This window comes from Actinoplanes sp. NPDC051513 (genome assembly GCF_044454685.1).
Classification (GTDB): Bacteria; Actinomycetota; Actinomycetes; order Mycobacteriales; family Micromonosporaceae; genus Actinoplanes.
Genome location: NZ_JBITDW010000002.1, coordinates 263473 through 321143, shown reverse-complemented (window position 1 = coordinate 321143; position 57671 = coordinate 263473). Strand labels below are relative to the sequence as shown.

The following is a 57671-nucleotide window of genomic DNA, read 5'->3' as shown; positions in this document are numbered from 1 at the left end:
CGCCAGCATGATGCCGGGGTAGTTCATCGTGTCGTACACGAGGTTGTTCTCGATCGAGTTGTTGGATCCGCCGTAGATGGCGATGCCGTTGGCCCGCCATGGCAGCTGGACCGTGTTGTTGACGAAGTGGTTGTTGGAGGCCACGTCGACCGAGGTGTCCTTGACGCGCGGGTTCGCCCACACGGCCAGCGAGTCGTCGCCCGTGGTGCGGAACGACGAGTTGAATACCCGTGAGTTGCGCGTCCCGTTGCTGAAGTTGATGCCGTCCGCGTACGTGTCGCGGATGCGCATCCCGGAGAACTCGAGCCCGTCGCCCGGGTTCCAGTAGGCCGGCGTGTCGGAGTAGTCGCGGCCGACCCAGGCGCCGACGTTGACGTGCTCGATCCAGACATTGCTGATCTTCGTGTTCTTGCCGAGCCGGCCGTTGATGCCGTGGCCCCGGTTGGCCCGGTTCGTGGTCATGCCGAAGATCGCCAGGTCGGAGATCTGGGTGTTGTCGTCGATGTCGAAGCCGACGTTGCCCTCGTGCGGGTGGTTGATGTTGCCGACCACGTTCTGCGGCTCGGTGTTCGTGTAGAGCACCGACCGCCACATGCCCGCGCCGCGGACGACGACGTTCCGGATGCCCTTCTGGTTGTACTGGCCGCGGGTGGGGTCGGGCGTCAGGATCTTCTGCTCCTGGCGCCACTGGCCCTCGGGGATCCAGACGCAGCTGATCACGCCGTTCTCGTCGTCGGTCACGGCCCGCTGGATGGCGGCCGTGTCGTCGAGGCCGTCGTTCGGCACCGCGCCGTACGTGGTGATCGACGTGCAGCCCGCCGGCTGCGCTATGGCCGGGGCCACCTGCTCGAGGTCGATGAAGTCGACGTAGTAGAACGCCGCCGTGTCCGTGGCGTCCCGCTGCAGCTTGAAGCGGGTACCGGCCGGATACGACTGGGTGAGCAGCGCGTGCGACTCGTCGAACAGACGCCGCGCGTCGGCGGACGGCGAGTTGGACAGCGACTCGGTGTCGTCGCTCGTCCCGTACAGCCAGCTGTTGCGCGACGACAGCGTCAGCTTCTGCACGAACTGGTCGTTCGCGTAGAGGCTGATCGTCGCGGTCTGCCCGCCGCCGCCCGCCGCGTCCGGGATCGAGTTACGGACCACGATGGAGTTCGACGGGATCGTCGAAGTGAACTCGACGTATTGCCCGGTCCCGGTGAGGCGCACCGACTTGCGGCCGGACGACTCGGTGCCGAAATTGGTGTGCCCGAACGTCCGCAACGCGTCCGCCTCGACGAGAGTTCCCTGGTAGCGGGCATCTTCCGCCTCGTAGGTGACGTACGGCACGGCCGCTCCCCGGCCGACCACGATCGACCGCGTCAGTGAATTGTTGTTCTCGTTGGTCTCGGTCACCACGCCGGTGGCGTCGGCGGTGGCGGTGACCGTCGCGCCGCCGCTGGTGGCGGTCCACGGGCCGAGGCTGACGCTGACCGTCTGGCCCGCGCCGACCGCGCCGGTGTTCGCGTTGAGCGTCGTGCCACCGACCACGAGCCGGGTGACGGTCGCCGCCGCCGAGCTCGTGCCCCGGTTGGTGACCGCCACCGCGAAGGTGACCGGCGCGCCGGCCGAGGGGCTGGCCGGGTTCGGGGTCACGCTCAGCACCTGCAGGTCGGGCCCCGGCGCCTGCGCCACCACCAGCGGCGACGAGGCGGTCAGCGTGTTGTTGTCGTTGTTCTGCTCGGCCACCGTGCCCGCCGGGTCGACCACCGCCGAAACCGGGTAACTGCCTTGCGCGAAACGACCCGCGTTGACCGTCACCGTGGTCGTCGCCCCCGCCGCGAGAGCACCCACCTGGGCGCTTCCGGCAACGACGCCATTGACGCGTACGTCCACAGTGGTCGCCGCCGATGCGGCGTTGCCCGCGTTGCGCACCGACGCCGACACCGTGATCGCGCTGGTCTCGTCGGGCGTGGCGGGCGACCAGGTCAACCCGGTCACCACCAGATCGGGGCCGGGCGCCCAGGTCCCGAGCACCTGGATCTCGGCGACCTGCCCGCCCGGCGCGCCGGTGTTCGAGAAGACCTGCACCTGAACGTCCGCGGCCCGTCCGGTCACCGGGATCGTCACCGTGTTCTGGTTGGTGGCCGGGTTGAAGGCGTAGTCGGCGCGCGCCTTCAGCGAGGTGAACCCCGAGGCGCCCTGCGCACGGCCGAGCACCTGGACGCCCTGCGTGCGAGCGCCCCAGATCGGGTCCGGATTCAGCTTGAGCACGACGCCCGTCACGTCCGCGTCGGCGCCCAGCTTCGCGGTCAGCGTGGCCGGGAACCCGTTGGACTCCCAGTAGGTGCCGGTGTTGTTGTCGTTGGCGTTGGGCGCGGTGAACGTGAAGACCGAGGACGAGGCCTCCATCGCCTTGCCCGCCGCCAGGTTGGCGCCGGTCGGCGGATCCGGATCCGGGTCCGGATCGGGGTCTTGCCCCGCGACGCCGTAGACCTCGACCTCGGACAGCTGTCCGGCCGGCCAGCCCGTGTTGGCGCTGATGGTGACCCGCACGTACCGGACGGTGGCCGCGGTGAAGTCGATGGTCACGGTGTTGCCGCTGGCCGGGTCGAACAGCCGCCCCGCCGAGCCGGACAGCGTGCTCCAGGTGGAGCCGTTGGCGCTGCCCTGCAGGGTGAGCGTCTGCGTGCGCGCGGCCCAGGCCGTCGCCGGCGGCAGCTTGAGTTTCGCCTGGTCGACGGCGAGGCTGCTGCCGAGGTCCACCTGGACCCACTGCGGGAAGGCCCCGTTCGGGCTCTCCCAGTACGAGTTGGCGTTCCCGTCGGTCACGTTCGACGCGACGTACGGGCCGTTGACGCCCGAGGCCGTGGCCGCCTTGCCCGCGGCCAGGTTGGTCCCGCCGGCGGCGTGCGCGGCGGTCGGTGACATTCCGGCGGCTATCAGGCCGGCCACCAGGACGGTGCTGAGCAGTCTTCGTCGGAGCGGTCTCTTCTTCATGAAGCCCTCTTCGTTCTGCGCAGCCGGCCGCCGAGGTCGGGGCTCCACGGCGGCCAACAGGGGATGGGGGACTCCTGCCACGAAGTTTCGGCTCGATCCACACAGATTTTCTATGTGTTGCCAAGTTCTTGCGTTGACAGGCATCTAAGATTTCAGATGTGTGACGAGGAGTCAACGCCCCACCAGACCGTTGGCGCGGATCACCGACCGGTACCACTCGGCGCTGGCCTTGGGCCTGCGCTCCTGGGTGGCGTAGTCGACGTAGTAGACGCCGTAGCGGACGCCGTACCCGGACTGCCATTCGAAGTTGTCCATGAACGACCAGGGGAAGAAACCGAACAGGGGTACGCCGTTCTCCAGGGCCTCGTGCGCCGCGCGGATGTGGCCGTCGAAGAAGGCGATCCGCTCGTCGTCGGCGACCGTGCCGTCCGGGGCGACGTAATCGTGCAGAGCCAGGCCCGTCTCGGTCACCACCAAGGGCAGCGGGGTGTACTCCCGGTTCACGCGCTCGAGAATCTCGCGCAGGCCGACCGGGTCGATGCCGATCCCGGTCACCGTCGGCCGCGCCGGCGGGACGCGCTGCCACCCGCGTACCGGATCGGCCGGATCCGCACGGACCGCATGCCGCTCGTAGTAGTTGATGCCGAAGTAGTCGAGCGGCTGCGCGATCGCCTCCAGGTCACCGTCGTGGACGAAACCGAAATCGGTGACGGCGCCGTAGTGGCCCGCCGCGTCCGGCGGGTAGGCGCCGCGGAACAGCGGGTCCAGGAACATGCGGTTCTCGTGCAGGTCGAGGCGGCGGGCGGCGGCCACATCGGCGGGGTCCGAAGTGAACGGACGCACGGAGGTCAGGTTGCAGGTGATGCCTATTCGACCGGTGGTCCCGCTCGCCCGCAATGCCGAGACCGCCTTGCCGTGCGCGAGCAGCAGGTGGTGCAGCGCGGTCACGGCGACCTTCTCGTCGCGCAGCCCGGGGGCGTGCTTGCCGTCGAGGTGCCCGACGAACGCCGAGCAGTACAGCTCGTTGAGCGTCAGCCAGTACGGCACCCGGTCGCCGAGCCGCTCCGCCACGACCTCGGCGTACCCGGCGAAGTGGTCGGCCGTGTCCCGGTCGGCCCAGCCGCCGCGGTCCTGCAGCGCCTGCGGCAGGTCCCAGTGGTAGAGCGTGGCCATCGGGGTGATGCCGCGCTCGAGCAGCCCGTCGGTGAGCCGGTCGTAGAAGTCGAGCCCGGCCTTGTTGACCGCGCCGTCGCCGGAAGGCATCACCCGCGGCCAGGCCACCGAGAACCGGTACGCCCCCACGCCCAGCTCCTTCAAAAGATCGAGATCGGCCGGCCAGCGGTGGTAGTGGTCGCAGGCGATGTCGCCGGTGTCGCCGCGCAGCACCGCTCCCGGGGTACGGGCGAACGTGTCCCAGATGGACACACCGCGGCCGTCCTCGTGGACCGCTCCCTCGATCTGGTAGGCGGCGGTGGCCGCGCCCCAGAGGAATCCGTCGGGAAAGCGCATGGGGTTCCTTCCTAATCCAGGGAGCCGGCGGCCAGGCGGCGTCGCCGGCCGACCGCGTCGAGCACGACGGCGACGACGAGGATGACGCCGGTGGCGATGTTCTTGACCGCGGCCGGCTCGCCGAGCAGGTCGAGGCCGTTCTGCACGCTGCCGACCACGAGCGCGCCGAGGACGGCCTGGTAGACGCGGCCCCGCCCGCCGAACAGGCTGGTGCCGCCGATGACCGCGGCGGCGATCGCGTTGAGCTGAAGGGTGCCGCCGCCGAGCGCGTTGGAGGCGGAGAACTGCCGGGACGCCTCGATGATCCCGGCGAGCGCGGCGATCGCCGAGATCAGCGCGAACACCACGATGACCGTGCGCTGGACCGGGATCCCGGCGCGGCGGGCCGCTTCCCGGTTGCCGCCGATCGCGTACACGTGCCGCCCGAACGGCGTCCCGGTCAGCAGCAGGCCGCACACCGCGACCAGAGCGAGCAGCAGCACGAACACCCACGGAATGCCGAAATACGAGTTGAGCACCCAGGTGATCGCCAGCACCACGACCGCCACCACACCGACCGCCACCGCCTCGGCCGTCGTCGTCGGAACATCGAGACCATGACGCGTACGCCGTCGGCGGCGCACCACGCGCACGCCGGCGAACGCGGCCACGACCAGGACCGCGAGCACCCAGCCGAAGGCCGGCACGAGGTAGCTGGAGGCGATCGACCGGATCGCCTCGTCCCGGATCGGGATCTGCCCGCCGTCGCCGACCAGCCACAGCTGCACGCCCTGCCAGACCAGCAGCCCGGCGAGCGTGATGATGAACGACGGGATGCCGGCCGCCGTGATGATCGATCCGTGCACCACCCCGATCGCCGCGCCGGCCAGCAGCGCGATCGCCACCGCCGACCAGGCCGGCCAGCCGTGCTCGGTGATGAGCAGGGCCAGCAGCGCCGCGCTCACCCCGGCGATCGCGCCGACCGAGAGGTCGATCTCACCGAGGATCAGCACCATCACCATGCCGACGGCGAGCGTGCCGAGCACCGCGATCTGCAGCAGAAGGTTGGAGAGGTTGCGCGCGGAGAGGAAGTTCTGGTTCAGCGACTGGAAGAAGACCCAGACGATGACCAGGCCCAGCAGGACGGTTCCGGTGCCCCGCTTCACGAGCGGCTCCCGGTGATCGCGGCGACCACGTCGTCGGCGGTGTCCCGGCCGGGCCGGAACTCCCCCGCGTTGCGCCCCAGCCGCAGCACCGTGATCCGGTCGGCCACCGCAAAGACGTCGGCCATGTTGTGCGAGATGACCACGACGGCCAGCCCGCGGTCGCGCAGGCGGCGGATCAGGTCGTACACCATCGCCGTCTGCGCGACGCCGAGCGCCGCGGTCGGCTCGTCCAGCAGCACGATCCGGGAGCCCCAGAGGGCGGCCCGGCTGACCGCGATGGCTTGCCGCTGCCCGCCGGAGAGCGCCGCGACCGGCTTGTCGAGCACCGGCAGGTGGGCGGCGAGGTCGGCGATGACGGCCGCCGCGTGCGCCTGCATCGCCTCGTGGTCGAGCAGCGCCGAGCGCCGCCGCCGCTTCTCCCGGCCCAGGTAGAGGTTGGCGGTCACGTCGAGGTTGTCGCAGAGTGCCAGGTCCTGGTAGACGGTCTCGATGCCGAGCGCGGCCGCGTCGGTGGGCGACGAGATGGTGACCGGCTCGCCGTCGACGAGGATCTGCCCGCCGTCGACGCGGTGCGTGCCGGCGATCGCCTTGACCAGGGTCGACTTGCCGGCGCCGTTGTCGCCGACCAGCGCCACCACCTCGCCGGCCGCGGCCGTGAAGTCGACGTCGGTGAGCGCCGCGACGTGGCCGTAGCGCTTGACGACGCCGCGGAGCTCGAGGATCGGTGTCACAGGTCGCACTTGGCGGCCGCCTCGCCGACGCAGATCTTGTCCTTGGTGGTGAACCCGTCCTTGATGACGTCGCCGACGTTGTCCTTGTCGATTGCCATCGGGTCGAGCAGCAGCGACGGCACCTTGCCACTGCCGTTGTCCACGGTCGTCGTGGTCAGCGCCGTGGCGCCCGCGGTGTCGCCCTTGGCCAGCGCCACCGCGATCTTGGCAGCGGCGTCCGCCTCGTTCCTGATCGACTTGTAGACGGTCATCGACTGGTTGCCGGCGAGGATCGCCGTCAGCCCCGCGTCGGTCGCGTCCTGGCCGGTGACCAGCACCTTGCCGTTGAGCTTGCGCGCGGTCAGCGCGGTGATGACCGCGTTGGCCAGGCCGTCGTTGGGCGCGATCACGCCCTGCACCTTGTCGTTGAGCTTGGTGAGCCCCTGCTCCATGGCGGCCTGCCCCTTGGCCGGGTCGAAGCCCGGGGTATCGGACTCGTAGCCGAGCTTGAGCCGGCCCGACGCGAACGCCGGGTCGAGCACCTTGTGCGCGCCCGCCTTGAAGTCGCGCCCCGGCGCCGACGTGATGTCCCCGTTGATCATCGCGACCGTGGCGCCCTGCGGCAGATGGTCGAGCAGGTACTGCCCCTGAAGCTCACCGACCTTCTGGTTCTGGAACGACACGTACGCGGCCGGCGCCGCGCCGTCGATGCCGCCGTCGTAGGCGATCACCTTGGCGCCCGCCGCGTCGGCCTTCGCCACGATCGAGGCGCCCGCCTCGGCGGTGAACGGGCTGACGACGATCACCTTGGCGCCGTTGGTGAGCGCCGACTCGGCCTGCTGGAGCTGCACGGCCGCGTCGCCCTGCGCGTTGTTGGCGATCACGGTGATCGACGGGTCGATCGCCTTCACGGCGTCGGTGAAGTACGGCTTGTCCTTGCTCTCGAACCGGTCGGCGCAGGTCGAGCACGGCATCAGGAAGGCGATGCTCAGCGCCTTCGGCTGTTCCTGCTCGGCCGCGGGGGACCCCTGGGTGCAACCGGCGGCTATGAGCGCGGTGGTCGCGATGGCGACCGGGACGAGAAGTCGTCGCAACATGGCTTTCCCTTCGGTTTTGGGCGTGTGTCATCGCGCCGGGAGCCCGGGAGCGGGCCGGCGTTCCGGTGCAACGGAAATCAGGTCAGGCGCTCGGCGCCCGCGCCGTATTCGATGAAGTGACTGATCGGGAGGGTGGCGGCGCCCAGCACGGCCGCGTCCGGCCCGAGCTGGGAGCGGACGAGGACGACCTCGCCGCCCGGCTGGTCGAGAGAGAACGACCGGACGGCCGACTGCAGGTCGGGCAGCAGCTCCGCGGCGATCCGGTCGCCGAACCAGCCGCCCACGATGATCTTCTGCGGGTTGTAGAGGTTGACCAGGTTGGACAGCGCGAGCCCGAGATGGCGCACCACGCCGTCGATCGCGCGCCCGGCGGCCTCGTCGCCGGCACGCCAGGCGCGCAGGATCGCCTCGACGCCCTCGGTCTCCCGGCCCAGCCAGGTCTCGTCCGGCCCGCGCCAGTGGTCGAGCACGGCCGAGGCCCCGACGAAGGTCTCGACACACCCGGTACGCCCGCACCGGCAGTGCGGCCCGTCCAGGCTGATCTTGGTGTGGCCCCACTCGCCGGCGCTCGACGAGAAGCCCCGGTAGAGCTGGCCGTCGGTGATGATGCCGGCGCCCGCGCCCTCGCCGACCAGCACCATGACGCCGTGCTCGACCCCCCGGGCCGCGCCGTACCATGCCTCGGCCTGGGTGGTCGACTTGGCGCCGTTGTCGATGTACGCCGGGATGCCCAGCTCGTCGCCGAACCCGGAGAAGTCGGCCGCGTGCCACCCGACCACCTCGGCGTGCACGAGCTGACGGCCGTCCGGCAGCTCCTGCACGATGCCCGGCACCCCGAGGCCGAGCCCGAGCACCCGGTCGCCACTGGCGCCCAGCTCGGCCAGCATCGACACGACCTGGGCACCGATCGCGGCCCGCGCCTCGGCCACCTCGATCCGGCGGCCCTTGATCGGGTACTCCCGGGCCGCGAGCGGCTGGAAGGCGAGGTCGAAGACCTTCACCCCGATCTGCGTCTCGCCGACATCCGCCCCGATGACCAGGGCGGCGTCGTGCGCGACGGTGACGATCGCCCGCCGGCGCCCGCCGTCCGAGTCGAGGAAGCCGCCCTCACGAACGGCGCCCTCGGCAATCAGTTCGTTCATCACGTTGGTGACGGTGGCCGCGGAGAGCCCGGTGGCCGCCCCGACCTCGCTGCGCGAGGTCGGGCCGTTCAGCCACACGTGCCGCAGGATCAGCGCACGGTTGCGCCGCCGTACGTCCTTGACCGAGGCCTTCTTGACCACCGCTACCCCCAGGGTTTGGTTCAATAGTTGTTTTATAATCGAAAAAAACGGGAAGCACAAGGTGGCACGCGGTTTGCGCGACCCCTTTAGGCTGGCGCGGGTGATCAACGAAGGCCGCCGCCCCACCGCCCTGGCCGGCTTCTGGACCCTCCTGGTCGGCGGCGCCGCGATCGTCCTGCTGCTGCTGTTCCTCCACCCGATCACCCAGCAGTCGGACTGCCCGAACTACGGCGGAAACGGCAACGCGAGCGCCTTCACCAACCCGGCCTGGGACCTCCTGCTGCCCCTGATCCTGCTGGCCTGGATCGTCGCGATCGCCTTCGAGCAGGCGCTACCGTCCACCCGGCGAGGCCGCAGCGGCCCGGAGATCGCCGCCCGCGCCGCCATCGCCCTGATCCTGCCGGCGGTCGGCTCCTGCTGGCTCTTCCTCGCCGTCGCAACCCTCTGCCACTGACGGGCTACAGGGCCTGAGCGCCCACCACCGACAGCAACGCCATCTTCTCGTAGCTCTCGCTGCCCGGCGTAGCCGTGTAAACGACGAGCCCCTGCGACTGGTCCGGGTCGATCAGCGTCTGGCAGTGCAGCTCGAGCCGCCCCACCCGCGGATGGTCCAGCCGCTCCACCGCGCAGTACGGCCCCGCCACCGGATGCCGCGACCACAGCGCCGCGAACTCCGGGCTGCGCCGCTCCAGCTCCGCGGCCAGCGAAGCCGCGTACGACCCCGCGCCGGCCCGCGTGTACGTGGCGTGCAGGTGGGACACGATGGTGAGGCTGCGCTCCTCGTGGTCCTCGGCCGGGTACATCAGGCGGCTCGTGGGGTCGGCGAACCATCGGTAGTGCTTGCTGCGCGTCCGCCCGGTGTACACGCTCTCGTCACCCAGCAGGGCCACCGCGAGCGGGGTCTGCCGCAGCGTCTCCCCCACGTCGTTGACCACCATCGCCGCCGCGTCCTGCAGCCCGTCGATGATTCGCATCATCCCCGGGTTGATGTGGTCGGCCCGCACCCGCCGCCCCGGCGTGGCATAGCCCGCGAGCCGGAACAGGTGGTCCCGGTCCTCCATCGACAGGCGCAGTCCGCGGGCGAGCGCGGCCAGCATCTGCTCCGAGGGGTGCGGCCCGCGCTTCTGCTCCAGCCGGTTGTAGTAGTCGAACGACATGTCCGACAGCACCGCGACCTCCTCGCGGCGTAGCCCGTGGGTGCGCCGGCGCGGCCCGCGGGGCAGCCCGACGTCCTCCGGTTGCAGCGCCTCCCGGCGCGTCCGCAGGAACTCGGCCAGTCGTGCTCGGTCCATGACCTTCCCAACTTCCGCCCGGCCGGCGCTGTTCCTGGTTATCCGTGTACCAGCAGAGCATGGGCGCCGGGCCGGCCGCGCGGGAACGTCGAGGCATGACAACGAACCACTGGATCGACGGAGCCGCCGTCCCCGGCGCCTCCGGCAAGACCATCCCCGTCCTCAACCCGGCGACCGGCGAGGTCGTCGGCGAGACCCCGGCCGGCACCGCCGAGGAGGTCGACCGGGCCGTGTCCGCGGCCCGCGCCGCCTTCCCCGCCTGGGCCGCCACTCCCGTGGCCGAGCGCGCCGCCGTCCTGCGCCGGATCGCGGACGGCCTCAAGGTGCGCGCCGAGGAGATCGCCACCACCATCACCGCCGAGATGGGCGCGCCGATCGGCCTGTCCCGCGCCGCGCAGGCGGTCTTCCCGGTGCTGGTGGCCGAGTCGATGGTCGCCCTGGCCGACGACTTCGCCTGGACCGAGGAGATCGGCAACTCGCTGCTCGTACGCGAGCCGATCGGCGTGGTCGGCGCGATCACCCCATGGAACTTCCCGCTTCAGCAGATCGTGTCGAAGCTCGCGCCCGCGCTGTTGGCCGGCGACACCGTCGTGTTCAAGCCGTCCGAGGTCGCCCCGCTGACCGCGCGGATCCTGGCCGAGGTCACCCAGGAGGCCGGCCTGCCGTCCGGCGTCTTCAATGTCGTGTACGGCGAGGGCGCGGTCGTCGGTGAGGCGATCTCCGCGCACCCGGACATCGACATGATCTCGTTCACCGGCTCGACCCGGGCCGGCCGGCGGATCGGCGAGGTGGCCGCCGCGACCGTCAAGCGGGTCGCGCTGGAGCTGGGCGGCAAGGGCGCCACGGTCGTGCTCGACGACGCCGACCTGGCCCAGGCGGTGACCCACGGCGTGACAATGGCGTTCACCAACGGCGGGCAGGTGTGCGGTGCGTGGCCGCGGCTGCTGGTGCCCGCTTCCCAGCACGACGAGGCCGTCGCGCTGGCCGTCGAGGCGGTCTCTGCCCTCACGGTCGGCGACCCGCTCGACGAGACGACCGCGATCGGCCCGATGGCCTCCGAGGAGCACCGGGCCAAGGTCGAGAGCTACATCCGGCGCGGCATCGAGGACGGCGCCACCCTCGCGTACGGCGGTCCCGGCAACCCCTTCGAGCGCGGCGCCTATGTGCGGCCGACGATCTTCGCGAACGTCGACCCGCGCTCGGCGATCGCCCAGGAGGAGATCTTCGGCCCGGTGCTGACCATCATCCCGTACGCGGACGAGGACGAGGCCGTGGCCATCGCGAACGGCACGCTGTACGGCCTGACCAGCGGCGTCTTCGGCGAGCCGGAGCACGCGCTGGCGGTGGCCCGCCGGCTGCGCGCGGGCCAGGTGGACGTCAACGGCGGCCACTGGAACCCCCTCGCACCGTTCGGCGGCTACAAGCAGTCCGGCAACGGCCGTGAGTTCGGTCACCACGGCCTGGCCGAGTTCGTGGAGATCAAGTCCATCCAGCGCTAGGTTTTGTATCACCCAGTCCGGACGAGGAGGCCCCCGTGCGCATTCTGTTGGTCGCACCGCCGGGCGCCGGCAAGGGAACGCAGGGTGCGCTGATCGCCACGCACTTCGGCATCCCGCACATCGCGACCGGCGACCTGCTGCGCGACCACGTCGCACGGGGGACCGAACTGGGCCGCGCCGTCAAGCAGCACCTCGACGAGGGCGGGCTGGTGCCCGACGAGATCGTCCTGGAGATAGTCGAGCGCGAGATCGCCACCGCGAAGGCGGCCGGCGGCGGGTACGTGCTCGACGGCGTGCCCCGCAACATCACGCAGGCCCGGGCGCTGTACGAGGCCGCCCGCAAGCTCGACATGACCGCGGACGTCGCGCTGCACCTCAAGGTGGGCGACGAGGAGGTGGTGCGCCGCCTGCTCGCCCGGGCCGCGCTGGAGCACCGCTCCGACGACACCGAGGAGGTCATCGGCCGCCGGCTCGCGCTGTACCACGAGGTGACCGCGCCCATCATCGATTGGTACGCCGAGCGCGGCATCCTGGTGTCGGTCGACGCGATGCGCCCCGTCGAGCAGGTCGGCCGCGAGGTGCTGACCGCGCTCGAGGTGCTCCGCCCGCTCGTCGGCGTCGTGCCCGCGGGCGCCCGCCGCCCGATCGACCTCACCGGTCTCGGCGCCGCATTCGGCAACTAGCGCGGTCAGAGATCTTTGGCCATGTTGCGGCCGGTCTCGGTGAAGCCGAGCCGTTCGTAGAGGGCTCGCGCGCCCGTGTTGTGGGCGAACACGTGCAGGCCGATCCTGGTCAGACTGTTGGCGTGGCACCAGCGTTCGGCGGCCAGCATGATCGCGCGGCCGTAGCCCTGGCGGCGGAGGTCTTCCTCGACGGCGACGCTGTAGACGAACGCGGTCTCGCGGGTGACTTTGACCCAGAGGAAACCGACACGGCGCTCGCCGTCGTAGGCGTACCAGAAATGGTGGCCGGGGGTGGCAAACTCCTCGGGAAGCAGCTGCGCGTACGTGTCGGCGGCGCTGCGGGCCGCGGCCTCGGCGGACTGGCCCGACGCGGCGACGCTTCGCGCGTAATGGGCTTCCGCCGCGGCCCGCCACGGTTGGTACTGATCCCCGGTCATCGGCTCCAGCCGCACCTCTGCCATGACCGACAAACTAGCCTCATCCCGCCGTCAGGCGGGCGACGCCCGGCGGGCCTCGGGCACCTCGAGATCCGTGTAGATCGTGGTGGCCAGGTCGCGATGCTCCCGCGCCGCCCCGGCGTCGGGCAGCGTGCGGGCGAGCCCGTCGTGCGCGCGCGCCTGCTCGTGCCGGTCGCCGGTCTCGCGGGCCAGCGCGAGCGCCGCGGTGTGCCGGTCGCTCGCCTCTTCCGGCCGGTCCAGCGCGTGCAGCGTCTCCCCCAGCCCGTTCAGCGCCTGGATCTCCAGACCCCGATCCCCGGTCTCCCGGGCGATGTCCAGCGCTCGCCCCAGATCGTCGAGGCTCTCCCGGCACCGGCCGAGCAGACGATGGATCACCCCGCGGTCGCCGAGCGTCGCGGCCTCCTCGGCCCGCTCACCGCTGCGCCGCTGAATGGCCAGCGCCTCGTCGCAGTGCGCGAGAGCCTCCCGATGCCGCCCCAGGCTACTCAGCACGTTGCCGAGGCTGTTCAGCGTGTGCGCCTCCCAGCCGGTGTCGCCGGTCTCCCGATGGATGGCCAGCGCCGGCCGCAGGTGGTCGAGCGCCTCGTCGTAGCGTCCGAGCCGCCACAACGCGTTGCCCGCGTTGCACAGCGCGTCGGCCTCCCCCGTCCGGTCCCCGTGCTCCCGGTAGATCTCCAGGGCCTGCCGGCACAGGTCCAGGACCTCGCGATACCGCCCCCGCCGCTCCTGGATGACCCCGATGTTGTTGAGCACGGTCGCCTCGGCCACCCGGTCCCCGCCCGCGCGATGGATCAGCGCGGCCTCGCCGTAGTACGCGATGGCGTCGTCGTACCGCCCCAGGCTGTACCGGGTGGCGCCGAGCGTCTCGAGGATGCCGGCCTCGCCCCGCAGGATCGGCAACGCCTCCCGGAGGCGCCGGTCCGCCTCCTCGTAGCGGCCGAGCCGCCAGCAGGCCTTCGCGAGGTTGTGCAGCGCGATCCCGCGTTCACCGGCGTCGCGCGCCGCTTCCAGCGCCTTCCCGTGCACGGCCAGGGCGTCGACGTGGTGAGTGCCGCCGTCCAGATAGAGGCGCAGCGTGGCGGCCAGCCCGGTCGCGTGAGCCGCCCACCCGCCGGCCGCGGCGTGCCCGACCGCCGCGACGAGGTTGACCCGTTCGGCGTCCAGCCAGGCCCGCGCCGAGGCCGCGCCGTCAAACGGCGGCATCGCGGTGCCGGGCGCGTCGAGACGCGGCCTCTCATGACGCGTACGGGGATAGAGCACGTCCGCCGCTGCGACGGCGGTGTGCAGATAGTGGTCCAGCATCCGGCCCACCGCGTCCCGTCCCGCCGCCGGCTCCTCGGCAGCGAGAGCGGCCGCGTGTTCCTGGAGCAGGTCGTGGAAGCGGTAGCGCCCGGGCGTGGGCTCCTGCAGCAGGTGCACGTCGAGCAGGCCGTCGAGAAGGCGGCCGACCGGCTCGCCCGCCGCGGCGGCCGCCAGGTTGGCGTCGAAGTCGGCCCCGAAAGCCAGCCCGAGCAGCCGGAACAGCCTTTGCTGCGGCGAGGTGAGCTGCGCGTACGAGAGGGCGAACGACGCCGCCACGCTGCGGTCCCCGACGGCCAGCTCGGTCAGCACCCGCCGCCGGTCCCGCAGCCGCTCGGCCAGGTGCCGCACCGTCCACGAGGGACGGGCCCGGAGCCGGGCGGCCGCGATCCGGATCGCCAGCGGCAGCCGATCGCAGAGCCCGACGACCTCCGCGACATCGTCACCGCCGCGGTCCGCGCCCAGGATCCGGTGAAACAGCTCGGCCGCCTCGGAAACACCGAGCACGTCGAGGGAGACGACCGCGGTGCTGTCCAGATCGGCGAGCCTCCGCCGGCTGGTCACCAGCGTCAGGCAACCCGCCGTCCCCGGCAGGAGAGGCCGCACCTGTGCGGCGCTCCCGGCGTTGTCGAGCACCAGCAGCACCCGCCGCCCGGCCAGCTCGGCCCGCCACCGCGCCGCCCGCTCGTCGACGGCCGCCGGGATCTCGTCGCCCGGCACCCCGAGCGCCCGCAGCAGCCGGTCGAGGGCGGCGGCCGGTTCCAGGGGCGGAGAGCCCTCGCTGTGCGCGTGCAGGTCGATGAAGAGGCGCCCGTCCGGGTAGCGGCCCGCCAGCCGGTGGGCGGCGTGCACAGCGAGCGCCGACTTGCCGACACCGGCCATGCCGTCGACGGCCAGCACGACGGCCGCCGTCGGCGCGGCCGAGCGCGGTGCGCCGAGCAGATGCGCCAGCTCCGTCTCCCGCCCGGTGAAGTCCGCGACATCCGCGGGCAGGTCGTCACGCGACGCCGGCCCGGAGCTGACCGGCGGCGACCCGGCGAGGGTGGGGTCGGCGGCGAGGATCCTCCGGTGCATGCGGGTCAGCCCGGCGCCCGGTTCCACGCCCAGCTCCTCGACGAGGAGCGACCGCGCGGTCGCGTACGTTGCCAGCGCTTCCGCCTGCCGATCGGCCCGGTAGAGCGCCAGCATCAGCAGCGCCCACAGCCGCTCCTGCAGCGGATACTCCTTGACCAGCCGGGAGAGCTCGGCGATCGCATCGGCGTGCCGCCCCGCGTCCAGGTCGACGGTGACCCGCAGCTCGAGGGCGGTCAGGCGCCGCTCGGCGAGCCGCTGCCGGGCCACGTCGATCGCCTCGCCGCCCAGCCCGCCCAGCGGCTCGCCCTGCCACAGCGCGAGCGCGGCGGTCACCTCGCCGGCCGCCGCGGGAAGGTCGCCGCGCTCCTGGTGCTGCTGGGCGGCGGCCAGGCGCCGGTCGAAGGCGGTGACGTCCAGCTGCGCCGGGTCGAGCCGCAACAGATAGCCGGCGTCGGTGGAAACGAGGTGCGGGCCCAGATCGAGCGCCTGGCGCAGGCGGCTCACGTACGTCTGCACGAGGTGGGTGACGCTCGCCGGCGGCGTTGTGCCCCACACGGTGGCGACGATGCGCTCGACCGCGACCGGCCGCCCGGCCTCCAGCAGCAGCACCGCCAGCACGGTCTGCTGCTTCACCCCGCCCAGAGCGGCCGGGGCGTCGCCGCGCCACGCCCGCAACGGCCCGAGCAGTTCGAAGCGCAGCGATTCGACCACCGGGGCACCTTAGTGAATTACCAGCACGTATAGCGAATTGCGAGCGATCCTCGCGCGGCCGCCCCTACGTTGCCGCGCGTGCAAATTCCTACGTTCGTCTACGTCCTGGCGCCCCTTGTGGTCGTCGCCTTCATCGTGCAGATCGTGCTCCGGACGCGCTCGGCCGCCCGCAGCGCCCGCGGCATGGTCCGCTCGTTCCGCAACGTCGTCGCCGTCGACCAGAAGCAGCCTGCCACCGGCGAATTGCCCACCGCGCTCGCCGTCGGCGCGCATATGTCGCTCAACCACGGCGTGTCCTGGAACGCGCTCAAGGACGACGCGAACAGCGCACAGAAGACCTACACCCTGCTGAAGAGCCAATGGGGCGTCACCACCGCGGGCGAGCTGCGGGACTGCCTCGACGGCCTGCTGGACGACGAGACCGGCGACCCCGTGGCCGACTTCGTGCTCGACGTGCGGGCCGGGCTCCGCGGCGCGCCCAGCGCGGATGCCTGGAAGCAGGCGGTCACCGACCAGGCCCGCGCTCAGGGTGTTCCCGAGACCACAGTGGACGAGATGACCGCGACCATCGAGCGGGTGCTGGCCTACGAACAGCGGTTCCGGGCCGACGGCCTGCTGCCGGCCGGCGGCGTCGTCAGCAGCCTCCTCGCGTACGACTGGGGTCGCGCCGTCAACATGGCCCGCTGGGGATACAAGGTGCGTTACCTCAAAGAGCAACAGGCCACCGAGTACGTGTTGCGCGCCGGCAAGCAGGCGTTCGGCCGTTACACCTCGTGGGGCGACTTCTCGGCCGGCTACGCGCTCGGCCGGGTGCTCCGGTTCGACAACGACGAGTTCGACGTCTGGTACGCCACCGTCCTCGAACCGCACCAGACGCTGTTCACCGACCCGGCGAGCCCCTGGCTGAGGCTGGCCTGGCCAGCCCGCCGGTGACCCTGCTCCCGACCGGCGTGGCGGGGACCCGCCTCGCCGTCCTGCTGGCCGCCGTCGGGCTGATCCTGCTCGCGGCGGCCGTGCGGGAGGGCTACCGGCGGTGGCGCCGGCGGCCGTCGCGGCCGCGGGAGGTCCCGCGCTACGAGGGCGAGGCGGCCCAGCCGGCCACCGACTACACCCCCGCGCTGGCGGTCGGGGCGCTGGCCGCGCTGCGGGCCGGCGAGGTGCTCGACATCGTCGGCTGCCGCCGCCCCCGCGGCGTCATCAAGCGCGAGCTGCGGCTGCGGGCCGGGCCCTACCTCACCTCGGTGATGGGCGAGGAGGGCGTCTCCACCGCGATCGGCCGGTGCGTCAACGACCTGCTCGGCCCGGGCGCGGAGACCGTCGGCGACCACCTGTCCGGGGTGGAGGAGGTGATCCGGCACCGCCGCCGCGGCGGCCCGGAGCTGTGGGGGCACGCCATCGACGAGTGGGCGTCCCGCTCCGGGCTGCCGGAGGTGGCGGTGGCGGCCCTGCACGACATCGCCGCGCGGGTCGCCGGCGCCGAGGACGAGCTGCGCGCCGCCGGCGTCCTCGCCGAGGGCGAGTTCGTGCCCACGCTGCTGGCCGTGCACTGGGGTCAGGGCGTCCACCTGGCCCGCGGCGCGATCGCGACCGGCTGGCTGGACCGCACGAAAGGTCTCAACTACCTGCGTCGCACCGGCGAGCTGGCCGGGCGGTGGTACCCGTCGCCGGGCACGATGCTCGCGGCCCAGCTCCTGCCCGCCTACCTCAGCGGCGACGCCGACGCGATCCGCTGGGCCGGCGTCGCGGCGCCGAAGCTGCTCGCCGATCCCCGAAGCCCGCTGACCGCTTTCCCGGGACCCGGCAGTTCCCGGGAGTTCCCTCGGTAGGGTTACGCGCATGGCGCAGCCGTGTGCGGCGGGAGGAGCTGGGCGGTGCTCGCCGGCGACGGTCTGACCGGCGACCGCGCCGAGGCCATCGCGCGGGCGTACGCGTTGATCGAGGCCGCCCAGGGTGAGCTGAGCCCCGCTCAGGTGCAGGACGCCGCCGCCCGGATCGGCGAGCCGGACTGGTGGGACGTGCAGGTGCTGCTGCACTTCGCCCGCTCGCTGGCCGTCCGCGACGCCGGCGGCGACGACGCCGAGCACGTGCGCACCATGCTCGACGTGGCGACCGCCCTCGACGATCCGGCGCTGCTCGCGCTGGCCCTGGCCGCCGGCGCCGCCCGCCGGGTCGGCGCCCAGCGCCCGCTGGAGCTCAGCGAGTCGGCGGCGAGCCCTCTGGTGCGGGCCGCCGTGCTGCTCGACGAGGAGGGCGGACCGGTGGTGCATCGCGCGGCGGCCCTCATCGAGGTCGCCTGCGTGGCGCACGCGCTCGGCTTCTGGGAGCTGGCGCTGGAACACTACGACCGCACCCACAAGGCGCTCGACGAGGACGAGGACCCCCGCTGGCGGACCACCACCCACCGGCAGCGCACCGTCCTCGCCGTCAACCGCATCGAGCTGCTGCTGGACTGGGCCTGCGCCGAGGCGATGATCGGCGACTGGGCGGCCGCCGCCACCCGGGCCGCGGCGGCGCTGCCCGGCAGCCGGGACGTCGTCGCCCCCGACTGGCCGCCCAGCTGGATCCGCCAGTACGACGGCCACCTGCACCTGCTTTCCGCCCTCGCCGGCCGCCCACCCGGCGACGCCGGCGTCGAGCCCGCGGTCGAAGCGCTCGGTGCGGCGATCACGGCCGCCCGCGCGGCGGACCCGGGCGGCGCCGCGGCTCTCGCGCTGGGGGTGGCCGACCGGTTCGGCCAGACCATCCCCTTGCACACGTGGCTGCTGAGCCTGCAGATCGAGGCCCGCCAGAGCGAAGCGCTGCAGGGCGGATCCCGCCGCCCGGGAGCGCCCGGCCGGTTCGCCGACGAGCTGGTGCGGCTGCGGTGGAACGACCGCCTGGTGCGGATGAGCAGCATGCGCGACGCCATCGCGGTCGCGCGCCACCGCCGCGAGCACGATCAGCTGCGCCGGGAGATCATCACCGACCACCTCACCGGCCTGGCCAACCGCCGCGGCTACCAGGCCTACCTGAGCGCCCTGCTCGACACCGGGCAGCCGGCCGAACCGAGCGACTACGCCGCCATGATGATCGACGTCGACCACTTCAAGCAGGTCAACGACCGGTTCGGCCACGACGTCGGCGACCGGGTGCTGGCCGCCATCGCCGGCATTCTCAGCGCCAACGTCCGGCCCATGGACCTCGCGGCCCGCCTCGGCGGCGACGAGTTCGTCGTCATCCTGGCCCAGGTGCACCCCGGCGTCTCCGAGGCCCGCGCGCGAGCGATCCTGGAGGCTGTCCGCGACCACCCCTGGTACGAGCTGGCCGGCGGCCTGACCGTGTCGATCAGCGTCGGCCTGCATCACGGCGGCCGCGAGGAGCTGCCCACCCTCCTCGGCGACGCCGACCGCCACCTCTACCGCGCGAAGAACGAGGGCCGTGGCCGGGTCACGACCGGCTGAGGGAACAGGCCTCCGTCAGCTCGCGGGCGACCGCACCAGGCGCGGGCCGCTCGCGGGCCCGAATGCCAGTGCTCCCACCGGCGCCGGAACGCCGGGTTGCGGCGGTCCGAGCACCGCCAGCGCCTCGACCCAGTAGCGGACCATCGCCCGGCTGGTGCTCTCCTCCCGCGTGACTCCCGCGTCGAGCCGCCGGCGCGCGGCCGCCGGGTCGGACAGCGCGAGGTCGGCCGCGAAGAGGTCGCCCCAGACCCGTGGCCGGTCGCCCAGTTCCCGCTCCCGGGTGGCCGACGGACCGCGGTAGAACGAGCCGGCGGTCAGCGGCAGCAGTTGAATGCCGAGGACGGACTCCGGCTTCGGGTCGAACCACGTCGCATAGTCGATCTTGGCGTCCCACACGATGCCCGCGGTGGTGTGCGCGTATCCCGGCTCGCGGGTCGCCCCCTCACCCAGCCAGTACATCCGGGCCGTCGCGGCCTCCAGGGCATAGTGCGCGACCCCGTACCCGATCATCGCGTTGTTGCCGCGGACCCGGCCCCAGCGGACGACGGCCTCCCAGGCCGCCACCGCCTCGCCGGAGGACTCCTGGTTGTTGCCGTCGGCGAAGGGCGCGAACCCGGAGGCGGCCGAGCTGCCCAGGTAGGCGTTGAACGCCCGGAACGGCGGCAGCCCGCTCGCCGGGCCGATCGCCAGCGAACCGGCATAGTCGCGGACGATCAGGTCGACCACGTCGCCGTAGTCGCGGGCGAACCCGGGATCGGCCGCCGCCAGCACGGCCGCGGCCCGCACCAGGTAGCCGTACTGGAAGTGATGGTCGTTGTAGTCCTGGGCGCCGAACTCGGCCGGCACGGCGATCAGCCCGCCCCAGATCCGGTCGTATCCGAAGTAGCGCCCGTCGGCCGGCCCGCTGTAGGTGAGCCAGTCGGCCAGCTGCGGTCGCAGCCGGTCGAGCGCGGTCCGGCGCTGAGCATCCGCCCCGGCGGCGGCCGCCACTTCTGCGATGGTGGCCAGCCGGCCGAGCTCCTTGAGCCCGAAATAGCTGCCGCCCGCGCCGGCCGGGCCGGCCAGATCGCGGTCCAGGTCGGCCCGGACGGCCCGGTGCGCCGCCGCGCTCAGCGGCACCTCCGGCACGGCGGTGAGCAGACCCGGCATCGGGACGCGCACCCGCACCGCGGCCGCCGTGACCAGGGACATCGCCCCTCGGGCGTCCGGATAGGAGCCGGTCACCGGCGCCGGCCCGGCGACCAGCCCGGCCCGCTGGTGCGGCAGCAGGGCCCACGCTCCGCCACCTCCGCCGGCCCGCCGCGCGGTGAGCGTCTGGGTCACCGTCCCGGCCGCCGGGTCGTACGCCATCGCGGCCGTGGTCTGCACGACCGGATCGCCGTTGCTGGCCCGTTCCCAGCTCGCCCGGTCGGCCCCGTCCGGCACCCGGGCGACGGCGAGTTGCTCGCCCGACCCGGTGAGAGTCGAGCCCGACCCCGTGCGCGTCGAGCCCGACCCCGTGGGAGTCGAGCCCGCCTCGGTGGGAGTCGAGCCGTTCACTGTCAGGCCGGCGCCGAGCACGTCCCAGCGCCCGCCCGCCACCTCGAGCCGCGCCCGCTCGGCCGAGCTGCCCACGTCACGGAAGGCGCCGGTCAGGGTGGGCGCGGCGCCTCGGAAGCGCAGCCACAGCACCGGGCTGCCCTGCACCAGCGTGACGTCGACCCGGCCGCCACCGGCCAGCCCCACCCGCAGGACCACGTGGAAGGCGCCGTAGCCGGCCACGCTGACGTCGCCGGTCGCCGCGCCGACGGTGAGCGCGGGCAGGAACGGGGTGATGATGGCGTTGGCGGAGGCCGTGACCCCCGCCCCGCTGATCTGCAGGCCGGCCGGGTCGGCCCGCACGGCCAGCGGGTGCGTCCAGATCACCTGGGTCCGCGGCCCGGTCAACGCCGAGCTCCACCACTGGTTGGTCGGCACCGCCTGGCCGGCCAGCTCGCCGGCCTGGACGGGCGCCTTGGTCGGCGCCGCCCCGGGCGACAGTGTCCCGGCGATGCTTCCCCGGCCGGTCACCGCGGGAACGGCGAGTCGCGAACCTGTGACGTCCTCCGTGACTGTGCCGGCCGCGTCGGGTCCAGTCGGCGGCTCGGTTGCGGAGGGCTCCGGCCCCGCCGTGCAGGCGGTCACCGCGGTGAGCGCGGTGAGCGCCGCGATCGCGGCCAGTGCCGGTGCGGGTCGACGCGGAGACGGTCGGCTTGCTCGTCGCGCGCTCACGCGCTGTTCACCGCCGGGGTGCCGGCGGCGGCCGTGGTGGTATCGACGACCACGGCGAACTGGAGACCCGGCACCAGCGTGCGCACGGTCGCGAGGGCCGCCGGATCGGGGCGCAGCACGACGGTGAGCCGATCGGGCTGGGCGGCGGGCGAGCTGGCGACCCGGGGCTCGACCTTCTGCAGCGTCGTGGCGATCCGGCCGCCCAGCCCGGGTCCGGAGACGTAGGCGGTCATCCCGAGCCGCAGCCGGCGTAGTTGCTCGAGCGGCACGTCGACCCGGAAGGCGAGCGCGGCCGGGTCGTACAGGGTCACGATCGGCTCGCCGGCGCGGGCGATCTGCCCGGGAGCGACGTTGATCTCGGTGACGATGCCCGCGGCGGGCGCGCGCAGCTCCCGCGTCCGGGGCCCATCGCCATCCGCGGTCAGCGCGATGGCGGCCAGCGGAGTCCCCGCGGTCACGCTCGTCCGCTCGGTGGCCAGCACCTTGGTGACCACGGCGGCGTCGGCCGAGCCGACGGTGATCGGTTCGGCGGTCAGCACGGCGGTGCCGGCGTCCACCATCGCGCGGTCGGCGATGCGCTGCCGCACGATGTGGTTGCCGCCCGCCACGGCGGCGGCCAGCAAGATCAAGACCACCACGATCGTACGGGTGGCCAGCAGCGCCCGGCGCAGCCGGCGACGCGGCGGCGGGGCCGTCTCACCGGTCGGCTCGTCGTGCTCGATGACAGTGTCCACAGTGGCGTTCATGGCGGTGCCTCTCTCAACAGGGGCGGCGCGAATCAGGCGGGCGTGGCGCGGACGATGCGGGCGCGGATCAGGCAGCCGCGCGGATCAGGCAGCCGCGCGGATCAGGCAGCCGCGCGGATCAGGCAGCCGCGCGGATCAGGCAGCCGCGCGGATCAGGCGGGGCGCGGATCAGGCGGGGCGCGGATCAGGCGGGGCGCGATCAGGCGGGCGCGGATCAGGCGGCGGCCGCGACCGGTTGCGGCGGGGTGTCGAGCCCGCCGGCGGGCGGGCGCGAGCCCTCCGGCGCGGTGGCCGGGGTGGCCGCGCGCTGCCGGATCCGGCCGCCGGTGACCGATTCGACGATCATCCGGCCGAGGATCAGCACGATCATGGCGGCCCAGCCGACCGACAGCCAGGTCGGCGCCGGGTCGGCCATCACCAGCACACCGACCACGATGGCGGTGGCGTTCAGCACCAGGAGCGCGACCAGCGGCATGACCGCCCACAGCGACTGGTTGCCGCGGCCACCGGCGTTGGTGACCTTCCACTTGGCCGGCCGGCCGATCAGCACGCCGCCGAGCGCCCGCAGGTGCACGGGCACGGCGCCGATGCTGGCCACGATCGCGGAGAGCTTGAACCCGCCCGACTGGAGCCAGGTGACCAGCAGGACGGCCGCCTGGAACGGCAGGTAGTGGGTGGCCCACGCGACGCCGTCGGCGCGGATCGGGCTCAGCGCGAACAGCAGGTAGAGCGCCGGGAACAGCATGAAGGTCAGCATCGCCAGCGACAGCAGGTAGTGCGTGCCGCAGAACAGGTACTGCAGGCGCTGATCGATGGTCAGGCCGGTGCCCCGCTTGAACAGCCGGCCGCGCAGCAGCACCTCGAAGCCGCCGCCGGCCCAGCGCAGCTGCTGCTTCAGATAGGACGGGACATCTTCCGGGGCCAGCCCGCGGGCCAGCACCTGCGGCACGTAGATCGACTTCCAGCCGCGCTTGTGCAGCTCGATCGACGTCCAGATGTCCTCGGAGTTGCTGCCGGTCCAGATGCCGCCGATGCTGTCCAGCGCGGCCCGCCGGAACATCACATTGGTGCCGACGCAGAACGCGGCGTTGAAGTGGTTCTTGCCCGGGCAGACGAGCTCGTAGAAGATCCGCTGGGCCTCGCCGGAGCCGGTGGCGACCAGGTTGACGTTGTTCGTGTACGACTGCGGGGACTGCACGAAGGCGACGTCCGGGTCCTGGAAATGCGGCAGGATGCTGACCAGGAAGCCCGGCTCGGGCACGTGGTCGGCATCGAAGATGACCACGAACTCGCCGTCCGTGCGGGCCAGTCCCGCGTTGACGTTGCCGGCCTTGGCATGCGCGCCGCCCGGGCGCCGGAAGTAGCCGACGCCCGCGTCGTCGGCGATCCGGCGCAGCTCGTCGCTGTCGCCGTCGTCGAGCAGGAATGTGCGGTGCGGCAGCTCCATGTCGCGGGCAGCGAGCACGGTGCGCCGCACGAGGCCCGGCTCCTCGCCGTACGCGGTGATGAGGACGTCGATGGCGGGGACGTCGGCGCCGGCCCGCAACCGGTTGCGCCAGACCGTGGCGTCCACCGCCTCGGGCCGGTCGTCGTGGGCCAGGATGGTCCACCAGGTGCCGACCAGGTGCAGGGCGGTCAGGCCCTCGGCGGCCAGCATGGTGACCCAGAGCCAGCCGGGCCCGCGGTACGCCGGGTTGAGCAGGAAGAGCTGATAGAACACGGTGGCCGCGAGTGCCGCGATGATGGCCACCCGCGTCGAGCGCTGCAGCGGCCGCCAGGCCAGGCGGGCCCCGGCCCGGGCCGGTGGTGCGGACGATGCCGTCATGGATGCTCCCCCAGAGCCGTCGATATCCAATGCCGTGAATTCCGTGCCACCAGCGAACCGGAGGACGCGGAAATGCGCGAGCCCTGGGGGGAACATTTCTTACCTGTCACATTTCCGCGGTGCTAATAGAACGTCCAATGTGCTTCGGCGACGTTTCCTGAGCGTCGCGAACATTGCGCTGACCTGCGGAACAGTTCACTTCGGGTTAAAACGGGGTACCGAATGTCAACTTGTCTCCTATTCGATCAGTGAGCGACGTTACAGCGGCGCCCCGAAGGTCTGTCAATGCCTTCGAAACGCCGCCGAAACGGTATTGCCGCTAGTTCGTGTCGCCCAGCTTGTCGACGATCGCCATCTTGCGGTAGATCACCTGGCGGTAGAGATCGCCCTTGCGCCCGTCGCCCTTTCCGGACTCGTCGTTCACCGCGATCAGGCGCTCGCCGATCAGCGTGTACGTCTCCTTGTCGAAGAGCAGCTCCTGCGACAGGTAGCCCTCCACGACCCGGCCCAGACCGATCGCCGGATGCCCGTCGAGGTTGACCGCGTCGGGGTTGACCTTCATGCCCGGCTGCTGGGCGAGGTAGCGGTAGATGGCCGCCTTGACCTCCGGCGGCAGCACGTACTGGCCGGCCAGCGCGTCGGGCATCGCCATGACCCCACCCTCGGGGTGTTTCATGTAGTAGGCGATCGCGTCGGGCGTGGTCAGTTTGACGACCTGCGACCAGGGGACGAAGGCGAAGTTCACGCCGTCCCTACCCTGCTGCAGCACGTCGAGCTTGCCGTTGCGCATCGTCGCCTGTACCTGGCCGTCGATCCGGTTCCAGGTCTGGATCTTGCGGTACTTGGCCTTGCCGGGCAGCAGGGCCCCGTTCGGCGCCTTCTGCTCGTACGCCGGCGGGTTGCGCATCTCCTGCGTCTCGACGTACATGAACTGGGTCGGGGCCGGGTCGGCCCACTGCTCCTGCTCGACCGTCCACGCCGCGTTCTCCAGCACCTGCGCCGCGTTGGCCGGGCGGAGGTACGGCACGGTCGCGGCCGCCTGGGTCTGGTCCGGCCGCTGTCCGGGCCCGGCTGGGTTCGCCGGGGTCACCGGGGTCGCGCCGCCGAGATTGGCGATCGCCACGGCCACGACGACGGCCGCCGACGTGGTGAGACCGACGACGATCGGGAGCCGCAGACGCCAGGAGGCCCGGGGCCGGGGCGCCATCCGGTCGCGCAAGGCGTCCCGGGCCCGCTGTTCCGCCGCCGGGGACGGCGCCGCGTCCGGGTCGAAGGTCCCCCGCAGGATGCTGATCTCGTCCATCACTCGTCCACCTCGATCTCGGCGCCCAGCGCCTGCCGCATCTCCTGTCGTGCCCGGTGCAGCCGGGACCTGGCCGTGCCGGCCGGTATGCCCAGCGCCTCCGCGGCCTCCTGCTGATTGAGCCCGGCCCAGGCGACCAGCAGCAGCACGGCGCGCACCGGTTCCGGCAGCCGCCGCAGGGCCTCGGCGAGCCGCCCTCGCACGGCCGCCGCGTCGAGCCGTCCGGCGACCGCGTCGGCGTGGCCGTCGGCCGCGTCGATGTCCTGCCCGCCGGCCCGCGCGAGCGCCCGATAGCGCCGCGACTCGGCCCGGACGTGCCGCGCGACGAGGTTCGAGGCGATCCCGAACAGCCACGGCCGCGCGTCACCGCGGGCCGCATCGAAGGCGTGCCGCCGGTCGTACGCGATAAGAAACGTCTCCGACGCCACGTCCTCGGCCAGATCGGGCCCGAGTCGCCGCGCCACGTACGCGTAGATGTTGCGGTAATGGCGGTCGAAGATCGCCGTGAAGTCGTGCTCGATGAGGTGGGCATCGGCGGCCAAGCCCGTGGTGCCCGGTTGCGTCACGATCACCACCAGATCCGTCTCCGTCGTTTCTCAGGGTGCATCACACCCCTTGTTCGCCGGAACCGGGAACAGTGTTCGCGTCAGAGCGTGACAGAGCGGTCCGCGGCGACGGTCAGCGTTCCCCAGGAGGCGCCGGCCACGTACGGGAAACGGCCGGGGCGGGCGCCGTCGGTGTGCGTGCCGGCGGTCGCGTCGTGGCGGACGCCGCTCCAGGCGGTCAGCAGGGACCAGCCGGCCATGGCGCGCACGTAGTGGTCGCCGCACTCGACCTCGTTGAACGGGTTGCGGCGGGTGCCGTCGTAGCGGGCCCGCACGCCGCGGACGATCGCGAGGCCCTCGTCGTCGAGGCCTTCGTAGAAGCAGTGCGCGGCGACCTGGTACTCGACGCCGGTCCACACCTCGTCGCAGTAGCGCAGCGGCACCGCGGGGCGGCCGCCGTGCGGCCAGGTGCAGACGACCAGGCCGGTCTCGTCGCCGTCGGCGAACTCGCGGTATCCGTGCGGCGCGAACCCCGTACGCAGGTTGTACTTGACGATCGAGCGGAGGGCCTGCCGGACCCGGGAAGCGGGCAGCAGGTGACCGAGGCCGAGCTCGTGCGCCCACCACTGGCCGAGGAGCTGGTCGGAAAGGCAGCCCTTGCCGAAGTCGTAGTCCTCCCCCGTGCTCGGTTGCGCATAGAACTCGCCGTTCCACAGCAATTCGTCGTACGCGATGGAGGCCTTTTTGAAGGTCGCGGTGAACGTGTCGGGCTCACCCAGCCGCGACGACATCTCGGCCATCGCGCGCAGCGCGGCCAGCCAGAGCCCGCCGACGAACATGTTGGGCCCGTGCAGCGCGATGTCGTAGGTGACGGGCTGGTCGCCGCGCAGAATGCCGCTGCCGTCAGATTTTCCGGAGACGTGGGACATGACCGCGACCAGCGACGGCCATTGCGACCGCAGCCACGGCAGGCCCGCACCGTCCAGAAGGGAGCGATAGGTCTTGAGGACGGCGCCCAGCATGCCGTCGAGCGCCGGCCGCTCCGGTCCGCCGATCGGAACCCCGTTCAGCTGCGGCAGGTACAGCGGAAGCACGACCCGGTGCGGAATCGACCCGTCCGGCGCCTGCACCGCGAATTCGGTTTCGCGCATGTCCCGCCCGGCCGAGGGGAACAGCCGCGCGAGCGCCTGCTCGTAGTTGAGCACGTGGTTGCAGTTGAGCGGGCAGGACCCGCCCGCGTCCCCGTTCCAGTTCCGGGTCGAGGCGCCGAGCGCCCCTTCAAACGCAAAGGTCCGCCCATCGGCGGTTTGAAAGACGCTCGGCGATCGTACGAGGGCAGGCTGCGCCGAAATCGTGTCCCGCAGCGGCTCGGGCAGGTCGCCGGCCGCCACGGCCTCGGCCCACGCCCGCGATTCGCGGTCGAGCCGTTCGCCGTCGCCCAAATAGGCGTCGAGCACGTCGAGCGCGCCGCCGAACCGGGTCGCGTAGTGGTTACCCACCCAGAACCGGGTCGGGCCGTAGTGATGCTGCGGCCCGAAGCGGTCGAAGTCCGCGTACCGGTTCGGGAACCACCACGCGTGCACGATGTCGATGGTCGCCGACTCCCCCGGCGCCAACGCGAAGGCGGCCGCGACCGCGGCGTCCCACGTGTGCCCGGCCGGGCTGGGCCCGCTCGGCGCCCGCATCGGCGAGGCGCCGGCGCGCAGCGCGGCCCGCACCGTGCCCTCGGACCAGTCGCCGAGCTGGGTCGGCGTCGCCAGCCGCAGCGTCTCGGCCCAGCGCAGCAGAGCGTCGGCGTCGTGTGCCCGGGGCAGCACCGCGGCCGGCGAGTCGGTCCAGAGCAGCATCTCCCCGGCGGCCGCGTCGTCCTCGGCCAGTCCCGGATGGTCCATCAGCACGCCGCTCTGCCCCGGCCGGCGCAGCGTCCGGTTGACGTTGCCGCCGTAGCCGGCGCCGCGGGTGCCGTGGATCGGCGTCACGCCGTCCCACCCGGCCGCGTTCTGCAGCGCGCCGAGAACGAATCCGTGGCGGAACAGCGGGCTGTCGTTGCGGATCGTGAAGCGGTAACGGACGAGCGGCAGCGCGCTGGCGTCGACGTCGAGCGGCACGAACGGCGTGTGCGCCTCGAGCGCGACCGCGACCGGCAGCGCGGGGTCGTGGTAGCCGACCCGGGCGAACGGATACTCCGCCTCGAACGTCGTGTCCTCGACGAACGGCCAGCGGAAGCTCGCCCCGCGGTCGGGCACCTCGGCGTCCGAGATGTTGGGCGCGGGATGCGGGTGCGGCGGCAGCGGCGCGGCCCGGAGCAGCCGCACCACATCGTCCGGCGGCTCCAGCGACGAGACGCGCAGCGCGAAGAAGCTGTCCGGCAGCAGCGCGCCGTGGTTGGGCACGCCGAGCAGCTGCCATTGCCGCAGCGCACCGTCGCCGCACAGCGCCACCTGCCCACTGCCGAGCCCGCCGAGCGGGAACGCCACCGCGCGCCGCGCGTCTCCGGTGAACCGCATTTTCCGGCCTCCCCTGTGAAATCGATTTCACGGACCGTAGATCGAGACCCGGCCGGTGTCAAGCTGCCTTAAAGTGTGGCGTCATGGCCACGATCTACGAGGTTGCGGCGCTCGCGGGAGTCTCACCCGCGACCGTTTCGCGCTACTTCAACGGCAACACCGTGTCGCCGGAGAAGCAGCAGGCCGTGCGCGAGGCCGCCGCCAAGCTGGCCTTCACCCCCAACAAGACCGCCCGGCGGCTGCGCAAGCAGAGCTCCGAGGTGGTCGCGCTGCTCATCCCCGACATCGAGAACCCGTTCTTCACCGCCCTGGCGCGCGGCGTCGAGGACAGGGCCCAGGAGAAGGGCTTCTCGGTCGTGCTCTGCAACACCGACGACGACCCGGGCAAAGAGCTGCGCTACCTGGAGATCGCCGCGTCCGAGCAGATGGCGGGCGTGATCCTGGCGCCCGCGTCGGACGAGGCCGATCTCGGCGCGATCGCCTCGCTGGGCCGGCCGGTCGTGGCCGTCGACCGCACCACGCCGTACCCCGTCGACGCCGTGAAGGTCGACAACCGCGCCGCCGGCATCGCCGCGACGACGGCGCTCTTCGACGCCGGGCACCGGCGGATCGCCTGCATTGCCGGGCCGGTCGGGATCGAGGCGACCGAGGACCGGTTCCTGGGCTGGCGGCAGGTGATGACCGCGCGGCGGGCCGCGATGCCGGACGGCTACCTGCAGCACGCGAACTTCCGCGCCGACGGCGGGCACGCGGCGATGCAACGGCTCCTGGCCCTGCCGGAGCCGCCCGACGCCGTGCTGACCACGAACAACCTCATGGGCGTGGGTGCCCTGCAGGCCATCGTCGAGGCGGGGGTCGACCCGGCCAAATTCGGCCTGGCCGTGGTCGGTGAGCTGCCGTTCATGTTCCTCACCCCGCCGGCCGTGGTGCAGGTGCGGCTGCCGGCCCGCCACCTCGGCACCACCGCGGCAACCATGCTGCTGGAGCGCATCGGCGGCGACGCCCAGCCGCCCCGCACGATCGTCCTGCGCGCCGAGTTGGTCTAGCCAGCGCCAGCTGCTGCAATCGATACCGACTGAAAGTTTCCTGATCAGGCCCGGCCTGAGGAACCTCGTAACGAGTTCTTGACGAAATCGATTTCTTGGCCTTCACTGTGTCCACCGCACCGCCTCCCACCCGTTCCCCATCCGAGAGGGACGCAGGCTCATGAACACCCGGTTACGCAAACTCGCGCTGCTGTGCGCGACCGTCGTGCTCGCGGTCGCACCCACGGCCGCCTGCTCCAACGACAAATCTGACACCTCGTCGTCGGGCGAGAAGTCGCTCGAGATCGTGTACTGGAACTACGGGCCGGCCGCCGAGAGCGGCAACAAGGCCACGGCCGACGCCTTCATGGCGGCCAACCCCGGCGCCAAGGTGACGCTCACCCCGGTCACCGGCGAGAACTGGGGCACCTACTACGCCAACGTCGCGACGCTCATCGCCTCGGGCAAGCGCCCCGACCTCATGGTCATCTCGGGCGAGGGCGCGCAGTTCGTGCACGCCAACAACCTCGTGCTGCCGATCAACAAGTATCTCGACAAGGACCCCGAGGCGAAGACGCTGACCGGCGACATCGCCCAGGGCCTCATCGACGGCTTCACGGTCAAGGGCGACGTCGTCACGCTGACCTACGGCTGGAACGACATGGTCGTCTACTACAACACCGACGTCTTCTCCAAGGCCGGCGTCGAGCCGCCGAAGGCCGACTGGACCTGGGCCGACTTCGAGGCCACCGCCAAGAAGCTCACCAAGGACACCAACAACGACGGCAAGCCCGACCAGTACGGCTTCACCTGGGCCAGCAACGAGATCTTCCCCGGCATCATGCCCTGGGTGGCCAACGCCGGCGGCAACCTGACCAGCGACGACGTCTGCTCGGCCACCGCCGACACACCGCAGGTCAACAAGGCCGTCTCGTTCCTGGAGAACCTCATCAAGTCCGGCGTCTCCCCCGCCCCGATGCCGATGAGCGACGTGTTCACCCGCTTCCAGAACGGCCAGATCGCGATGTTCGGCGCCGGGCGCTGGCCGATCGCGACGTTCCTGCCGAAGTTCAAGAACTTCGACATCCAGCTGTACCCGAAGGGCGACACCTACAAGACGGTCTTCGGCGGCGCCGGATACCCGATCCTCAAGTCGTCGAAGAACCCGGACCTCGCCTGGGAGTACCAGAAGTTCACGGTCAGCACGGACATCGAGAAGCAGTACGTGGGCACGCCCGAGAAGCCCGGCGACTCGATCCCGTCGCGCCGCTCGCTCGCCCAGACCATCTCGAAGGTCGGCGTGCCACCGGCGAACTCCGACCTGTTCTACGACAGCATCGACAAGTACCCGACGCTCGTGCCGTACCCGGCCCCGGCCAAGTACAGCGCCTTCGAGTCGACCGTCCTGCGCCACCTCCAGCTGATCTTTGCCGGCGAGAAGAGTGTCTCCGACGGTCTCAAGGACATGCAGGCTGAACTGAGCAGCATCGTCACCTGCTGAAATGACTACCCTCATGACACGTGAAACGGTCCCCCCGGCCCTGGGCCGGGGGGCACCCCGAAAGAAGCGCAAGGACGGGCTCGCCGCTCTCGGGTTCCTGTCCCCGGCGATCGTGACCTTCCTCGTCTTCGTCCTGGCCCCGACGGCGGGCGTTCTGTACCTGAGCTTCTACGACTGGAACCTGCTCAGCGACGGCACGTTCGTGGGGCTCGACAACTTCGACCGGCTCGTCCATGACGACCGACTGCTTCATGTGTACGGCTCCACGGCGTACATGGCCTTGGTGATCTTGGCAGTGAATGTTGTCTTCGGACTGTTGCTGGCGGTGCTGCTGGAAACCCGGATGCCCCGCTGGGTGCGCGGTTTCTTCCGGCTGTCGTTCCTGTTCCCGTTCGTGGTCTCGGCCTCGGCGGTCGCGCTGATCTGGCGGTTCCTGCTCAACAAGGACCTCGGCCTGGTCAACTACGTGATCGGGCTGGCCGGCCTCGACCGCATCGACTGGCTGGGCTCCTCGGCCTGGGCGCCGGTGTCGGTCATCGTGGTGAACTCGTGGAAGACGATCGGCTTCTCGATCCTGGTGTACATCGCCGGCCTGCAGGCGATCCCGGCGGTGCTCAAGGAGGCCGCGATCGTCGACGGGGCCAACGCCTGGACCCGGTTCTGGCGCATCACGTTCCCGATGCTGTCGCCGACCATCTTCTTCCTGGTCGTCATCAACACCATCAACTCGTTCCAGATCTTCGCCGAGCCACGGGTGCTCACCCAGGGCGGGCCGGGCGACGCCAGCCGCACGATCGTGGAGTACCTCTACGACCGCGCGTTCGGCGACTTCGACCTCGGCTACGCCTCCGCCATCGGCATCACTTTCATGCTGGTGCTGATCGTGCTCACCGCGATCCAGTTCCGGCTCTCTCGCAAATGGACGTTTTACGATTAACGACTCCCCACGGATCAATCCGGGGGATTCCTCCCGGCGAGACCGAGATTCCCAGCTCGGACTGCATCCGGTTCACCGTCCCGGAAGGAAGCGATCGAATGTCTGATGTCGTCAGCACTGGCACGGTTGCGTTCAGCCGTGGCGAGGATCGTCCTCGCGGCGTTGACGTCGCGGCCGGCGATATAGCCGCAGGCCGCGCAGTCGAAGACTCGTACACCCAGACCGAGGCGGTTCTTGGTTCTCGTTCCGCACTGCGAGCAGGTCATCGTGGTGTAGGCGGGCGGCACCAGCACCACCATCCGGCCCGCCCGGGTACCTCTGTCGACCAGTTCACGTTTGCACGCACCGATCGCCGCATCGGCTGCTTTGCGGGCCATGCGGGACTTGGCGAGGAATTTCGGCTTGAAGTCCTCGACCGCGATCAGCGTGTGATGGTCGGTGACCCTCTTCGCCCAGACGCGTGCGTCGTGCGTGTTCTGCCGGGAAGCTTTCTTCGCGATTCGGGCCGCTTGCCGCTTCGCGGCCAGATAGCCCTTCGACGGGGCGCGTCCCTTGGGCCTGTGGCGGCGGGCCATCTTCCGCTGGGCCTTGGCGCGTTCAGCGGCGCACCGCTTGCGGTGCCCGAGGTACGGCAGGTCGAACGCCGGGTCGGTAGTAGTCGCGGTGGTCGTTACGCCCCAGTCCACGCCGATGCCCGGCAGGCCAGCCTCCGGGGCGGGCGTGACGTCACGGCGGACCACGAACGAGGCGTACCAGTGGCCGAGGTTGTCCTGGTGAACACGGACGCTGGACGGCTCGGACGGCAGCTCACGGGACCAGACGACCGGGATCGTGACCTTGCCGGGCAGGCAGAGACGGCCGTCCTTGATGCGGAAGCCCCGGGTCGTGTATTCGAGGCTCGGCAACGCCTTCTTGCGTTTCTTGGCCTTTGGCAGTCCGCGGCCCTTGACCTTGAACGAGGAGTCCAAGGCCGACATGTAAGAGCGCAGCGTCTGCTGCTGCGCGACCTGCGAGCCCTCCCGCAGCCAAGCGTTACGGCCGCGGGCTGTGGTCAGCAGTCTCGACAGCTTGCACAGGGTCGGCTTGCGGCGAGCCTTTTGCTGGTGGACCGCTTCGTTCCACAACCACCGGCAGCGTCCCCACTCGTCGAGCAACGCGGCTTCCGCCGTGCGGCCGGGCCGCAGACGGTAGGAGTACCGCACTGTCTCCCACATACAAAACATTCTACGGCGCTCGAGTACACCATTCCAGTGTGGACGACGCGACCACCAGCGACGATTCCCACCCCGCTGCCAAAGCCGGGGGTCTCCACGGAAGGACTGCTGTGAGCAGAGTTCTTGCCCGGGTGGCTACCTTCGCGATCCTCGCCCTCGCCGCCCTCGCGATCACCGCGCCGTTCCTGTGGATCTTCCGGGGCGCGTTCTCGGCCTCGGACGCGGAGCTGTACCGGCTGCCGCCGACCTTCAAGCCGGACAACCTGACCGGCGCGAACTTCGGCAAGGTCACCGACCAGGTGCCGTACTTCCGGTTCTTCCTCAACTCGATCATCGTGTCCACCACGATCACGGCGGCCCAGATCATCACCTGCGCCACCGCCGCGTACGCCTTCGCCCGCCTGAAGTTCCGCGGCCGGAACGTGCTGTTCGCGGTGGTCATCGGCTCGCTGATGATCCCGATCCAGGTGACGATCGTGCCGCTGTTCCTGGTCATGTCGAAGCTGAGCCTGACCAACACGCTGTGGGCGCTGATCCTGCCCGGCATCTTCAGCGGGTTCGGCATCTTTCTGCTTCGGCAGCATTTCCTGGCGCTGCCGGCCGAGCTGGAGGAGGCCGCGAAGATCGACGGCGCCGGGCACCTGCGCACGTTCTTGCGGGTCATCCTGCCGCTGTCCGGGCCGTCCATCGCCACGCTGGGCATCCTGTGCTTCACGTACTGGTGGAACGACCTGCTGCTGCCGCTCGTCATGATCAGCGACACCGACCGGCAGACGCTCCCGGTGGGCCTCGTGCTGCTGGCCGGACGTTTCTCGACCGGCTCGCTCGGCACCATCGCCGCCGGCATCGCGATGGCGATCGTCCCGGTCCTCGTCGTGTTCATCGCGGCCCAGCGCTACATCGTGCAGTCGATCGCCTCCAGCGGTCTGAAGCTCTAGGGAAGAACCATGGTTGAGCTAGCCAAAGAGGGCGCCGTCGCGTCCTGGCACGAACTCCCCCGCACGCTGGCCGCGGGCGCGGGCGCTGTCGTCGCCGCCGCGCCCCTGGCCGCGTCGCTGCTGTCCGGCGCGCCGCGCTGGCTGGCGGCCGCGGCCGTCCTGCCGCTGCTGCTGGCGCTGACCGGCGTGGCGTCGTTCGCCGCCCAGGTCGCCCGCGGCGACGGGCCGTCGCTCACCGCGCTGCGCCGGGTGGACCCCGTCCTCGCCCTCTTGTTGTCGGCCGCCGGCCTGGCGCTGCTCGCCCCGTGGGGCGTCGTGCCGGCCGCGGCCGTGTTGATCGTCGGGCCGTATGCGCTCGCCTACGGTGCGGTTCGGGGCAAGCGCGGCCTGACGGCGGTACGCGGCGGGGTCATCCTCGCCGCGTACCGCCCCTCCTGGGCCCTCACCCTGACCGGCCTGACCGTCATCGCCGCGTTCGCGGCGGTGGCCTCCGCCGGTGTGCTGGCCCTCGTGGTGGCGCCGCTGCTGCTCACCATCGCGTGCCGCCAGACCACGGCGCTGCTGAGCGAGATCGACAGGACGCAGGGCGGTGCCCGGTGACCGTCGAGCCACTGACCTCACACCTGCCCGCCGGGCCGCTCGACGTGGCGACCGTGCGCGCCATCGACGATCGGCTGCGCGCGCTCAACCCTCCCCCGGCCGCGGCCGTCCCGCCCGCGGTCACCCATGCCGGCGGCGCCGAACTGCGGATCCACGGCGCCGGCGACGCGTGCGTCCTCTGGATCCACGGCGGCGGCATGTACCTGGGCGCGGCCCGCTACGACGATGCATTCTGCAGTGAACTGGCCGCGGGGCTGGGCGCCGCGGTCGTCGCCGTCGACTACCGCCTCGCCCCCGAACATCCGCATCCCGCCCCGCTGCACGACTGCCGCGCCGCCCTGGCCTGGTGCGCCGAGCGCTGCGAGCGGGTCGTGGTGGCCGGCGCCAGCGCGGGCGGCGGCCTGGCCGCGGCCCTCTGCCTGCTCACCCGCGACGAGAAAGGACCTCTCATCCGGGCGGCGCACCTGTACTACCCGATGCTCGACGACCGCCGCGAGACCGCCAGCTCCCGCGAGAACGCCGACGCACCCATGTGGAACGGGCGCCTCGCCGACGTGGCGTGGGCGGCGTACCTCGGCGGCCGTCCCGCCGACGCGTACGCCGCCCCCGCCCGCGCCGAAGACCTGCACGGCCTCCCGCCCACCTATGCCGACACCGGTGAGCGGGACATGTTCCGCGACGAGGACGCCGACTACGCGCGGCGGCTGAGCGAGGCCGGCGTCCCGGCGCTGTTCACGCTCGTCCCGGACGCCGTGCACGCATTCGATCTGCTCGACCCCGACGCCGGCTCGAGCCGCGCCGCCCGCGAGCGGCGGCTCGACGCGCTGCGCCGGTCTCTGCGCGAGGACTTCCGTACGTGGTGACGATCTACGAGGTGGCGGCCCGCGCCGGCGTCTCCCCCTCCACCGTGAGCCGCGTCCTCAACGGCGCCAAGGTCTCCCCCGAGTCCGAGCGGCTCGTCCGCGCCGCCGCCACCGATCTCGACTTCGTCCCCAACCGCACCGCCCGGCGCCTGCGCGGCCAGGGCTCCGCGGTGATCGGCCTGATCATCCCCGACATCGAGAACCCGTTCTTCACCGCGCTCGCCCGCGGCGTCGAGAACCGGGCCCGCGCCGCCGGCTACTCGGTCGTGCTCTGCAACACCGACGAGGATCCCGAGCGCGAGTCGACGTACATCGACATCGCGATCGCCGAGCACATGGCCGGCGTGATCCTCGCGCCGGCCGACGACGCCAGCGACGTGAGCCGGCTGGTCGCGCAGCGCCGCCCGGTCGTCGCCGTGGACCGCAGCCTGGCCCACGCCGACGTCGACGCGGTCACCGTGGACAACCGGGCCGGCGGGCGCTCCGCCGCCGAGTCGCTGTTCGCGGCCGGCTTCACCCGGGTCGCCTGCATCACCGGCCCCAGCTCGGTCGAGACCGCGCAGCTGCGGATGGCGGGCTGGCGGCAGGCGGCCGCCCGGCACGCCGGCGACGACTATCTGGAGGACCTGCTGCGCTACGCCGACTACCGGGTCGACGGCGGCCGGCAGGCGATGGCCGAGCTGCTCGCCCTGCCCGAGCCGCCGGATGCCGCCGTCGTGGCCAACAACCTCATGGCCGCCGGCGCCCTCGACGCGCTGCACGACGCCGGCCTCACCCCGCCGGGCTTCGGCCTGGCGGTCTTCGGCGACCTGCCGTTCGCCTCCTTCGGCCGGCGGGGCATCCGCGTCGTGGACGTTCCCGCGCGCGAGCTCGGCGAGGCCGCGGCCGCGCTGCTGCTGGAACGGATCGGCGGCGACGCCAGCCCTGCGAAAACCGTTGTCCTGCGCACGAGGGAGCAGAAATGACCCTCTTCCTGGGCGTCGACATCGGCACCTCCAGCAGCAAGGGCGTCCTGGTCGACACCGACGGCGACATCAAGCGGCTGGCCGTGCGCGAGCACGCCGTCGACCGCCCGCGGCCCGGCCACGTCGAGATGGACGGCGAGATCTGGTGGCAGGAGTTCGTCTCGCTGGCCGAGGAGCTCACCGCCGGCGTCGCGGTCGCCGCGGTGGGGGTGAGCGGCATGGGCCCGTGCGTCCTGCTCACCGATTCCGCGGGCAAGCCCCTGAGACCGGCGATTCTGTACGGGGTGGACACGCGCGCCACCGCGGAGATCGACGCGCTCACCTCCGCGCTGGGCGGCGCCGATGCCATCCGGGCGCGGTGCGGATCGGCCCTCTCCTCGCAAGCGGTCGGCCCGAAACTGGCCTGGCTGGCAGCCAACGAGCCGTCGACGTTCGCCGCCGCCCGGCGGCTCTTCATGCCCGCGTCGTGGCTGGTCTACTGGCTGACCGGCGCGTACACCCTCGATCTCCATTCCGCCAGCCAGTGCACGCCGCTGTTCGATGCGCACGCGCTGGATTGGTATCAGCCGTGGGCCTCCCGGATCGCGCCGGATCTCGAGCTCCCGCCGCTGGCGTGGCCCGGCGACGTGGCCGGGACCACGGCGCGGGCCCTCGCCGGCATCCCGGCCGGCACCCCGGTCATCACCGGCACGATCGACGCGTGGACCGAGGCGGTCAGCGTCGGCGCCCAGAGCCCCGGCGACCTCATGCTGATGTACGGCACGACGATGTTCCTCATCGCGACGGTCGCCGGCTTCGTGACCAGCCCGTCGATGTGGGGCACGGTCGGCGCCTTCCCCGGCACCCGCAACGTGGCCGGTGGCATGGCCACCTCGGGCGCGATCACCGCATGGCTGCGCGACCTGACCGGCGCCGGCTATCCGGCGCTGCTGGCCGAGGCCGAAGCGTCCGGACCCGGCGCTCAGGGCCTCCTCATGCTGCCGTACTTCGCCGGGGAGCGCACGCCGCTGCTGGATCCCGACGCTCGCGGGGTCGTCGCCGGCCTGACCCTTTCCCATGCTCGTGGCGACCTCTACCGGGCCGCGCTGGAGGCGACCGCGTTCGGCGTGCGGCACAACGTGGAGTCGATGCCCGGCATCGACCGGGTCGTAGCGGTCGGCGGCGGCACCCAGGGCGGCCTGTGGACCCGGATCGTCTCCGATGTGACCGGCCTGGCTCAGGTCGTGCCCCGGGTGACGACCGGCGCGGCCTACGGCGCCGCCTACCTCGCCGCGCTTCTGACGAGCCCCGTGAACATCGCCGACTGGAATCCCGCCGCCGAGACCGTCGAGCCGGATCCGTCCACACGCGACGGATATGACGAGCTCTACTCCCTCTACCGAGACCTTTACCCGGCCACGCGCACCATCGCGCACTCGCTCGCTACCCGCCAACGGAGGACCCTATGAGCGCCTACACCCTCCCCGCCGCCCCGTCCCGCCCGGCCGCCGAGCCGCGCACGGCCTATCTCATCGCGAGCGGCGACCTGCGCCCCGCCGCGAACCGGGCCGGCTGGCCGACCCAGGAGCGGATGGAGGCCGACGTCACCGCGGCGCTGGCCGAGCTGGGCTGGTCGGTGCGGCGGACGCACTCCTTCGACCCCGGCGCCGGGCACGGCTTCATCTCGAGCCAGCGCATGGGCCTCGAGGTCTTCAAGACGATCCCGCCGGACGCCCCGCTCATCGTGGCCGAGGCCGTCTGGCAGTACAGCCACCACATCCTCGCCGGCCTGCGCACCCACCGCGGCCCGATCCTCACCGTGGCCAACTTCGCCGGCGACTGGCCCGGCCTGGTCGGCCTGCTCGGCGTCAACGCCGGCATGGCGAAGATGGGCGTCGCGTACTCCACGATCTGGTCGGTCGACTTCAAGGACGAGTGGTTCCGCGCCGGCCTCCGCGAGTGGATCACCACCGGCGCCATCTCGCATGACGCGTCACACGTCTCGGACCTGCCCGACCTCCCGGTCAACGCCGAAACCGCGCTCGGCCAGGCTCTCGCGGCTCAGTTGCTGACAGACAAGGCCATCATCGGCGTCTTCGACGAGGGCTGCATGGGCATGTACAACGCCATCATCGACGACGAGCTGCTCAACCCGATCGGCATCTACAAGGAGCGGCTGTCGCAGAGCGCGCTGTGGGCCGAGATGCAGCGGGTCAGCGACGCGGAGGCCGACGCGGTCGGGGCATGGCTGCTGACGAAGGGCATGACGTTCAAGCTCGGCGCCGACGAGGCCACCGAGCTGACCGAGGCCCAGCTGCGCTGGCAGTACAAGATGTACATCGCCGCCCTGCGGATCAGCGACGACTTCGGCCTCGACGCCGTCGGCATCCAGTACCAGCAGGGCCTCAAGGACATCTGCCCCGCCTCCGATCTCGCCGAGGGCCTGCTCAACAACGCCGACCGCCCGCCGGTCACCTCCCGCGACGGCGCCCGCGTGCTGTGGGAGGGCCGGCCGCTCCCCCACTTCAACGAGGCCGACGAGGGCGTGGCGGTCGACGCCCTGATCACCAACCGCCTCTGGAGCGCGATGGGCCTCGACCCCGCGACGACCCTGCACGACGTGCGCTGGGGCGAGGAGTACGACGGCGAGTTCGTCTGGGTCTGGGAGATCTCCGGCTCGGTGCCCGCCTCCCACTTCGCCACCGGCTACGCCGAGGCCGAGGGCTGGCGGCAGGATCCCGTCTACTTCCCGCTGGGCGGCTCGACCATCAAGGGCATCTGCAAGCCCGGCGAGGTCGTCTGGAGCCGCGTCTTCGTCCAGGGCGGCGCGCTGCACGCCGATCTGGGCCGCGCCACCGCGGTCTCGCTGCCGGCCGCGGAGTCCGAGCGCCGTTCCCAGGCCACCACCCCGGCCTGGCCCATCATGCACGCCGTCCTGCACGGCGTGACCCGCGACCAGTTCATGGCCCGGCACAAGGCCAACCACCTCAACGTCGCCTACGCCCCCGACGCCCCCACCGCCGACAAGGCGCTGCTGGCCAAGGCTTCCCTGCTGTCCGCCCTGGGCGTCCAGGTCCACCTCTGCGGCGACGTGAAGATCTGACACGGGTGGGCGTCCCCGAACCGGGGCGCCCACGCCGTCACAGATCGGCCTGGCGCCGGATGCCGGCGTATCCCGCGGCGACCAGCACGGCGGCATAGCCCGTGTAGATCAGAAGGAACGGCCCGACCGGATGGCTGGACCAACCCGGCGTCCAGAAACTGATAAGCGTCAGCACTTGCACCACGAACAACCCGCCGGCGGCGATCGCCACGCGCGCGTCGACAACCGTCCACAGCAGAGCGACGACGCCCAGCGCCAGCAGCGCGTAGGGTTGCCAGCCCAGCGAGGCGTCGAAGGCGGTCGGGAGCACCAGCAGGGCGACCGGCACCGCGAGGAGCCACCACACCGGACGCGCGGCCGGGCGCGGCGGCCACAGCAGCAGCGGCACGGCCAGGAGCATCGCCAGCGGCAGCGGCCAGAACTCGCCGTCGACCAGCGTGAACATGAAGGTCGGATACCAGCTCAGCGCCCAGAGCGTCAGGACGAACGTGGCGGCGGCGAGCAGGATGCCGCTCAGGTATCGCGCGGCGGCGAACGCGAGCAGCGCGAGCCCGCCGGTCACGAAGGCGCCGACGTGGCCGAGGTCGCTCGGGAGGGCGAGCCCGCGTCCCTGCAGCAGGTCGGAGAAGACGATCCGCCCGGCCTTCGCGCCGGCCAGCGCCGTGGCGTGCGCGACCAGCACGAGGACGGTGAGGCGCAGCGCCGACAGCCACCATTGCCCCGGCGAGGTGAGGCCGGCCAGCCCGGCGCGGGCGCGCAGCGCGCCGAGGATCAGCGCGGCCGTCTCGCGGACGACCGGCCGCTCGGCCTCGACCACCGTGGCCAGCATCTCGCCGGCCCGCTCCTCGCGGTACGCCTTCGGGTACAGCCGCAGCAGGTCGGCGTACCACTGTTCCAGGTCGGGGCTCACGCCGTCGCTCCGCGGGTGCGGGTCGCCTTCCGGCGCTGCGGGCCGCCGGTGACGACGCGGGCGGCCGCGGCCATGCGCTCGGCCTCGGCGACCAGGGCGGCGCGGCCCTCGTCGGTCAGCGCGTAGTAGCGCCGGGCCCGGCCGTTGACGATCTCCTCGTTGACCACGCGGAGGTAACCCTCGCCGGTGAGCCGGTCGAGCGCCGCGTACAGCGTGCCGGTGGCCAGCTTGACCAGCCCCCGCGACAGCTCCTCGGCGCGCGCCATGATCGCGTACCCGTGCCGCGGCTCGTCCTGCAGCGCGGCCAGGATGAAGTAGGTGGGCTCGCGCATCCGTCCCATAGGCATGTCGCCATCATATGTCGACCATCTACCTATGGCTAGCGGCGGCCCTCACAGCGGGTCGATGGCCTGGACGTTGCCGTTCGCCACCCGGTCGGTCCAGCGAATGCCGTCCCACCAGCGGTGCCGGTAGCGGCCGGTCGGGTCGGCCTGCCAGGAGGCCGGGGGCAGGCCCCCCGTGAACTGGAGCTACGGAGGGAACTGGGGCTGCGGAGGGAACTGTGGCCCGCCGAAGGGCTGCTGCGTCGCGTACGCCGGCTGTGGCTGGTTGCTGAAGGTGGGGAGCTTGTTGTTCTGGTGCGTGTTCCCGACCTTGAAGATCAGCATCCACGTGCCGAGCAGGATGTAGAAGCCCACCCAGGACGTCAGCTTCATCATCATCAGGAAGAGCCACAACGGCAGCGGGAGCCGGAACGCCCAGATCCCGCCGTTGTCGTCCGGCGGGTTCAGGAAGGCCGGCGCGCTCAGCGCGAGGCCGCCCGCCAGGGAGAACAGCCACAGCACGACGCTGCCCAAGATGGCGCCGCCGCTGCCGCTGCCGCCGTTGGCGCCGGCGCTGCTCGCGCCGGTGAACATGAACAGGACCACGATGAGCGTGACCATGCCGACCCACATCGTGCCCATCCAGAGCAGTAACTTACGCATCGATCTCGCCTTTCTTCAGAAGGCGCCGTTGAGGACGGCGGTGGTCAGAGCGAGCAGGACGACGGCCAGGGCGAGACCCGCCCACTGAAGCGGCGCCAGCAACCGGCGGCCGGTGATCCGGCGGACGACCGGGCCGTCCGGGCCGGCCAGCACCTCGACCGCCCGTGCCCGGCCCTTGGCGCCGGGCACGTTTCCCTTGGCGCTGGGCCTGTTCCCCTTAGCGCCGGGCACCATCCCCTTGGCGCTGGGGCCGTTTCCCTTGGCGCCGGGCACGATCCTCTTTGCGGGCACGATCCGGATCAGGTCGCCGGTGCGCAGCTGGCCGGTCTGCGGTGCGCCGCGCAGCGTCCAGGCGGCGGATCTGCCGGTCTCGGCCCGCATGACGAACCGGCACTCCGAGGCCATGCCACGCCGGACCGCCAGCCGGTTCGCGAGGGCGACGACCGCCACGGACGCGATCGAGATCGCCGACCCGATCACCAGCAGCGGGGCACCGGTCGCGCCGGCCAGCGCGGTGGCGACGAGCGCAGCCAGCGTGATCACCGCGCTCATCGCGACCGCCACCAGGCCGATCCCCGGACGGCCGGCCTGGACGCCTTTCGTATAGGTCACCTGGCTGGTGATCAGGCCGATGAGCGGATCGCGGCGCACGGCCGACGGATCGGCGGCATCCGTGGCCACGGGCGGTTTGGGGCCGGATGGCGGCTGCGGGCCGAGGTCGAGTGGGGGCTCGGGGCCGAGCGGGGGCGGTGGGCCGGCCGCGGCTACCGGTGTGCGGGCCGGGCGGCGAGGTTCCGGCATCTGCTGGTTCACGCGCCGGGACGCGAACAGCCGTCCGGAGTCGTCGCGCGGCCGGGCCCAGGGCGGCGGCTCGTCGCTCATCGTCCGGGCTCCAGCCGTCGTACGGCGCATTGGTTCTCCCGCTCTTTCGCGGTGAGCTCGGCGAACTGGTTGCCGCACCAGTCGAGGACCGACTGCCGGTCCGGGAAGTCGCCGATCGCGAACGTCACCCACAGGAACTCCGTGCCGACCATCTGGCGCTTGCCGTAGTCGGTGCTCTTCAGCAGGATCACCGGATGCTCGGCGCTCCCGTGGGCGTCGCTCAGCCGGCGATGCTCATCGAGAATGTCGGCGGCGCCGAACGTGTGCGAGCCGGTCGCGGTGGTCTGCAGCGGGTCGGCTATGCCGGGATACTTCGAGGCGATCTGGGCCGCGTACTGCCCCTGGAACGAGACCTGCGCCAGGCCGTCGTCACTCAGCCGCTGCAACTCGGCGACCGCATCGTCCTCGGTGGTGCCGCCGGGCAAGGTTTCGCCGCCGTCCGGCGAGGTGGTGTCGCCGCCGAGCGAGGTTTCCTGGGATTCCGGCGTGGATTCCGTCGGCGGCGCCGCCTCCCCCTGCGCCTCGTCGGTCGTCCGGTCCGTGGAGAGCGGCGTGGCGACGGTCGTGGCCGGGGCGGCGAACGACGCAGCCTCTGCGTCCGGCCCTCCGCTGCGGTTCATCAAGACCACGGCGACCACGCCGGCGGCGACCGCCGCCGCCGCGGCCGCGGCGACCACCACGAGGAGCGGCCGGCGACCGGCACCGGGCCGCGAGGGCACCGGAGAAACGGGTGGCGGCGGAGGCAACAGCGGCGGGACGTCGGCGAGTGGTGTGCCGGACGGCGGTGGAGGGATCGGTGCTGGAGGCGGCCCGGCAAAGCCCGGCGGCGTGGGTGGGACGTCGACAGGCGGCGGGTCGGCAGGTTGCGCCGGCTCGGTGCCGGAGAGGAGGGAAGCCGCGTTCCAGAGGCCGGTGGGCCGTTCGGAGTCGGACATCGCTCAGTCCCCGAAGACGACGACGCGGCGGCTGCGCGATGCTCCCGCGCCCAGGTCGGCGGTGACCGGTGGCTTCCCGGCCGGAACCGCCCGGTCGCGGCCCCAGGCGCGGATCTCCTCGATCTGCTCCGGGTTGGTGCGGCTGAGCGGGAACGTGTTCGCAAAGGTGTCGATCACGGACTCGGGCCGCAGCGACTGCGGGCCGTTCAGGAAGATCTGCTCGCCGACCTCGTGCAACGCCGACTCGATGTCGGCGCCGGCGAAGCCCTCGGAGAGTCCGACGAGCTTGTCGACCAGCTCCGGCGACGGATCCTGGCGCACGTAGCGGCGGTAGTACATCTCGATGATCTCGTGCCGGTCGGGCGTGTCGGGGAGGTCGACGAAGAAGATCTCGTCGAAGCGGCCCTTGCGGAGCAGCTCGGGCGGCAGCGAGCGGACGTCGTTGCTGGTGGCCACGACGAAGACCCGGTGGCGGGACTCCTGCAGCCAGAACAGGAACTGCCCGATCAGCCGGCGGCTGACGCCGGTGCTGTCGTTCTGGCCGGCCAGCCCCTTCTCGATCTCGTCGATCCAGAGCACGCAGGGCGCCACCCGATCGGCGGTGTCCAGCGCCTCCCGCAGCCGGCCCTCGGACTGCCCGACGTACTGGCCCATGATCGCGCCGAGGTCGAGCCGGTAGAGCGGGAGCCGCCACTCGGCCGATATCGCCTTCGCGGACAGCGATTTGCCGCAGCCGGGGACACCGACCAGCAGCACGCCGCGGGGCGGGCGCAGCTCGGTGCCGCGCAGGTCGGACGACATGATCCGCTCTTTACGGCGCAGCCAGGCGCGGAGGCTGGTGAGCCCGCCGACCTGGCTGTCGGCCGGCTGGAGCTTCACCCGCTCCAGGCCGGAGAGCGAGCCGAAGTGCTTGTCCTTGAACTCGGCCAGGCGCCCGACGTCGTCCTTCTCGACGGAGCCCTTCGCGACCAGGGTGGCCATCACGTTGATGGCGGTGCCCTCGGGCACGCCGACCAGGAACTCGGCCGCCCGGCGGGCGTCCTGCTCGCTCCACGCGATCGGGACGACGCCGTGGTGATCGCGGAGGAACTCCACGATGATCTCGTACATCTCGCCGGAGTCCGGGAGATCGAGCGTGACGCTCATGCCGAGCCGTTCGAGGCCGCTCCACAGCGGGGTGTCGGTGACGATGACGACGCTGCCGGAGTTCGCGTCGGCGAGCCGGGCCAGCTCGGCGATGTGCCGGCCGGCCGTGTTGTCGTCGCTGAGGTCCTCGGGGTCGACGAAGACGACGGTCGCCTGGGCGCGGCTGGTGAACTGCTGCGCGGCGAAGTCCAACGCTCCGGTCAGCGAGCGATCCTCCTGCGCCGGGGTGTTGGTGCGCAGGTCGCGCAGGCCGGTCGCCCGGGTATAGACCCAGAACGGAAGGCTGGCCCGGCGCGGGTTCACGGCCATCTGCTTGACGAGGCGCAGCGCACGCGTCTGCTCGATGCTGTGCACGCCGATGAGCGGCACCCGGGCGGAGATATAGCTGTCCAGGTCCTTGGCGGACTCGGCGTAGTTCGACATGTCGGGCTCCGGATCAGTGAGGGAGCACGCGGCGCCGCGGCGCCGCGGTGGGGTCGGCGTCCCACCCGCCGCCGGTGGCGTGCGCCGGTCCGAGGACGGCGGTCAGCGGGTTGCTGCGGACGGTGCGCAGCCGCGCCTCGACCGCGGCGGACGGCACCCCGTTGTGCCGCATTCGCTGGATCTGCTGGTCGATCTGGTCCTGCGTCGAGCGGATCTGGTTGTCGACGAGCCCGGTCAGCCGGGTGCGCACCTGCTCGGGCAGGCCGGGCGCCGCGGCGAGCGCCCGGAACGGTGGGAGTCCCCACCGTGCGTGGTCGAGCGCGCGGGCCGCCGCGAACTCGTCGGTCGCGTTGCTCAGCTCTCGCGACAACGTCTCCGACCAGGCGCTCAGACGCCGGTCCAGGGCGGCGGTGAGCTGGTTCATCAGGCGTTCCCAGGTGTCGCCGGCGAGGTCCTCGGGCACGAGGCGTGGCAGGGCCGCCGGATCGGCATGACCGCCCTCGCCCCATTGCTGGAGAAAGGCGGACCAGGCCTGGTAGGCGCCTCCGGTGATCCACATGGTCAGTCCGCCCGGTGGCGGCGCTGGACGACGATCTCGCCGGGCGGCAGCGGGTCCCAGGCCGGGAGGTCGCGCAGGTGGCGGCGGCTGCGGCGGGTGAGCGGCTCGTGGCCGGTGTTCTGCCGCGCCCAGGGCACGTCCTCGTCGGCGGCCGCGGGGAAGAGCGGCTGCGCCCCGGCGTCCAGCGGCGACGGCGGCTGAGCCGGCGGCGGCGGGATGTGCTGCGGCGGGATCGGGTAACCGTTGGCCGGCTGGGTCATCTCAGGCTCCTGTCCGCACGCCGGCGTCGGCGACGCGCCGCTCGTAGGGTGAGGCCGCGTTCCCGGCCCGGGCGAGGTCGGCGATCAGCGCCCGTACCTCGGGTTCGCGGCCGTCGGCCTGCTTGAAGGTGTTCGACCAGTCGACGACCTCGGCGCCGGCGCCGCGCAGCTGCTGCAGCGAGTCCTGCTTGGCGCGCTGGAGCAGGTTGCGCACCTCCTCCTGGCGGGCGGCCGCGGACTGCGCCTGGCTCCACAGGAACAACCCCCAGCCACCGCCCACCAGCAGCGCGATCAGGAAGAACGCCGGGTGAACCCCGGCGCCGCAGATGAACAGCACCACGGTGACCGCGATCGGGGCGATGAGGTTGGCGCCCCACTTGTAGGCAAGGCCTTCGATGAACGGCTGCGCCGCCCGGTCCCAGTGCGCGGTGAACGAGCGCTCCAGGTCCTCCATCGGCTGGGTGAACGAGCCGGTCCAGCGGGGCAGCTGGAAGACCGCGCCCGCGGCGTTGTGCTGCCCCTCGAAGACCGCGTCGACGTTGGGCGGGAGCGCGGCGCGGTAGTCGCGGCTGTAAGCGGCGTGCGCCTGCGCGAACCACTCGTGGCAGGACGAGACCGCCATCCGCTGCGTCGCCCGGGAGACGCCGAGCTTGTCCGGCGCGAGCGCCGACGCGCTCTGGATGGTCAGGTAGTCGAGCGTCTTGTCGAGGGCGAGCAGGTCGGTGTCCAGTGCCCGGCGAGCCGCGTCCAGGTCTCCCCCATGGTGGACGACCGCCTGGTGCTGGGCGTGCTCGCGGCGCAACGGCAGCTCCTCGTCGTCGTACCCGGTGACGAGCAGGTCGAGGATGTCGTCCACCTGGTCCTCGATCCGCTCCGCCGGCATGGGCGGCTCCGCGGCCATGGCCGAGTACTTGCGGATCAGGTTCTCGTGGGCGCCGGCGCGCCCCAGCGCCGCGTCCATCTCCGGCCACTGCGGCGAGACGGCGACGAGCCGCGGGTACTTCGCCGACGAGGAGGGCGCGGCGTGCTGGTCGATCTCGGTGCGCCAGCGGGCGACCTGCGCCAGCTGCCGGGACTCGTCGCTGAGCAGCCGGGCACGCCATTCGTCGAGGCGCTCCTGGATCAGCGCCACCCCCGCCGGGCCGAACGCGCCCTGCGACACCGACTCCAGGATCATCGCGAACTCGCGGCCGAGCTTGCTCGGGTCGAGCGCGGCGAGGTAGTGCCGCAGCCAGCGCAGCGAGCTCTCGTCGCGGCCCTGCCTGCGCAGGGTCAGCGCCATGAACAGCGAGGTCTTGGCCGGGGACCGGTGGCAGGCCTCCTGCACGGCGCGCTCGCACAGCTCCGGCTGACCGGCCAGCCACGCGCGCATGGCCACCAGGACGGGCGCCAGCCAGTACCGCGGCGTCTCCATCATCAGCTGCTCGCTGACCTGGCGCGCCGTGTCGTCGGAGATGAGGCCGACGTCGAAGCCCTGGAGCATGCCGGTGGCGACGTTGCGGACCTTCTTGTAATGGCCGTACTTGTGTTCCAGCTGGCCCTCGACGACGCCGATCCGGGTCTCCGACCGCTGGACGTTCGCGGTCTTCTGGGCCTCCAGCACCCACGCCTTGAACTGGCGGGTCAGCTCCAGCAGCTCGGTTCTCGTCTCCCGGGTCTTCTGGTCGACGTCCGCCACCTGCATGCCGACTTGACCGACCCCCTGCTCCAACCGCAGGACGAGCCCTTGCACCTCGTCCACCTTGCGGCGGAGTGTGTAATCAACATCTGCCATGACCGGAACCCCTTTCAGACGACGACCGAGCCGTCCGCGAGGACCGGCCGCAGCTCTCCGCTCGCGTAGACCTCGACGAACTCGTAGGCGCCGGAGCGGACGAGCATCCGGGCCTGGGCGAACGGCTCCGGCACGACGTCGGCCGGGGCGTAGTGCTCGAGAATGGACCGCCACAGGTCGAGCCGGTGGTCGATGTAGGGCGGCCCGAGGTGGCACAGCGAGAACAGGCCCAGCGGCACGTCGCCGAACTCGCTCTCGTACTCGGCGCGGATCCACGCGGCCAGCTGGGCGCGGCTCGCCGAGTCCAGGCCCGCGTCGAAGCTGTGGACAGCTTTGACGAGGCCCGCATGCCGGGGCTTGCGCACCTGGTGCTGCGTCGGTAACGACTGCCGCGCGCCCCGGGTGGTGGCCGCACGGGGGTCGATATGTGTTTCGACCCGCCGGCGTCGCTGAAAATTCATTTCTGGAGGCAAAGCGTCCCCCTGCGCTGCTTGCCGCCGACGCGGCATTGATCATTGCCGGACGACCGGAAGCGTAGCAGCAGAATTGCACGCGTCACCAGACAGAGAATTGTCGTCAATCATTGTGAGAACGGATTGGACACAGTCGGCCCGGCGGGTGTCGGCCGAACGGCCATACCCCTATCGACCGGCCAGTACAGGGATTCCGGGCGAGCATTCCGCGAAATTCGCTCATTCCGCGGAATGCCGCCGTTTCGCGGAACAGTATTGATCAGAAGACGGCCGGCTTCGCATTCTTGTCGGCCATCCCGGCGCGTGCGAGGATGCTGCCGATGCCCCTCATTGAATGGCGAGGAATAGATGAGCGCGCAAGCCGCCTTCCAGCAGGACGAATTAATCCGAACGGATGAGGCGCTCGCCGATGTCCGGCTGATCGGCCCGTCGCCGCGCGGGGACGCGCCGATGGCGGTGACGCTCCGCTGCGGGCGTCCGCTGTTGTATCCGCTGCCCCCGTCGGACCTGCCGGCGAGGCTGCACGACCGGTCCGCCGCCACCGGTGCCCGCTACGTCGGCGCCGTGCTCGCCTTCGACCTGGACGAGCCGCCCGCCGGGTACCGGTACGCCGCCGCGCGGTTCACCGTGGACCTCGGCGACTCCGGCGCGATCGGGGTTCTCGTGCACTCCGCCGGTGACCAGTTCGGACTGGTCGCCGGCGATGCCCTGTCGCCCCTCGCCGACCGGGCCGCCGCCGCGGGCCGGCCGGGACTGCTGCGGCGCCTGGGCGTGCGCGCCGACCGGCCGGCCGCCTGGACCACCGGGGTGCTGAGCCCACGCTTCGGCTGGCGGTACCGCGACCGCCGGGACGCCCCGCTGCTCCCGCGCAGCTATGGGGTGCACGCGGTGCTTGAGGTCCCGCCCGGCGTCGCCGAGCTCGTCGGTGTCCTCGAGGCCGGGGCCGACCTCGCCGGCCCGGCCCGGCGCCGGTTCTCGAGCGCCGAGCGGGTCGCCTTCACCACGCCGCTGCCCGGGGCCCCGGCCGCGCGGTCCGCCGCGGTCCGGCTGTGCATGGCCGCCGACGTGGTGTCGTACAGCAGCCGGGGGCCGGCCGCGGCCGAGCGGGTGCAGCGCGATCTCGTCCGGATCCTGGCCGACGGGCGGGCCACGGCCGGCATCCGCCCGAACGACGTGGCGCCTCAGCCCCAGGGCGACGGCCAGTTCACCGTGCTGCCGGTCGGCCTCGACGAGGCGGCGGCGATCCCCCGCCTCCTGCGCGGCATCGCGGCGGCGCTGACGGCCCGCAACGCCGCCGAGCCGGGCGACCGGATGCGGCTGCGCCTGGCGCTGCACCGGGGCCTGGTCAAGGAGGCCGACAACGGCTGGGTCGGACGGGCCACGACCGCCGTGCACCGCATCCTCGACTCCCCACCGCTGCGCACCGCGCTGGTCGAGCACCCGCACGCGGACTACGTGCTCGGCGTGCCCGATGTGCTCTTCGCCGACGTGCTGTCCACCACGGACGATCCGCCGCCGGCGTCCTTCCGGCCGATCACGGTGGACCTGCCACACAAGGGCTTCCTCGAGCAGGCCTGGCTGCACGTTCCGGGCGCGGCCGCATGAGCCGGCTGTACGCGCTGCTCGCCGGCATCGACACGTACCGCGCCGTGTCGCCGCTCTCCGGCTGCCGCAACGACGTGCGAACGGCGCTGGCGTATCTACGCTCCCGCAGCGACGATCTCCACGCCCTCGAGCTGTACGACGACAAGGCGACCCGCGCTGCCGTCGTCGGCGGGATCCGGCAGCACCTGGGCCGCGCCCGGGCCGGCGACACCGCGCTCTTCTGGTTCGCCGGGCACGGCTCGCTCGCCCCGGTGCCGTCCGAGCTGGATCTGCTCGAGCCGAGCGGCTGGCTGCAGACGCTGGTCTGCGCCGACTCGCGCGACGGCGCCGTGCCCGACCTCTACGACAAGGAGCTGTCCGTGCTCCTCGACCAGGTCGCGGCGAGCGGCTGCCACGTGGCCGTCGTGCTGGACAGCTGCCACTCCTCGGGCGCGGTTCGCGGCGAGGTCCCCGAGGCGGTCGCGCGCACCCGCCGGGTGCCGCCGCCAGCCCGGCGGCCCCGCTCCGACGAGCTGATTCCCGAGCTGCGGCGGGGCTGGACGCTGCCCGTCCGCAGCCGGCTCGTCGCGCTCACGGCCTGCCGCTCCGACCAGGTGGCCAACGAGCTGCCGCTGGAGGGCGAGACGCACGGCGTGTTCAGCTGGGCGCTGCTGCGGGCCCTCAACCAGCTCGGTCCGGGCGCCACCTACCGCGAGCTGCTGGCCGCGGCCCGCTGCGCGGTCGAGGACCAGGTGCGGTTCCAGGTGCCGCAACTGGCCGGGGACGCGCCGGCCGACCAGCCGTTTCTCGGCGGGACCCTGCGCCGCCCGGCCTCGAGGATCACCATGCGGCACCTGGCGGGCCGCTGGGAGATCGACGCCGGCAGCTGCCACGGCGTGCCGGCCGGCCCGTCCCGGGTCGCCGTTGCCGGAGACGGGCCCGTTCGTCCGGCGCGGGTGCTGTCGGTGCAGGTCGACCGCTCCACGGTGGTGCCGGAGGACTGGTCCGCCGATCCCGCCCGGCAGTATCCGGTCGTCTTCACCGAGCTGCCACAGCCGGCCCTGGCGATCGCCGTGGACGGTCCGGTGGAGGCGTCCGCCGCGGTGGCCGGGCGGGCCGCCGGGTCGCCCTACCTGCGCGTCGCCGCCCTGTCCGAGCCCATCGTTCCCGGCCTGCGGTTCCGGCTGTCGGCGCCGGCCCGGGCCCGGATCCTCGGCGCGGACGGCGACGAGCTGGCGCCCGAGGTCGTCGCCGAGGGCCTGCCGCAGCTGGCGGAGACCGCGGTGCGAGCCGGCGAGCACATCGCCCGGTGGCGTCAGGTGCATGCGCTGACGAATCCGGCGTCGGCGCTGGCCGGGGCCGTACGCCTGGAGATCGTGCCCGCCCACCCCGGTGAGCGCACCGCGCCGCTGGACCGGCCGGCCCTCGCGCCGGACGACGACGGGCTGATCCGGCTGCGGTACCGGCGGGAGAACGGCGCCTGGGTGGGCCCGACCGTGTTCGTGCTGCTGCGCAACACGACCGGCCGGCCGCTGTACTGCGTGCTGCTCGATCTCACCGGCCGGTACCGGATTCACGCCGGGCTCTTCCCCGGCGAGTTCGTCGGGGCGCACCGGACCGGCGCGGCGATCGGCGGGCGCCCGGTGCGGTTCCGGCTTCCCGACGGCGCGACGCCGGCGCCCGGTGCGCAGGTCCGTGACTGGCTCAAGCTGATCGTCGCCGAGGACGAGTTCGGCGGCCGCCCGTTCGAGCAGGAGGCCCTGGGCGAGCCAGGCCGGCGCGGCGCGCTGCCCCGGGTCCGGATGACCCGCGACGCGGGCGCATCCGATCCGGACGACCTGTACGACTGGGCGACGTCGGCGATCGGCGTGCTCACCGAGGTGCCGGCGTGACCGGCGAGCAGGGCGATCACTGGCTGGAGCGGTACGACGAGGACCAGGACCCCGCCCACCTCGACCGCGCCGTCGAACAGTACGAAGCGGCGATCGCCACCGGCCCGCCCGGCGAGGCGCATCGCTGGTGGCACTCGCTCGGACTGGCGTATCAGGAACGCGCCGCCCGCCGCGGCGACCTCGCCGACTGGAATCGGGCGATCCACATGCATCTGCTGGTCGCCGACGCGCTGATCCCCGGAGAGGCCCGGGACACGGTTCTCGCGATGCTGTGCCGCGCCTACCTGGCGCGGGACGAGCCCGGCGACGTCGACATCGCGATCGAGACCGGCCGGCCCGCCGGCGACAGCGAGGATCCCGACATCCACCAGGCGCTCGGCTGGGCGTACCAGATCCGCTGGGACACCGACGAGAACCCGGACGACCTCGATCGCGCGATCGAGCACTGGCGGCGGGCGCTGGCGGTGGTGGCGGAGCCGAGCTGGCTGGCCGAGTGCGGCCGGTTGCTCGGCGTACGCGGCCAGACCCGCGAGGATCCGGATGACGCCGCGGACGCGATAGCGCTGCTGCACCAGGCGGCGGACGGCGGCGAGCCGTGCTCGTGGCATCTGGGCATGGCGCACCACCTGCGCTGGACCTTGCGCCGGGAGCCGGCCGACCTCGAACGGGCCGCGGTCTGCCTCGACCGCGGGCTGGCCGAGGCGCCCGAGCCGGAATGGCTGGTGACCGCCCACCGCGACCGTCTGGCGCTGACCCGCGACCGGCTGGAGGCCGAGACGGCGGCCGCGCCCGGTGGCATCCCGCCCAGCGCCGCACGCCTCCTGCAGCAGGTCGCGGAGGCCGGGGAGGTCTGGGCGAGCGGCGTGGGCGACCCCGATGAGCGGGCGCGGCTCGCGGCCGCCATGGCCGGCAGCGCGGCTCTGGCCTGGCAGGCACATCCCGATCGGGTGAACGCCGCGTGGTTCGGCGAGATGCTCGCGGCGGCCAGGGGCCTGACCGACGTGCCGCCCGACTGGGAGGCAAGCCTGGACACGCTGGCCGCGCTCGGCCGCTACGCCGAGGAGGCGCACGCCGGCGCGAACGTGCCGAGCGAGGCGCTGCCCATGCTGCTCGAGCCTCTGCTGCGGGGTGACGCCGGCCCGGCGACGCTGGAGCCGCTGCGGCGCGTCGCCCCGGTGTTCATGGCCGCGCGGGCGATCCAGAGCGGCGACCGGCGGATGCTGAGCTCCTCGATGGAGCAGCTGCGCGCCTCGTCCGATCCGGAGGACCACCTGCTCGCCGAGGCGCTCGCGCTGGTCGACCGGGGGCAGCAGGGCGACGTCACGATCCGGGCCGACCTGCGCGGTCTGCTCGCGCGCCTGCGGGAGGAGCACGTCTCGTACGTGACCAAGCAGTCGATCGTCCCGCTGCTCGTCATGATCGAGAGCACGATGGCCGGCGCGGCGAGCGTCTACCAGCCGGTCGACCGCACCCCGATCGCGCCGGGCGACATGCTCGCGGCCAACCACGCCCTGCAAGGGCTGTTCGGCCCGGCGATGGCGGCGATGACCCGGCATGACGTCGCCACGCTCCGCGCGGTCGGCGAGCGGATCGACGAGTTGCTCGGGTTCTTTCCGGCCGGTCATCTGTTCCGGCTGATAGCGCTCGGCCTGGGGAGCATGACCGGCGTCGCGCTGCTCCGCGACGAGCCCGGCGACCGCGACACCGGCCGCCGGTTGCTGCGCTGGACCGAGGACGGCCTCGGCATCGCCGGGGGCGCGCACCACCCGCGCTGGTCGGCGTTCGCCCTGGCCCGGGCCGAGTCGCTGCGGCACGCGGTCACGTGCGACCGCGCCGAGTCGCGCCGGTGGGGGCTGGCCGGCCTGCGCGGCCACGCCTGGCAGGTGTTGCTGCAGTCCGGAACCGACGACGCCGTGCTGGCGGCGGCGGACGCGGGCGCGGCGGCGTACCGGGTCGCCGGCTGGTGCCGCGCCGACGGGGCCATGGACGACCTGGTGGCCGCGCTGGACGCCGGCCGCGGGCTGGTGCTGTCCGCGGCCACCGCGTCCCGCACGATCGCCGAACGGCTGGCCGACGCCGGGCACGCCGACCTCGCCGAACGGTGGCGCTCCTCGGCCGGCTACGGCAGCAACGTGGTCACCGGTGACCCGCTGCAGGCCGTGGGTGGCGCCGCCTTCGAGGTGCCCGACGACCTTCGCACCCGGGTGCTGCACGCCCTCGACCTCAGCGCGCCCGAGCCGATTGCCGCCGCGGACATCCGCGTGGCGCTCGCCGCCGCGCCGGCCGACGCGCTGGTCTACCTGGTGCCGTCCGGCGCCGAGCAGCCGGGCGCCGCGGTCGTCGTGCCGGCCATCGGCGACATGTCGGCGCTGGTCCTGCCGGGACTGATCACCGCGCCGGGATCGGCGTTCGACCGAAGCGCCGCCGTGGTCCGCGACGCCGGCCCAGCCGTGGACAGCCCAGCCGTGGACAGCCCAGCCGTGGACAGCCCAGCCGTGGACAGCCCAGCCGTGGACAGCCCGGCCGAGCGGCCCGCCAGCACGCCCGACGACCTCTGCCGGTGGGCCTGGTCGGCCGCGATGGGCCCGCTGCTGCGCCACACCGCCACGTGGGGCCTGGGCCGCCCGGTGCGGCTGATCCTGGTGCCGACCGGTCCACTGTCCGCCGTGCCCTGGCACGCGGCCTTCCGCGCCGAGGGGTCGCGGCGGCGTTACGCGATCGAGGACGCCGTCATCTCGTACGCGATCTCCGGCCGTTCCTTCGCGGAGAGCGCCCGCCGGCCGGCCCGCGACGTGAAGTCGGTGCTGATCGTCGGTGACCCGGCCGGCGACCTGCCGTTCGCCGGGGTGGAGGCGAGCGCGATCGGCCGGGTCTTCTACCCGGACGGGACGTTCCTCGGCGTGGGCGCCGCCGAGCCCGGCACGCCGCGGCAGGTGCTCGACTGGATCTCCGACGCCGCGCCCGGTCCTTCGCTGCTCCATCTCGCCTGCCACGGCCACACCGATCCGGCGCATCCGGCGGACGCCTGCCTGCGGCTGGCCGGCGGCGTGCTGACGGCCCGGCGGCTGCTGGAGGCGTCGCGCACGGCCGAGCTCCAGATCGAGCGGGTGTTCCTGGCGGCCTGCGCCACCGGGGTCGCCGGCGCCGACCACGACGAGGCGTTCAGCCTGGCCACGGCGTTTCTCGCGGCCGGCGCCCACACCGTGTTCGGGTCGCTGTGGCCAGTGCCCGACGAGGAGACCTCGCTGCTGATGTTCCTCGTCCACCACTTCTTGAACGAGCACGGCCTGAACGAACAGCGGTGCGCGCCGGCGGACGCGCTGCGCCACGCGCAGCTGTGGATGCTCGACCCCGATCGGGAGCCGCCCGCCGGGATGCCGCCCGAGCTCGCCCGCCATTGCCGCAACCCGCGGGCAGCCGAGCCGCGCTCCTGGGCGGCCTTCACCCACCGGGGAACGTAGCGCTCAGCGGCCCTGGTGGGTGAAGCCGGCCCACGCGGTCACGTCGGCGGTCACCAGCGGCACCCGGGCGGCCAGCGCGGGCGGCATGGTCGGCGGGATCTCGCGGTCCGGGTCGAGCATCCATCGCTGGGCGTGGTTCAGCGCGTCCACCGGCCGCTTTCCCCCGGCCCGCAGGTAGTGATGCGCCATGAACATCAGCAGCGAGGTGGCGCCGTCGGGCACCGGCCAGAGCGAGCCGAACACGCTGCGCGCGCCGGCCGCGAGAAACGCCGTGGTCAGGCTGGACGCCTCGTCGTAGGCGCCGCTCGGCGTCCCGGTGGTGCAGGCGGCCAGGGCGACCAGCCCGATCGCGCTCTGCCGGCGGGTCTGCAGGATGTCCCGGGCGGTCAGCCGGCCACCGGACAGGCGCAGGTGGGAACCGTCCACTCCGGACTGGACGGCGCCATGGCAGGCCAGGTGCAGCACGGCGCCGCCGCCGGCCAGAAACCACGCGCGGACCTCCTCCGGGGTGGCCGCGGCGCCCTGGAGCATCTCGGCGGCCGGATAGAACGCCTCGCGGATGGCGCCGGCTTCGGCCAGCGCCTCCGGCAGATCGCCGGTCGGGTCGCCGACCACCAGCGCGGGCGCGTCCGCGGCGACCGGCGCGCGCTCGGCCGTCAGGCAGAGCAGACGGGCGGAGGCCGCGTACGAGAAAGTCGCCAGCTCGACCGCGCGGGTGCCGTCCCGGTCGCGCGCGGCATGCCAGGGCACCGCGGCGAGCTCGCCCATCGGCACCATGACGATCCGCGGCGCCCGACCGATCCGCCACCGGTCCAACGTGCCGAGGAGAGGACCGATCGCGGCGGTCCAGGCCCAGTCGCAGAGGCCGTCGAGATCCGCCGGCGGCTCACCACCCTCGGCCGCGCCACCCTCGGCGGCACCGGCGTCGCGCGATCCCAGGACCTGGAGATGGCGCGCCACCCGGCCGGTGGCGGCGAGCCCCGGCAGGGTCAGATGGCTGACCCGTCCGGCGGCGCGGCCCTCGGCCGGCACCAGCACCGCGTAGCCCGCGCCCTGGTCGTCGCGCGCCGCCAGGTAGACGAGCACGTCGGCGCGCACCTCGGCCAGCGCCGTGCCCACCTCGCGCGGCGTCGGCGGGTCCAGCATGTCCGGCAGCGCGTCCTCGGCGAGTGGCGCCCCGATGAGCACGGCGAGCACCTCGGCTCGCAGGTCGGCGTCGGTGTGGTCCCGCTGCCACCGGCCCAGCAGATCCGTGCGGCCGAGTCCGCGCAGCCGGGCGGGCACGTCCATGGTGACCGTCGCGGCGTACAGCATCAGGCACCGGCCAGCGTCCAGCGCGCGGGCCGCCACGGCCGGCTCGGCGTCGGCCAGGCACCAGCGGGCAACCTGTTTCGCCTCGTCGGCGGCGTGGCGCGCGGCCGCTGCCGCGTCCTCGGCGCCGGCCTGCAGCAACACCGACCAGGCGTGCCCGCGCAGCGCCCGCAGCCCGGTCTCACGGCTCGCGGCAAGCCGCCCGTCCAGCCGGTCGGCGAGGGCGAGCGACATGGCGCTCGGCGCCCACATCGGATGCCCAGGGTGCCCGGACTCCCGCTGGGCGGTCCGCAGCCGGCGCAGCGCCTCGTCCAGCGCCGGCCGGCCGGCGCCGAGCTGGTACTGCGTGCAGAGCAGACCGCCGAGCATGACGCCGATCAGCGGGGCGTGCGAATAACCCGGCGGCGCCGCGTCGGCCGCCTCGCGCAGCATGCGGACGCCCCGGGCCAGCTCGGCGGCACTCTTGAGGTCCAAGGCGGTACGCGCCACCGGGAGGGCGGCGAGCAGCAGCCGCCAGGCCCGCTCCCCGGCCGCCAGATCGGCCTCCGAGGCGCCCTCCGGCCGGGCCGTGCCGGTGGCGCCCGCCAGCAGACGCCGCATGGCCTCGGCGGCGGGGTCGCCGGCCGGCATCCGATCGACGACATCGGTCAACGCCTGCGCCGTCGCCATGGCGCCCTCGAGGTTGCCGTGCTGGGCGTCCGCCAGGCCGTCGGCGGCGGCCGCCATGGCCTCGGCGAGCAGCCGCCGCCGTTCGTCGAGGTCGTCGCGGGCGAGCATCGACCGGGCGTGCTCGGCGGCCGCGGCCGCGTCGGCGTAGACACCGTGCTCGCTGCCGCGTTTCACGGCCAGCGCGGCACGCATGGCCGGGGCCACGTCGGCCAGCGGGCTCTCCGGCGGCACCGCCTCGGCCAGGTCGTCGAGCCGGCGCAGGGCCTGGGCGCGGTCGTATCCCGGGTCGTCCCCGTACGCGGCGAGCGCGTCGGTCATGGCGTGCAGCACCGCGGCCGTGCCCGGCATCGCCGGGTCGTCGCCCGCGTCGTCGATCAGCGCGCGGACGCGGACGGTGTCGAACGGCTGCCCGAGCAGACCGGCATGCAGCAGCCGCAGCACGAGCGATCGGCCGACGGTTCCGCGGGCGAGCCCGCGGTAGGCGCAGGAGTCGTACGTCGCCAGCGCCTCGGCCAGCGTGCCGGGGCGGCGGTCGTGCACGAACCGGGCCCCGAGCGCCTGCGCCCGCACCAGGTCGAAAGCGGGGGTGGGCCGCAGCTCGGGCCGGGCGAGCTCGGCGATCAGCCGGTCCAGTTCGGCGGCGCTCCGCCCGTCCATGCCGGGCACGAGCGCGAGCGGGTCGGTGAACAGCGCCTCAGACATGTCGGTCGGTGTCCTCCAGGTCGCGGCGGCGGCTCCGGCGGGGGCGGTCACGGCGGCAACTCCTCGGCCAGGCGGCGGGCCTCGGCGACGTAGTGGCTGTCGGCCGGGAAGGTCTCGAGCCGCTGCCGCAGCGCCGCCCGCGCGGTCTCACCGGCGTCGGGCCGGCCCGCGCGCGCCTCGCTGCGAGCCAGCACCAGCAGCGGCCGGGCCGGGTCGAACACCCG

At 72.5% G+C, this 57671-nt stretch carries 47 protein-coding genes (2 of these 47 only partly in view); 18 read left to right on the top strand and 29 right to left on the bottom strand.

Features of this window, described 5'->3' with window-relative positions; genetic code table 11:
• The 6 genes from ACIA5D_RS06745 to ACIA5D_RS06720 all read right to left on the bottom strand — a co-directional run.
• A protein-coding gene (locus tag ACIA5D_RS06745) for a CARDB domain-containing protein (RefSeq protein ID WP_396028877.1) crosses the window boundary here: on the bottom strand, positions 1 to 2979 show its 5' portion. The gene continues 384 nt to the left of window position 1, outside the view; 2979 of the gene's 3363 nt are visible here — the first part of the coding sequence; it begins with the start codon at positions 2977 to 2979; the stop codon falls past the left edge of the window.
• Positions 2980 to 3150: 171 nt separating this feature from the next.
• Positions 3151 to 4488 (bottom strand): GH1 family beta-glucosidase, encoded by a 1338-nt coding sequence (locus ACIA5D_RS06740; RefSeq protein ID WP_396028876.1) that lies wholly within the window; start codon positions 4486 to 4488, stop codon positions 3151 to 3153.
• Positions 4489 to 4499: 11 nt separating this feature from the next.
• Positions 4500 to 5633, bottom strand: a complete 1134-nt coding sequence (locus ACIA5D_RS06735; RefSeq protein ID WP_396028875.1) for a sugar ABC transporter permease — start codon at positions 5631 to 5633, stop codon at positions 4500 to 4502.
• The gene (locus ACIA5D_RS06730; RefSeq protein ID WP_396028874.1) at positions 5630 to 6364 is read right to left on the bottom strand and encodes an ATP-binding cassette domain-containing protein; all 735 of its coding nucleotides are present in this window, start codon (positions 6362 to 6364) and stop codon (positions 5630 to 5632) included. Before ACIA5D_RS06730 ends, ACIA5D_RS06735 begins: the two co-directional genes overlap by 4 nt.
• Positions 6361 to 7440, bottom strand: coding sequence for a sugar ABC transporter substrate-binding protein (locus ACIA5D_RS06725; protein ID WP_396028873.1), 1080 nt, complete (start codon positions 7438 to 7440; stop codon positions 6361 to 6363). Before ACIA5D_RS06725 ends, ACIA5D_RS06730 begins: the two co-directional genes overlap by 4 nt.
• A 77-nt stretch (positions 7441 to 7517) precedes the next feature.
• Positions 7518 to 8747, bottom strand: coding sequence for an ROK family transcriptional regulator (locus tag ACIA5D_RS06720; protein WP_396028872.1), 1230 nt, complete (start codon positions 8745 to 8747; stop codon positions 7518 to 7520).
• Positions 8748 to 8823: 76 nt separating this feature from the next.
• Here ACIA5D_RS06720 and ACIA5D_RS06715 point away from each other — a divergent pair, with 76 nt between their 5' ends.
• Complete coding sequence (locus ACIA5D_RS06715) at positions 8824 to 9177, top strand: hypothetical protein (RefSeq protein WP_396028871.1); 354 nt, start codon at positions 8824 to 8826, stop codon at positions 9175 to 9177.
• Positions 9178 to 9181: 4 nt separating this feature from the next.
• Here the strand turns inward: ACIA5D_RS06715 and ACIA5D_RS06710 are convergent, their stop codons facing one another.
• A complete protein-coding gene (locus tag ACIA5D_RS06710; RefSeq protein ID WP_396028870.1) occupies positions 9182 to 10015 on the bottom strand; it encodes a helix-turn-helix transcriptional regulator in 834 nt (277 codons plus the stop codon).
• A 95-nt stretch (positions 10016 to 10110) separates the two neighbouring features.
• On the opposite strand from ACIA5D_RS06710, the gene ACIA5D_RS06705 reads away from it, so the two are divergent.
• The gene (locus ACIA5D_RS06705; RefSeq protein ID WP_396028869.1) at positions 10111 to 11514 is read left to right on the top strand and encodes an aldehyde dehydrogenase family protein; all 1404 of its coding nucleotides are present in this window, start codon (positions 10111 to 10113) and stop codon (positions 11512 to 11514) included.
• Between the two features lie 35 nt (positions 11515 to 11549).
• Positions 11550 to 12197, top strand: coding sequence for an adenylate kinase (locus ACIA5D_RS06700; protein WP_396028868.1), 648 nt, complete (start codon positions 11550 to 11552; stop codon positions 12195 to 12197).
• Positions 12198 to 12202: 5 nt separating this feature from the next.
• Here the strand turns inward: ACIA5D_RS06700 and ACIA5D_RS06695 are convergent, their stop codons facing one another.
• On the bottom strand, positions 12203 to 12658 hold the full coding sequence (locus ACIA5D_RS06695) for a GNAT family N-acetyltransferase (protein ID WP_396028867.1): 456 nt from the start codon (positions 12656 to 12658) through the stop codon (positions 12203 to 12205).
• Positions 12659 to 12685: 27 nt separating this feature from the next.
• The gene (locus tag ACIA5D_RS06690) at positions 12686 to 15739 is read right to left on the bottom strand and encodes a tetratricopeptide repeat protein (RefSeq protein WP_396028866.1); all 3054 of its coding nucleotides are present in this window, start codon (positions 15737 to 15739) and stop codon (positions 12686 to 12688) included.
• A gap of 78 nt (positions 15740 to 15817) precedes the next feature.
• Here ACIA5D_RS06690 and ACIA5D_RS06685 point away from each other — a divergent pair, with 78 nt between their 5' ends.
• The 3 genes from ACIA5D_RS06685 to ACIA5D_RS06675 are packed head-to-tail and all read left to right on the top strand — an operon-like array spanning position 15818 to position 19179.
• The gene (locus ACIA5D_RS06685) at positions 15818 to 16672 is read left to right on the top strand and encodes a DUF1266 domain-containing protein (protein WP_396028865.1); all 855 of its coding nucleotides are present in this window, start codon (positions 15818 to 15820) and stop codon (positions 16670 to 16672) included.
• On the top strand, positions 16669 to 17565 hold the full coding sequence (locus ACIA5D_RS06680; protein ID WP_396028864.1) for a hypothetical protein: 897 nt from the start codon (positions 16669 to 16671) through the stop codon (positions 17563 to 17565). Before ACIA5D_RS06685 ends, ACIA5D_RS06680 begins: the two co-directional genes overlap by 4 nt.
• A 45-nt stretch (positions 17566 to 17610) precedes the next feature.
• Positions 17611 to 19179 carry a diguanylate cyclase gene (locus ACIA5D_RS06675; protein ID WP_396028863.1) on the top strand — a complete coding sequence of 523 codons (1569 nt, stop codon included), beginning with the start codon at positions 17611 to 17613 and terminating at the stop codon, positions 19177 to 19179.
• Between the two features lie 15 nt (positions 19180 to 19194).
• Here ACIA5D_RS06675 and ACIA5D_RS06670 read toward each other — a convergent pair whose 3' ends face one another.
• The 6 genes from ACIA5D_RS06670 to ACIA5D_RS06645 form a co-directional block, all read right to left on the bottom strand.
• Complete coding sequence (locus ACIA5D_RS06670) at positions 19195 to 21228, bottom strand: glycosyl hydrolase (protein ID WP_396028862.1); 2034 nt, start codon at positions 21226 to 21228, stop codon at positions 19195 to 19197.
• A gap of 197 nt (positions 21229 to 21425) precedes the next feature.
• Entirely contained in the window at positions 21426 to 22175 is a 750-nt protein-coding gene (locus ACIA5D_RS06665) for an HlyD family efflux transporter periplasmic adaptor subunit (protein WP_396028861.1), read from the bottom strand.
• A gap of 214 nt (positions 22176 to 22389) precedes the next feature.
• Positions 22390 to 24000 carry a glycosyltransferase family 2 protein gene (locus ACIA5D_RS06660; protein WP_396028860.1) on the bottom strand — a complete coding sequence of 537 codons (1611 nt, stop codon included), beginning with the start codon at positions 23998 to 24000 and terminating at the stop codon, positions 22390 to 22392.
• A 319-nt stretch (positions 24001 to 24319) separates the two neighbouring features.
• Positions 24320 to 25303, bottom strand: a complete 984-nt coding sequence (locus ACIA5D_RS06655) for a hypothetical protein (protein WP_396028859.1) — start codon at positions 25301 to 25303, stop codon at positions 24320 to 24322.
• The gene (locus ACIA5D_RS06650) at positions 25303 to 25875 is read right to left on the bottom strand and encodes an RNA polymerase sigma factor (protein WP_396028858.1); all 573 of its coding nucleotides are present in this window, start codon (positions 25873 to 25875) and stop codon (positions 25303 to 25305) included. The genes ACIA5D_RS06655 and ACIA5D_RS06650 overlap by 1 nt, the downstream gene beginning before the upstream one ends.
• 74 nt (positions 25876 to 25949) lie before the next feature.
• Positions 25950 to 28355, bottom strand: a complete 2406-nt coding sequence (locus tag ACIA5D_RS06645; protein WP_396028857.1) for a GH116 family glycosyl hydrolase — start codon at positions 28353 to 28355, stop codon at positions 25950 to 25952.
• A gap of 83 nt (positions 28356 to 28438) precedes the next feature.
• Here ACIA5D_RS06645 and ACIA5D_RS06640 point away from each other — a divergent pair, with 83 nt between their 5' ends.
• From ACIA5D_RS06640 to ACIA5D_RS06630, 3 genes are all read left to right on the top strand, one after another.
• Positions 28439 to 29401, top strand: coding sequence for a LacI family DNA-binding transcriptional regulator (locus tag ACIA5D_RS06640; protein WP_396028856.1), 963 nt, complete (start codon positions 28439 to 28441; stop codon positions 29399 to 29401).
• A 160-nt stretch (positions 29402 to 29561) separates the two neighbouring features.
• On the top strand, positions 29562 to 30881 hold the full coding sequence (locus ACIA5D_RS06635; RefSeq protein ID WP_396028855.1) for an ABC transporter substrate-binding protein: 1320 nt from the start codon (positions 29562 to 29564) through the stop codon (positions 30879 to 30881).
• A 13-nt stretch (positions 30882 to 30894) separates the two neighbouring features.
• On the top strand, positions 30895 to 31818 hold the full coding sequence (locus ACIA5D_RS06630; RefSeq protein WP_396028854.1) for a carbohydrate ABC transporter permease: 924 nt from the start codon (positions 30895 to 30897) through the stop codon (positions 31816 to 31818).
• 14 nt (positions 31819 to 31832) lie between these two features.
• Here the strand turns inward: ACIA5D_RS06630 and ACIA5D_RS06625 are convergent, their stop codons facing one another.
• Positions 31833 to 33032, bottom strand: a complete 1200-nt coding sequence (locus tag ACIA5D_RS06625) for an RNA-guided endonuclease InsQ/TnpB family protein (protein ID WP_396028853.1) — start codon at positions 33030 to 33032, stop codon at positions 31833 to 31835.
• 110 nt (positions 33033 to 33142) lie between these two features.
• On the opposite strand from ACIA5D_RS06625, the gene ACIA5D_RS06620 reads away from it, so the two are divergent.
• Genes ACIA5D_RS06620 through ACIA5D_RS06595 form a run of 6 tightly spaced genes read left to right on the top strand, consistent with a single transcriptional unit; the run spans position 33143 to position 39480 of the window.
• A complete protein-coding gene (locus ACIA5D_RS06620; protein ID WP_396028852.1) occupies positions 33143 to 33970 on the top strand; it encodes a carbohydrate ABC transporter permease in 828 nt (275 codons plus the stop codon).
• A gap of 9 nt (positions 33971 to 33979) precedes the next feature.
• Positions 33980 to 34570, top strand: coding sequence for a hypothetical protein (locus tag ACIA5D_RS06615; RefSeq protein WP_396028851.1), 591 nt, complete (start codon positions 33980 to 33982; stop codon positions 34568 to 34570).
• A complete protein-coding gene (locus ACIA5D_RS06610; RefSeq protein WP_396028850.1) occupies positions 34567 to 35433 on the top strand; it encodes an alpha/beta hydrolase fold domain-containing protein in 867 nt (288 codons plus the stop codon). The genes ACIA5D_RS06615 and ACIA5D_RS06610 overlap by 4 nt, the downstream gene beginning before the upstream one ends.
• A complete protein-coding gene (locus tag ACIA5D_RS06605; protein WP_396028849.1) occupies positions 35427 to 36398 on the top strand; it encodes a LacI family DNA-binding transcriptional regulator in 972 nt (323 codons plus the stop codon). Before ACIA5D_RS06610 ends, ACIA5D_RS06605 begins: the two co-directional genes overlap by 7 nt.
• Positions 36395 to 37846: an FGGY-family carbohydrate kinase gene (locus tag ACIA5D_RS06600; protein WP_396028848.1), complete on the top strand. Its 1452-nt coding sequence runs from the start codon at positions 36395 to 36397 to the stop codon at positions 37844 to 37846. The genes ACIA5D_RS06605 and ACIA5D_RS06600 overlap by 4 nt, the downstream gene beginning before the upstream one ends.
• Positions 37843 to 39480, top strand: coding sequence for a fucose isomerase (locus ACIA5D_RS06595; protein WP_396028847.1), 1638 nt, complete (start codon positions 37843 to 37845; stop codon positions 39478 to 39480). Before ACIA5D_RS06600 ends, ACIA5D_RS06595 begins: the two co-directional genes overlap by 4 nt.
• A 37-nt stretch (positions 39481 to 39517) precedes the next feature.
• Here ACIA5D_RS06595 and ACIA5D_RS06590 read toward each other — a convergent pair whose 3' ends face one another.
• From ACIA5D_RS06590 to ACIA5D_RS06540, 11 genes are read right to left on the bottom strand one after another with little or no spacing between them, the layout of a single operon-like run.
• Positions 39518 to 40390: a hypothetical protein gene (locus tag ACIA5D_RS06590; RefSeq protein ID WP_396028846.1), complete on the bottom strand. Its 873-nt coding sequence runs from the start codon at positions 40388 to 40390 to the stop codon at positions 39518 to 39520.
• Positions 40387 to 40737, bottom strand: coding sequence for a PadR family transcriptional regulator (locus ACIA5D_RS06585; RefSeq protein WP_396028845.1), 351 nt, complete (start codon positions 40735 to 40737; stop codon positions 40387 to 40389). The genes ACIA5D_RS06590 and ACIA5D_RS06585 overlap by 4 nt, the downstream gene beginning before the upstream one ends.
• Before the next feature lie 45 nt (positions 40738 to 40782).
• Positions 40783 to 40902 carry a DUF2510 domain-containing protein gene (locus ACIA5D_RS06580; RefSeq protein ID WP_396029488.1) on the bottom strand — a complete coding sequence of 40 codons (120 nt, stop codon included), beginning with the start codon at positions 40900 to 40902 and terminating at the stop codon, positions 40783 to 40785.
• Positions 40903 to 40920: 18 nt separating this feature from the next.
• Positions 40921 to 41376, bottom strand: coding sequence for a hypothetical protein (locus ACIA5D_RS06575; protein WP_396028844.1), 456 nt, complete (start codon positions 41374 to 41376; stop codon positions 40921 to 40923).
• A 15-nt stretch (positions 41377 to 41391) separates the two neighbouring features.
• Positions 41392 to 42258 (bottom strand): hypothetical protein, encoded by an 867-nt coding sequence (locus tag ACIA5D_RS06570; RefSeq protein WP_396028843.1) that lies wholly within the window; start codon positions 42256 to 42258, stop codon positions 41392 to 41394.
• Positions 42255 to 43193 (bottom strand): hypothetical protein, encoded by a 939-nt coding sequence (locus ACIA5D_RS06565; protein WP_396028842.1) that lies wholly within the window; start codon positions 43191 to 43193, stop codon positions 42255 to 42257. The genes ACIA5D_RS06570 and ACIA5D_RS06565 overlap by 4 nt, the downstream gene beginning before the upstream one ends.
• 3 nt (positions 43194 to 43196) lie before the next feature.
• Positions 43197 to 44762 carry an ATP-binding protein gene (locus ACIA5D_RS06560; RefSeq protein WP_396028841.1) on the bottom strand — a complete coding sequence of 522 codons (1566 nt, stop codon included), beginning with the start codon at positions 44760 to 44762 and terminating at the stop codon, positions 43197 to 43199.
• A 13-nt stretch (positions 44763 to 44775) separates the two neighbouring features.
• Positions 44776 to 45321 carry a hypothetical protein gene (locus ACIA5D_RS06555; protein WP_396028840.1) on the bottom strand — a complete coding sequence of 182 codons (546 nt, stop codon included), beginning with the start codon at positions 45319 to 45321 and terminating at the stop codon, positions 44776 to 44778.
• Between the two features lie 2 nt (positions 45322 to 45323).
• Entirely contained in the window at positions 45324 to 45581 is a 258-nt protein-coding gene (locus ACIA5D_RS06550) for a hypothetical protein (RefSeq protein WP_396028839.1), read from the bottom strand.
• A 1-nt stretch (position 45582) separates the two neighbouring features.
• The gene (locus tag ACIA5D_RS06545; protein WP_396028838.1) at positions 45583 to 47355 is read right to left on the bottom strand and encodes a hypothetical protein; all 1773 of its coding nucleotides are present in this window, start codon (positions 47353 to 47355) and stop codon (positions 45583 to 45585) included.
• Positions 47356 to 47369: 14 nt separating this feature from the next.
• Positions 47370 to 47816 carry a hypothetical protein gene (locus tag ACIA5D_RS06540; protein ID WP_396028837.1) on the bottom strand — a complete coding sequence of 149 codons (447 nt, stop codon included), beginning with the start codon at positions 47814 to 47816 and terminating at the stop codon, positions 47370 to 47372.
• 360 nt (positions 47817 to 48176) lie between these two features.
• Here ACIA5D_RS06540 and ACIA5D_RS06535 point away from each other — a divergent pair, with 360 nt between their 5' ends.
• The 3 genes from ACIA5D_RS06535 to ACIA5D_RS06525 are packed head-to-tail and all read left to right on the top strand — an operon-like array spanning position 48177 to position 54765.
• Positions 48177 to 49433, top strand: a complete 1257-nt coding sequence (locus ACIA5D_RS06535; protein WP_396028836.1) for a hypothetical protein — start codon at positions 48177 to 48179, stop codon at positions 49431 to 49433.
• A complete protein-coding gene (locus tag ACIA5D_RS06530) occupies positions 49430 to 51304 on the top strand; it encodes a caspase domain-containing protein (RefSeq protein WP_396028835.1) in 1875 nt (624 codons plus the stop codon). Before ACIA5D_RS06535 ends, ACIA5D_RS06530 begins: the two co-directional genes overlap by 4 nt.
• A complete protein-coding gene (locus ACIA5D_RS06525; RefSeq protein WP_396028834.1) occupies positions 51301 to 54765 on the top strand; it encodes a CHAT domain-containing protein in 3465 nt (1154 codons plus the stop codon). The genes ACIA5D_RS06530 and ACIA5D_RS06525 overlap by 4 nt, the downstream gene beginning before the upstream one ends.
• Positions 54766 to 54768: 3 nt before the next feature.
• On the opposite strand, the gene ACIA5D_RS06520 is transcribed toward ACIA5D_RS06525, so the two are convergent.
• Both ACIA5D_RS06520 and ACIA5D_RS06515 read right to left on the bottom strand, forming a co-directional pair.
• Positions 54769 to 57498, bottom strand: a complete 2730-nt coding sequence (locus tag ACIA5D_RS06520; RefSeq protein WP_396028833.1) for a CHAT domain-containing protein — start codon at positions 57496 to 57498, stop codon at positions 54769 to 54771.
• Positions 57495 to 57671, bottom strand: the 3' portion of a protein-coding gene (locus ACIA5D_RS06515) for a hypothetical protein (protein WP_396028832.1). Its footprint extends 837 nt past the window's final position; only the last 177 of its 1014 coding nucleotides appear in the window; the start codon falls outside the window, past its right edge — the gene reads right to left on this strand; the stop codon is at positions 57495 to 57497. The genes ACIA5D_RS06520 and ACIA5D_RS06515 overlap by 4 nt, the downstream gene beginning before the upstream one ends.

Coding starts and splice junctions, on each gene's coding strand:
- ACIA5D_RS06740 (WP_396028876.1), bottom strand. CDS start 4,488: ATGCGCTTTCCCGACGGATTCCTCTGGGGCGCGGCCACCGCCGCCTAC.
- ACIA5D_RS06725 (WP_396028873.1), bottom strand. CDS start 7,440: ATGTTGCGACGACTTCTCGTCCCGGTCGCCATCGCGACCACCGCGCTC.
- ACIA5D_RS06710 (WP_396028870.1), bottom strand. CDS start 10,015: ATGGACCGAGCACGACTGGCCGAGTTCCTGCGGACGCGCCGGGAGGCG.
- ACIA5D_RS06705 (WP_396028869.1), top strand. CDS start 10,111: ATGACAACGAACCACTGGATCGACGGAGCCGCCGTCCCCGGCGCCTCC.
- ACIA5D_RS06695 (WP_396028867.1), bottom strand. CDS start 12,658: ATGGCAGAGGTGCGGCTGGAGCCGATGACCGGGGATCAGTACCAACCG.
- ACIA5D_RS06665 (WP_396028861.1), bottom strand. CDS start 22,175: ATGAACGCCACTGTGGACACTGTCATCGAGCACGACGAGCCGACCGGT.
- ACIA5D_RS06660 (WP_396028860.1), bottom strand. CDS start 24,000: ATGACGGCATCGTCCGCACCACCGGCCCGGGCCGGGGCCCGCCTGGCC.
- ACIA5D_RS06655 (WP_396028859.1), bottom strand. CDS start 25,303: ATGGACGAGATCAGCATCCTGCGGGGGACCTTCGACCCGGACGCGGCG.
- ACIA5D_RS06645 (WP_396028857.1), bottom strand. CDS start 28,355: ATGCGGTTCACCGGAGACGCGCGGCGCGCGGTGGCGTTCCCGCTCGGC.
- ACIA5D_RS06640 (WP_396028856.1), top strand. CDS start 28,439: ATGGCCACGATCTACGAGGTTGCGGCGCTCGCGGGAGTCTCACCCGCG.
- ACIA5D_RS06635 (WP_396028855.1), top strand. CDS start 29,562: ATGAACACCCGGTTACGCAAACTCGCGCTGCTGTGCGCGACCGTCGTG.
- ACIA5D_RS06630 (WP_396028854.1), top strand. CDS start 30,895: ATGACACGTGAAACGGTCCCCCCGGCCCTGGGCCGGGGGGCACCCCGA.
- ACIA5D_RS06625 (WP_396028853.1), bottom strand. CDS start 33,032: ATGTGGGAGACAGTGCGGTACTCCTACCGTCTGCGGCCCGGCCGCACG.
- ACIA5D_RS06615 (WP_396028851.1), top strand. CDS start 33,980: ATGGTTGAGCTAGCCAAAGAGGGCGCCGTCGCGTCCTGGCACGAACTC.
- ACIA5D_RS06600 (WP_396028848.1), top strand. CDS start 36,395: ATGACCCTCTTCCTGGGCGTCGACATCGGCACCTCCAGCAGCAAGGGC.
- ACIA5D_RS06595 (WP_396028847.1), top strand. CDS start 37,843: ATGAGCGCCTACACCCTCCCCGCCGCCCCGTCCCGCCCGGCCGCCGAG.
- ACIA5D_RS06585 (WP_396028845.1), bottom strand. CDS start 40,737: ATGCCTATGGGACGGATGCGCGAGCCCACCTACTTCATCCTGGCCGCG.
- ACIA5D_RS06575 (WP_396028844.1), bottom strand. CDS start 41,376: ATGCGTAAGTTACTGCTCTGGATGGGCACGATGTGGGTCGGCATGGTC.
- ACIA5D_RS06570 (WP_396028843.1), bottom strand. CDS start 42,258: ATGAGCGACGAGCCGCCGCCCTGGGCCCGGCCGCGCGACGACTCCGGA.
- ACIA5D_RS06565 (WP_396028842.1), bottom strand. CDS start 43,193: ATGTCCGACTCCGAACGGCCCACCGGCCTCTGGAACGCGGCTTCCCTC.
- ACIA5D_RS06560 (WP_396028841.1), bottom strand. CDS start 44,762: ATGTCGAACTACGCCGAGTCCGCCAAGGACCTGGACAGCTATATCTCC.
- ACIA5D_RS06555 (WP_396028840.1), bottom strand. CDS start 45,321: ATGTGGATCACCGGAGGCGCCTACCAGGCCTGGTCCGCCTTTCTCCAG.
- ACIA5D_RS06550 (WP_396028839.1), bottom strand. CDS start 45,581: ATGACCCAGCCGGCCAACGGTTACCCGATCCCGCCGCAGCACATCCCG.
- ACIA5D_RS06545 (WP_396028838.1), bottom strand. CDS start 47,355: ATGGCAGATGTTGATTACACACTCCGCCGCAAGGTGGACGAGGTGCAA.
- ACIA5D_RS06540 (WP_396028837.1), bottom strand. CDS start 47,816: ATGAATTTTCAGCGACGCCGGCGGGTCGAAACACATATCGACCCCCGT.
- ACIA5D_RS06535 (WP_396028836.1), top strand. CDS start 48,177: ATGAGCGCGCAAGCCGCCTTCCAGCAGGACGAATTAATCCGAACGGAT.
- ACIA5D_RS06530 (WP_396028835.1), top strand. CDS start 49,430: ATGAGCCGGCTGTACGCGCTGCTCGCCGGCATCGACACGTACCGCGCC.